At 60.0% G+C, this 57,671-nt stretch carries 47 protein-coding genes and 1 tRNA gene; 4 read left to right on the top strand and 44 right to left on the bottom strand.

The window, feature by feature from the left end; genetic code table 11:
* Positions 1–17 precede the first annotated feature (17 nt).
* The 12 genes from I2H19_RS02945 to I2H19_RS02890 all read right to left on the bottom strand — a co-directional run bounded on the left by I2H19_RS02945 (position 18) and on the right by I2H19_RS02890 (position 13,556).
* Positions 18–986, bottom strand: a complete 969-nt coding sequence (locus tag I2H19_RS02945; RefSeq protein WP_006235126.1) for an SIS domain-containing protein — start codon at positions 984–986, stop codon at positions 18–20.
* 144 nt (positions 987–1,130) lie between these two features.
* Positions 1,131–1,886, bottom strand: coding sequence for a GntR family transcriptional regulator (locus tag I2H19_RS02940; RefSeq protein WP_006235127.1), 756 nt, complete (start codon positions 1,884–1,886; stop codon positions 1,131–1,133).
* A 2-nt stretch (positions 1,887–1,888) separates the two neighbouring features.
* Positions 1,889–3,868, bottom strand: coding sequence for a RecQ family ATP-dependent DNA helicase (locus I2H19_RS02935; RefSeq protein WP_195621141.1), 1,980 nt, complete (start codon positions 3,866–3,868; stop codon positions 1,889–1,891).
* 322 nt (positions 3,869–4,190) lie between these two features.
* A complete protein-coding gene (locus tag I2H19_RS02930) occupies positions 4,191–4,910 on the bottom strand; it encodes a GntR family transcriptional regulator (RefSeq protein ID WP_006235129.1) in 720 nt (239 codons plus the stop codon).
* Positions 4,911–5,128: 218 nt separating this feature from the next.
* Positions 5,129–6,136 carry a YitT family protein gene (locus I2H19_RS02925; RefSeq protein ID WP_022095157.1) on the bottom strand — a complete coding sequence of 336 codons (1,008 nt, stop codon included), beginning with the start codon at positions 6,134–6,136 and terminating at the stop codon, positions 5,129–5,131.
* Positions 6,137–6,491: 355 nt separating this feature from the next.
* Positions 6,492–7,121, bottom strand: coding sequence for an HAD family hydrolase (locus I2H19_RS02920; RefSeq protein ID WP_195621138.1), 630 nt, complete (start codon positions 7,119–7,121; stop codon positions 6,492–6,494).
* Between the two features lie 160 nt (positions 7,122–7,281).
* The gene (locus I2H19_RS02915) at positions 7,282–8,265 is read right to left on the bottom strand and encodes an SIS domain-containing protein (protein ID WP_226790479.1); all 984 of its coding nucleotides are present in this window, start codon (positions 8,263–8,265) and stop codon (positions 7,282–7,284) included.
* 199 nt (positions 8,266–8,464) lie between these two features.
* On the bottom strand, positions 8,465–9,298 hold the full coding sequence (locus tag I2H19_RS02910; RefSeq protein WP_006235135.1) for a PTS system mannose/fructose/sorbose family transporter subunit IID: 834 nt from the start codon (positions 9,296–9,298) through the stop codon (positions 8,465–8,467).
* Positions 9,299–9,311: 13 nt separating this feature from the next.
* Positions 9,312–10,106: a PTS mannose/fructose/sorbose/N-acetylgalactosamine transporter subunit IIC gene (locus I2H19_RS02905; RefSeq protein ID WP_006235136.1), complete on the bottom strand. Its 795-nt coding sequence runs from the start codon at positions 10,104–10,106 to the stop codon at positions 9,312–9,314.
* Between the two features lie 36 nt (positions 10,107–10,142).
* Positions 10,143–11,066 carry a PTS mannose/fructose/sorbose transporter subunit IIAB gene (locus tag I2H19_RS02900; protein WP_195621136.1) on the bottom strand — a complete coding sequence of 308 codons (924 nt, stop codon included), beginning with the start codon at positions 11,064–11,066 and terminating at the stop codon, positions 10,143–10,145.
* Between the two features lie 182 nt (positions 11,067–11,248).
* Positions 11,249–12,331, bottom strand: coding sequence for a DMT family transporter (locus I2H19_RS02895; RefSeq protein ID WP_022095163.1), 1,083 nt, complete (start codon positions 12,329–12,331; stop codon positions 11,249–11,251).
* A gap of 232 nt (positions 12,332–12,563) precedes the next feature.
* Complete coding sequence (locus tag I2H19_RS02890) at positions 12,564–13,556, bottom strand: SIS domain-containing protein (RefSeq protein WP_006235139.1); 993 nt, start codon at positions 13,554–13,556, stop codon at positions 12,564–12,566.
* 205 nt (positions 13,557–13,761) lie between these two features.
* Here I2H19_RS02890 and I2H19_RS02885 point away from each other — a divergent pair, with 205 nt between their 5' ends.
* Positions 13,762–14,484 (top strand): GntR family transcriptional regulator, encoded by a 723-nt coding sequence (locus I2H19_RS02885; RefSeq protein WP_195621134.1) that lies wholly within the window; start codon positions 13,762–13,764, stop codon positions 14,482–14,484.
* Positions 14,485–14,529: 45 nt separating this feature from the next.
* Here I2H19_RS02885 and I2H19_RS02880 read toward each other — a convergent pair whose 3' ends face one another.
* The 25 genes from I2H19_RS02880 to I2H19_RS02760 form a co-directional block, all read right to left on the bottom strand.
* Positions 14,530–15,111 (bottom strand): GNAT family N-acetyltransferase, encoded by a 582-nt coding sequence (locus tag I2H19_RS02880; protein WP_195621132.1) that lies wholly within the window; start codon positions 15,109–15,111, stop codon positions 14,530–14,532.
* A gap of 77 nt (positions 15,112–15,188) precedes the next feature.
* Positions 15,189–16,214 carry a threonine aldolase family protein gene (locus tag I2H19_RS02875; RefSeq protein WP_195621130.1) on the bottom strand — a complete coding sequence of 342 codons (1,026 nt, stop codon included), beginning with the start codon at positions 16,212–16,214 and terminating at the stop codon, positions 15,189–15,191.
* Positions 16,215–16,258: 44 nt separating this feature from the next.
* Complete coding sequence (locus tag I2H19_RS02870) at positions 16,259–17,122, bottom strand: phosphatase PAP2 family protein (protein WP_195621129.1); 864 nt, start codon at positions 17,120–17,122, stop codon at positions 16,259–16,261.
* A 56-nt stretch (positions 17,123–17,178) separates the two neighbouring features.
* Entirely contained in the window at positions 17,179–20,811 is a 3,633-nt protein-coding gene (mfd, locus tag I2H19_RS02865) for a transcription-repair coupling factor (RefSeq protein ID WP_195621128.1), read from the bottom strand.
* Positions 20,812–20,970: 159 nt separating this feature from the next.
* Positions 20,971–21,636, bottom strand: a complete 666-nt coding sequence (gene nth, locus I2H19_RS02860) for an endonuclease III (RefSeq protein WP_035136768.1) — start codon at positions 21,634–21,636, stop codon at positions 20,971–20,973.
* A 63-nt stretch (positions 21,637–21,699) separates the two neighbouring features.
* A complete protein-coding gene (locus I2H19_RS02855) occupies positions 21,700–23,502 on the bottom strand; it encodes an ABC transporter ATP-binding protein (RefSeq protein WP_195621127.1) in 1,803 nt (600 codons plus the stop codon).
* A gap of 125 nt (positions 23,503–23,627) precedes the next feature.
* Entirely contained in the window at positions 23,628–24,983 is a 1,356-nt protein-coding gene (locus I2H19_RS02850; RefSeq protein ID WP_195621125.1) for a DNA recombination protein RmuC, read from the bottom strand.
* A gap of 51 nt (positions 24,984–25,034) precedes the next feature.
* Positions 25,035–25,598: a transcriptional regulator gene (locus I2H19_RS02845; protein WP_195621123.1), complete on the bottom strand. Its 564-nt coding sequence runs from the start codon at positions 25,596–25,598 to the stop codon at positions 25,035–25,037.
* The gene (locus I2H19_RS02840) at positions 25,595–26,125 is read right to left on the bottom strand and encodes a DUF6036 family nucleotidyltransferase (RefSeq protein WP_195621121.1); all 531 of its coding nucleotides are present in this window, start codon (positions 26,123–26,125) and stop codon (positions 25,595–25,597) included. Before I2H19_RS02840 ends, I2H19_RS02845 begins: the two co-directional genes overlap by 4 nt.
* A gap of 123 nt (positions 26,126–26,248) precedes the next feature.
* Positions 26,249–26,683: a hypothetical protein gene (locus I2H19_RS02835; RefSeq protein ID WP_195621119.1), complete on the bottom strand. Its 435-nt coding sequence runs from the start codon at positions 26,681–26,683 to the stop codon at positions 26,249–26,251.
* A 434-nt stretch (positions 26,684–27,117) separates the two neighbouring features.
* On the bottom strand, positions 27,118–27,750 hold the full coding sequence (locus tag I2H19_RS02830) for a hypothetical protein (RefSeq protein WP_195621118.1): 633 nt from the start codon (positions 27,748–27,750) through the stop codon (positions 27,118–27,120).
* A gap of 279 nt (positions 27,751–28,029) precedes the next feature.
* Positions 28,030–28,569 (bottom strand): rubrerythrin, encoded by a 540-nt coding sequence (gene rbr, locus I2H19_RS02825; protein ID WP_035136761.1) that lies wholly within the window; start codon positions 28,567–28,569, stop codon positions 28,030–28,032.
* Positions 28,570–28,683: 114 nt separating this feature from the next.
* Positions 28,684–29,589 (bottom strand): HhH-GPD family protein, encoded by a 906-nt coding sequence (locus I2H19_RS02820; protein ID WP_195621117.1) that lies wholly within the window; start codon positions 29,587–29,589, stop codon positions 28,684–28,686.
* A gap of 21 nt (positions 29,590–29,610) precedes the next feature.
* Complete coding sequence (locus I2H19_RS02815) at positions 29,611–30,096, bottom strand: RrF2 family transcriptional regulator (protein WP_138341664.1); 486 nt, start codon at positions 30,094–30,096, stop codon at positions 29,611–29,613.
* A 343-nt stretch (positions 30,097–30,439) separates the two neighbouring features.
* Positions 30,440–30,517 (bottom strand) — tRNA-Asp (locus tag I2H19_RS02810).
* A gap of 409 nt (positions 30,518–30,926) precedes the next feature.
* Positions 30,927–31,394, bottom strand: coding sequence for a YfcE family phosphodiesterase (locus I2H19_RS02805; protein WP_117821523.1), 468 nt, complete (start codon positions 31,392–31,394; stop codon positions 30,927–30,929).
* Positions 31,395–31,490: 96 nt separating this feature from the next.
* Positions 31,491–32,207 carry a LytR/AlgR family response regulator transcription factor gene (locus I2H19_RS02800; protein ID WP_022094115.1) on the bottom strand — a complete coding sequence of 239 codons (717 nt, stop codon included), beginning with the start codon at positions 32,205–32,207 and terminating at the stop codon, positions 31,491–31,493.
* A gap of 72 nt (positions 32,208–32,279) precedes the next feature.
* On the bottom strand, positions 32,280–33,623 hold the full coding sequence (locus I2H19_RS02795; RefSeq protein WP_195621115.1) for a histidine kinase: 1,344 nt from the start codon (positions 33,621–33,623) through the stop codon (positions 32,280–32,282).
* On the bottom strand, positions 33,620–34,807 hold the full coding sequence (locus tag I2H19_RS02790) for a glycosyltransferase (RefSeq protein ID WP_195621114.1): 1,188 nt from the start codon (positions 34,805–34,807) through the stop codon (positions 33,620–33,622). Before I2H19_RS02790 ends, I2H19_RS02795 begins: the two co-directional genes overlap by 4 nt.
* Before the next feature lie 171 nt (positions 34,808–34,978).
* A complete protein-coding gene (locus I2H19_RS02785) occupies positions 34,979–36,238 on the bottom strand; it encodes an MFS transporter (protein WP_006235159.1) in 1,260 nt (419 codons plus the stop codon).
* 101 nt (positions 36,239–36,339) lie between these two features.
* Positions 36,340–37,284, bottom strand: a complete 945-nt coding sequence (locus tag I2H19_RS02780) for a zinc dependent phospholipase C family protein (RefSeq protein ID WP_148332786.1) — start codon at positions 37,282–37,284, stop codon at positions 36,340–36,342.
* Between the two features lie 92 nt (positions 37,285–37,376).
* On the bottom strand, positions 37,377–38,111 hold the full coding sequence (locus tag I2H19_RS02775) for a LytR/AlgR family response regulator transcription factor (protein ID WP_195621113.1): 735 nt from the start codon (positions 38,109–38,111) through the stop codon (positions 37,377–37,379).
* A gap of 38 nt (positions 38,112–38,149) precedes the next feature.
* Positions 38,150–39,541: a sensor histidine kinase gene (locus tag I2H19_RS02770; protein WP_226790488.1), complete on the bottom strand. Its 1,392-nt coding sequence runs from the start codon at positions 39,539–39,541 to the stop codon at positions 38,150–38,152.
* A 112-nt stretch (positions 39,542–39,653) separates the two neighbouring features.
* The gene (locus tag I2H19_RS02765) at positions 39,654–40,931 is read right to left on the bottom strand and encodes a metal-dependent hydrolase family protein (protein WP_117655955.1); all 1,278 of its coding nucleotides are present in this window, start codon (positions 40,929–40,931) and stop codon (positions 39,654–39,656) included.
* A gap of 131 nt (positions 40,932–41,062) precedes the next feature.
* Positions 41,063–42,514, bottom strand: coding sequence for an APC family permease (locus I2H19_RS02760; RefSeq protein ID WP_195621112.1), 1,452 nt, complete (start codon positions 42,512–42,514; stop codon positions 41,063–41,065).
* A 564-nt stretch (positions 42,515–43,078) separates the two neighbouring features.
* On the opposite strand from I2H19_RS02760, the gene I2H19_RS09915 reads away from it, so the two are divergent.
* Entirely contained in the window at positions 43,079–43,909 is an 831-nt protein-coding gene (locus I2H19_RS09915) for a C39 family peptidase (protein ID WP_229089751.1), read from the top strand.
* Positions 43,910–44,351: 442 nt separating this feature from the next.
* On the opposite strand, the gene I2H19_RS02750 is transcribed toward I2H19_RS09915, so the two are convergent.
* The 6 genes from I2H19_RS02750 to arcC all read right to left on the bottom strand — a co-directional run bounded on the left by I2H19_RS02750 (position 44,352) and on the right by arcC (position 51,184).
* A complete protein-coding gene (locus tag I2H19_RS02750) occupies positions 44,352–45,806 on the bottom strand; it encodes a family 1 glycosylhydrolase (RefSeq protein ID WP_267489792.1) in 1,455 nt (484 codons plus the stop codon).
* Position 45,807: 1 nt separating this feature from the next.
* On the bottom strand, positions 45,808–47,157 hold the full coding sequence (locus tag I2H19_RS02745) for a PTS sugar transporter subunit IIC (RefSeq protein WP_117776361.1): 1,350 nt from the start codon (positions 47,155–47,157) through the stop codon (positions 45,808–45,810).
* Between the two features lie 9 nt (positions 47,158–47,166).
* Positions 47,167–47,460 (bottom strand): PTS sugar transporter subunit IIB, encoded by a 294-nt coding sequence (locus tag I2H19_RS02740; protein WP_195621111.1) that lies wholly within the window; start codon positions 47,458–47,460, stop codon positions 47,167–47,169.
* Positions 47,461–47,506: 46 nt separating this feature from the next.
* Positions 47,507–47,833, bottom strand: coding sequence for a PTS lactose/cellobiose transporter subunit IIA (locus I2H19_RS02735; RefSeq protein ID WP_117648559.1), 327 nt, complete (start codon positions 47,831–47,833; stop codon positions 47,507–47,509).
* A 119-nt stretch (positions 47,834–47,952) separates the two neighbouring features.
* Complete coding sequence (locus tag I2H19_RS02730; RefSeq protein ID WP_195621110.1) at positions 47,953–49,848, bottom strand: BglG family transcription antiterminator; 1,896 nt, start codon at positions 49,846–49,848, stop codon at positions 47,953–47,955.
* Positions 49,849–50,221: 373 nt separating this feature from the next.
* Complete coding sequence (gene arcC, locus I2H19_RS02725; protein ID WP_006235166.1) at positions 50,222–51,184, bottom strand: carbamate kinase; 963 nt, start codon at positions 51,182–51,184, stop codon at positions 50,222–50,224.
* A 435-nt stretch (positions 51,185–51,619) separates the two neighbouring features.
* On the opposite strand from arcC, the gene I2H19_RS02720 reads away from it, so the two are divergent.
* Positions 51,620–51,769 (top strand): hypothetical protein, encoded by a 150-nt coding sequence (locus I2H19_RS02720; RefSeq protein ID WP_158549138.1) that lies wholly within the window; start codon positions 51,620–51,622, stop codon positions 51,767–51,769.
* Positions 51,770–51,876: 107 nt separating this feature from the next.
* Positions 51,877–53,238, top strand: a complete 1,362-nt coding sequence (locus I2H19_RS02715) for an ATP-binding protein (protein ID WP_195621108.1) — start codon at positions 51,877–51,879, stop codon at positions 53,236–53,238.
* A gap of 277 nt (positions 53,239–53,515) precedes the next feature.
* Here I2H19_RS02715 and nifJ read toward each other — a convergent pair whose 3' ends face one another.
* On the bottom strand, positions 53,516–57,055 hold the full coding sequence (gene nifJ, locus I2H19_RS02710) for a pyruvate:ferredoxin (flavodoxin) oxidoreductase (protein WP_195621106.1): 3,540 nt from the start codon (positions 57,053–57,055) through the stop codon (positions 53,516–53,518).
* Between the last annotated feature and the right edge of the window lie 616 nt (positions 57,056–57,671).

Here is a 57,671-nt window from a genome sequence, read left to right as displayed (position 1 = left end):
AATACTTTTCCCGTTACTTAGTACTGCTCGATGCCCATGTAGCGACGAATCTCAGGGCTGTGGTCGAACACCTTTCCGCGGGCGGCGCGCAGCTCGCAGCTCATGTTGTAGAAGAAGATCGGCTCCAGGTACGAACGCACGCTGGCGGGCACCTCGCCCACGCCGTACTCGAGTGCATCGAGCACCATTACCGTATCGGTATGCGTGTTGAGGAACGCCAGCGCGCGCTCCTCCATGGGGCGGCACTCGCCCGATCCGAGCTGCACAAAGTAGAACACGCCGGGCTCGGTGGCCTCGAAGGGGCCGTGGAAGTACTCGCCGGAGTGGATGTAGCAGCAGTGCTGCCACTGCATCTCCATGAGCGAGCAGATGGCCATGGCATAGGTCTGGCTAAAGTTGGGGCCGGAACCAAGGATATAGAAGAACTTGTGCTGCTGGCAGAGCTCGGCAAAGCGATCGCCCAGCTCGGCGTTGACCTTCTCGCGGGCGGCGGGCAGCAGCGCATCCATCTGCTTGAGGCCCTCGTACATGTCAGCGAGTGCCTCGTAGCCTTCCTGCTGGTCGAGCAGCTCGGCGGCGATCAGAGCGCCGATGCCCTGCGGCACCTCGACCTGTGACACGCCCTCGCCCCACGGATAGACCCAGGTGGTCCACTTGCCGTTATCGATCTTGGAGCCCTCGCAGTCGGTGAGGGCAACGACCTCGGCGCCGGCAGCCAGCGCCATCTCGCAGCCGTCGACGACCTCCTGCGTGTTGCCGCTGTGGCTGCAGGCAATAACGAGCGACTTCTCGCCAAGGCTCTTGGGGGCCATCAGGCAAAACTCGCGTGCAGTGTAGACCGTCGAGGTAAACGTGGTGGCCTCGCGCTTGAGCAGCTCGTTAGCCGGCATCAGGTCGATCATCGAACCGCCGCAAGCGATCCAAAAGACGTTCTCAATCTTGCCCTTGCGCTCGATGATTTCCTGAACCAGATCATGTGCGTTCATCCTGGTTTTCCTCCTTGTGTGGCGGTTTTGAACGACGACAGCTCGTACCTGCGGTCGTTCTATGTTGTCCTATTTATAGCACGCACGACGACGCTCGTGAAGTCATTTCACCAAACTTGTTCTATGTTGTTCTATCTATGGACGTTAGATGTCGAACACGTAGCGCGAGCCCACGATCTTTTGGCGTCCGAGCAGCAAGGGCCGCTCGTCCGCATCGGTAAAGTACGCCTCCATATAGAAGAGCGGCTCGCCGACCGGCACCTCCAGCAGCGGGGCTGCCTGAGCATCGGCAAGCGCAATCTCCACGGTGCAGGGGTCGGATTTGAGCGGCGCGCGGCCCGAATGCTCGGCAACGAGCGCAAAGATGGAATTGTCCGTGAGGTCCTTGTCGGCAAGCGTCTGCAGATAGGGATGGTCGGCCAGCACGAAGGCGTTGTTCTCGAGCATGACGGGCACGCCGTCTGCCGTGCGCACGCGCTCGACAACGATGAGCTCGCAGCCGGGTTCCACCCCAAAAAACGCCGCGTCCTCGCGCGTCGCCGCAACCACCGTGCGTGACACCAGACGTGCTCCGGCCACCATGTCGTTGGCAGCGCAACCCTCGGAAAAGCTCTGAACGTCACCCTTCTGGACAATCTTGCGCTTGAGCTTGGGCGCGCACACAAACGTGCCCCTCCCCTGCTGGCGGTTGAGATACCCCGCGCGCGACAGCTCCTCGATGGCGCGGCGCACGGTGATGCGTCCCACGCCGTAGTACTTCACGAGCTCCATCTCGGAAGGAATGCGCGAGCCGGCGGGGTACACACCGCGCGCGATCTCGCCCTTTAGGTCATCCATGACCTGTTGGTACAGCGGCACGGCGGGCACGTCAGTGCGGTCGGTTTTATCGTCGAATGCCATCGTTACGCTCCATCCCGCGCATGCTCGGACTCAAATTCTTCAATCGCCGCCATAAACTGCTCGCCAAAGGCGTCGGCTTTTTTCTCGCCAATGCCGTTGACCTGGATCAGCTCCTCGCGCGTCTGCGGACGCAGGCGGCACAGGCCGCGCAGGGCCTTGTCGGAAAAGACCATATACGGCGCCATCTCCAGCTCGGTCGAGATCTCCTTGCGGAGGGCACGCAGGCGCTCGAACAGCTCGGTATCGTCGCCAACGCGCGGGCGCTGATCCAGCTCGGCCTCCTCGCGCAGCAGATCGACGGCGCGGCGGGCGCGGGCCGAGGCCTTGCGCTTGGACGCGCGACGCTTAACGGTAAAGGCGAACGCCTCGTCCTCGACCTCGCCGGCACGCGGACCCAGTCCCACGACCGGGTACTGCCCCTGCGAGGTGGCCAGATAACCGCGGCCGCACAGCTGGCCGATGATGTCCTTGATGCGCCCGACCGATTCGCTCGACAGCTCACCGTAGCCGCGGTCCTCGTCCAGATGCATCTGGCGAATGCGCTCGGTGTTGCCGCCATGGAGCACGTCGGCGACCAGCGATTTGCCAAAGCGCATGGGGCGCGTGGCCACATAGCGCACGGCGGCGCGGGCCATATCGGTGACGTCCTCGACCTCGAACTGCGTGAGGCAGTTGCTACAGTTGCCGCAGCCCTCGGCGTCGTCTGTGGTGCCGCCCGCAGCAGCCGCAACCGCATGCTCGGCCGCGGCTTCGTCGCCAAAGTAGCGCAGCATGTATTCGCGCAGGCAGCCGGTGGTATTGCAGTAGCCCTCCATCTGGCTGAGCAGGCGATAACGGTTCTGGAGCGCCCACGCGCGCTGCTCGTCGTCAAGCGCCTCGTCGGCCGCATCGCCGCGGTCGATCAAAAAGCGCCGCATGCGGAAATCGTTACCGTTCCACAGCAGATGGCAGCTGGCCGGGTCGCCATCTCGGCCGGCGCGACCCGCCTCTTGGTAGTAGGCCTCGATGCTCTCGGGCACGTTGTTGTGAATCACGTAACGCACGTTGGGCTTGTCGATGCCCATGCCAAAGGCGTTGGTGGCAACCATCACCTGGATGTCGTCGTCGATAAAGGCACGCTGGCTCTGGCGGCGGGCGTCGTTGCCCATGCCGGCATGGTAGCGCCCCACACGAATGCCGCTGGGGCCCAGTGCCTCGGCAAGCTCCGCGGCCAGCGCATCGACCGTCTTGCGAGTCGAGCAATACACGATGCCGCTCTCGCTCGAATGCGCGATCACATAGTCGCGCACCCACGCGGCCTTGGCCTTGTCGCCCATCTCCTCGCAGCCAAAGTAGAGGTTCTTGCGATCGAAGCCCGTCACCACGGTCGCGGGGTTTTGCAGTCCGAGCATCTGCTGAATGTCCGCGCGCACGCGCTCAGTCGCCGTGGCGGTAAAGGCCGCCACGATGGGGCGCTGCGGCAGGGAATCGATGAACTCGCGAATCTGCAGGTAGGCGGGGCGGAAATCCTGGCCCCATTGGCTCACGCAGTGGGCCTCGTCAATAGCCACGAGCGGCACGCCAATGTCGGCGGAACCCGCGGCCTCCTGGGCAAAGGCTAAAAAGCGCGGCTCGAGCAGGCGCTCGGGCGCCACGTACATAAGCTGGTAGCGGCCCTCGCGCGCCCGCTTGAGCACGGTGTTTTGCTGGGCCGGAGTAAGACTGGAGTTGAGATAGCTGGGTCGCGCACCCGCCGCGAGCAACGCGCGGGTCTGGTCCTCCATAAGCGACAGCAGCGGACTCACCACAAAGGTAATGCCGGGCAGCATGAGCGCGGGCACCTGGTAGCAAATGGACTTGCCGGCGCCCGTGGGCATAACACCCAGCGCATCGCGACCGGCAAGGATCGCATCGACCATGCGGTCCTGCCCCGGGCGAAACGAGGTGTAGCCAAAATAGGCGCCGAGCGTGTCAAGCGCCATCTGCTGCATGCTATCGGTCATGGTTTCCTAACGTCCAAGTCATCTGCCGCCGATTATACGCCGCCACGCGGACCGGTGCCGCACGGCCGTCGGCCACGGGCAACGCAATCCAAAAGGAACGAGCGTGGGATTTTTGGACACTTTCCCAACGGCTAATCTCTTGACAAGCGCGCAAACGTCGCTGGTTGAGCATAAGTCAGCGAAAACGCCCCTAAGCGAGCAAGGTGACGTGAAAGAGGAGGGAAGCGTACTTTGGGTACGCGACCGACGATTGAACGTCAGATTGCCGCTTAGGGGCGTTTGCAGCGTCGAGCCGTTACGCGGTTTGGTAAAACCGCGTAACTTACATGACCATAACGTAGCGCGATCCCACGTAGTACTGCTTACCCATCAAAACCGGCTCGTCATCGGGACCGGTAAAGCCGGCACGCAGGTTGAGCAGCGGATCGTGCGGAGCAATGCCCAGCTCGGCCGCCTGCTCGGCGTTAGCTCGAACGGCCTCGACCGTACGGTAGCCAACCGAGACAATCGGCGTTCCGCCAACACGCTCGACCTCGGCAAAAATCGACTTGTCCTCAAGATCGGCCGTCAACAGCTCACGGTAGGCGTCAAACGGCACAAAGATGTTCTCTTCAAAGATGGGCTCGCCGTCGGCCGTACGCACGCGCTTGATATGCAGCAGCAGCGCATCCTTCTGCAGGCCAAAGAACTCCATCTCGTTTTGGCGCGCCGGAACGATCTGGCGATCGATCACGTGCGCACCGGCCTTCATGCCGTTGCCGGCACACAGCGCGGTAAACGTCTGCAGCGTCGAGGCGTGAAACTGGCGGTTGATGTGCGGCGTGGAGACAAAGGTGCCGCGGCCCTGCTGCTTAACCAGGTAACCATCGGAGCACAGCTCCTCGACAGCGCGGCGCACCGTAATACGGCTCACCTCGTACTGCTCGGCTAGTTCAAGCTCGGACGGAATACGCTCCTTGGGTGCATAAACACCTTTCTCGATCGCATCCTTGATTTCGTCATAAATCTGCTGGTAAAGCGGTGCATTTTTGGGCGCAGGCATATCTGATCACTCTTATCAAAATAGCTAAATTTCTAATACGTATATAACGTCTAGTTTCATGTTACCTCATATTGATAAAACGATACACCCTCCCTACCAAAAAGCGACAGCTTCATTTTGGTAGGTTTTATCTGGGCAAACGAGAGCCCTCGAAAGCAACGGGGCTTTCGGGGGGCTCGTTCGGATGGGTTGCGCAGGACCGGCAAAATGCCAATACCCTACTTGCCGTCGTCCTGCTGCAGGCTGTCCTGTTCGCTGAGGCGCGCCTGCCTGCTGGCCATGCGTGCGGGCTTGTCGGGATCGGGAACGGCCGTGGGCATGGGCTCGTCGACATGACCGCCCCACCAGCCGCCCACAAAGTTGAGCGTGTGGAACACGTTGATCACGGCGCCGGGATCAACGTCGCACACCAACTTGATAATGTCCTGGCTCTCGTAGGTCGAAACAACGGTGTTCAGCAGGTACATCTTTTCGCGGCTGTATCCGCCGACGACCTCGGCGCAGCTAATGCCGTGCTGAAAATGGTTTACGTAGGCAGTCATGACCTCGTCTGCCTTGCGCGTCGTAATCTGCAGCGTCACGCGATCGTAGCGACGATAGAAACTGTCGATGGTCTTGGTCGAAATAAACTGGAACACGATGGAATACGCCGCCTTGTCCCAGCCAAACATAAAGCCAAAGATCGCCAGGATAAAGCAGTTGAAACCAAAGATGACGCCCCAGATGGTCTTGCCCGTGTGGTTGGAAACCCACAGCGCGATAAAGTCGGTGCCGCCGGTGGATGCGCCGGATTTAAGTGCGATGGCAGCGCCCAGACCCGAGACCACGCCGCCAAAAATGATGAGCATGATCTTGTCGCCCAAAAATGGAGCGAAGTGAAAGACGTTGAGGAACAGCGACGAGAGCACGACCTGCATCATCGAGAAGATGACGAAGCGCTTGCTAATGCCGCTCCAGCATAGGAGCGCCACGGGGATGTTGAGCGCGAGCATACCGAGCGAAATGTCGATGTGAACGCCGCCCAGCGAGGTAACGCGATCGAGCAGGACCGCAACGCCGGTGAGGCCGCTCGGAAGCAGGTCGGCGGGCTGAATGAACGCCTGGATCAGGAATGTCTGGAGGACGGCAGAAATTGTGACCGCCACGGCAGTAATGGCACGGCGGACGATGGTGAGGCGGCCGAGCATGAGCACGCGGTCCGTGAGCTGATCGATGGCGTTCGCCACGTAGGCTCCTTTCGAAGGCAGATGTGGTTGTGGGGCATGCCCGCGATTGTAGCATGGAGCGTGCGGGGGCGCTTCAATTCAACCTCCCTCGACAACCAAAACGGGACCAGCAACCCCCACGACCAAAGGGCAAAATTCCAAGTGAGTAGACTTTTTACGATCTGCCGAGCACACCCAAAACCGCCACCCCTGTGACCTGCGGTTTTACAAAGGAAGATATGCATTGTGCTCGGCCTGCGCCAAAAAGTCTACTCACTTAGTCCGAATCGAAGCCAAACGGATCAAAATCGAAACCAAATTGAGCCAGTCCACCGCAAAAAACGTTTGAACCCGTGCTTCTCGCGGCGGATTGACACTACAAAGCGGCCAAAATGTCGGTCAGATTATCAATAACGGCATCGGCTCGCGATTGATCGAGGTTGACGCCTTCGTGCGGGCGCAGCGCCAGGACGCGGGCGCCGGAGCGCTTGCCGGCCTCGATACCCAAAGGCGAGTCCTCGATAACCAGGCACTCGGTAGGCTCCACCCCCAACGCCTCCATGGCACGCAGGTAGATCTCGGGATCGGGCTTAAACGCACTGCACTCGTGACCGCTGATGGTGTAGTCTAGCACGTCGGCGATGCCGGCAATCTCCACCAGCTCGTCGATGAGCTCGCGATAGGACGAGCTCGCGATAGCGCACTTCACGCCACGCTCGTGCAGCTCGCGCATCACCGGCTCCGTCTGCTCGTTGAGCAGCTCGGCATACGGAACGGGATGGTCCGGGCTATAGACCTGCTTGTACTCCACGCGCAAACGCTCGCGCAGCTCAATATCGTCGGGCACCAGCGCCTCCCAAATGGCGGGCTCGTTAGACCCCGAAAAATCGGGAATCTCGTCAAAGTGGAACCCCTTCTCTTCCATAAACGCCACGCGGCGACGGTTGTAGAACCACTCGGTATCGACCAGCACGCCGTCCATGTCAAACAGCACTGCCTTGATCATACGCATCTCCTCCCACCTGCCAAAAAGGGACAGGTTTATTTTGGTAGGTTTTATCTGGGGTTTTATGGAACGACGAACACGCCCTCCCCAGAGCAAAAAAGGGGACGGGGCACAAACCCCATCCCCTCTCAATCAACCCGTAAGGTCTACTTACTTGTGATTAGTAGGAAAGCTTCCACATGTAGCGACGCATGGTCAGCGGGTGCTGACGGGCCTCGGCGATCTGGTTGCCGTACTCACGCATAACGGCGAGGTGCAGCAGCGGGTTGAAGTAGGTGATGACGCTCGCGGGCACGGCGTCAGCCAGGCCGTAGTCCTTGGAGTCGATCAGAGCGACCTTGGCGCCCATGCGCTCAAGGAAGGTGAGGGCGCGGGCGTCCATCGGACGGGTGGCGCCATCGGACATGAAGAAGACGTAGGGCTTACCCTCGGTGGAAACCTCGAACGGGCCGTGGAAGTACTCGCCGGTGTTGTAGGCGGCGGCGTCGATCCACTGCATCTCGGTGAACAGGAAGGCGGCGTGAGAATAAGCCATCTTCTCGGAGGCACCGGAAGCCATGAAGTAAATCATCTTGTCGTCCTTGAAGTCCTCGGCGAACTTCTTGGCGAGCTTCTTGCAGTGCTGAGCGGCGTTCTCGCAGAGATCGAAGATGTTGGTGAGGCCGGTGATCATGTCCTCGTAGTGGTCATAGCCCTCGGTCTGCTGAAGGATCTCGAGAGCAAGAGCGATAGCATAGCCGGGCTTCTCGCACTTGGCAGCGTAGTTGGCGTGGAAGCCGTGAACGATGACGTGGTCGGCGTCAACGGTCAGAGCGGAGCCAGCCTTGTTGGTGAGGGAGACGACCGGGCAGTTGTGCTTCTTGGCGGTCTTGTTGGCCTCGACGGTCTCGGGCGTGGAGCCACCGAGGGAGCAGGTGATCACGAAGGTGTGCTCGTTGACCCAGGAGGGCGTGTCGTAGTTGAACTCGTTAGCGGTGAAGATCTGAACGTTCAGCTTGTCCGTGTTGTTGGCCAGGAAGTACTTGGCGGGGTACAGGTCGGACATGGAAGCGCCGCAGCCGACGAAGGCGACGCTGTGGATCTCGTGGTTGGACAGGACGTCAGCGACGATCTGCTTAGGGAGGTTAAGGTCGATCTCGTACATCTGACACATTCCTTTCGATTTTTGCGGCGCCACATTGCCGGGCGCTCGCAGGGTTACCGTGGTTTGGACCGAGTCGCCGGTCCGTTGAGGATGCGACAAGGGGACTGTCCCATTGTCGCATTTTGGGGGTGGAAGCCTGCCTGGGGTATGGGATGCCAGGCAGGCCCCCGGGGGAAAGCGGTTAGGCGCTTGGTCGCGACTAGGCCAGAATGCCGGCCGCGGAGAGGGCGATGCCGCCCACGATGGCGATCACGAGAAGCCAACCGGTGTTGACGTTCTTCTTGATGAGCCAGTACATAAGGCCGGTGAGGCCAAGGGAGATCATCTGGGGCATCATGCCGTCCAGGATGTCCTGGATAACGACGGTGCCCTCAGCGAACTGCAGCGGGGTGGTGGCGCCGATCAGCGTGGCGATCATGCCGCCCACGGACATAAGACCCACGATGCCGCAGACATACATGAGCTTCTCCATGAGGTCGCCGCCCTGAAGCTTGCTCAGGTACTCGTGGCCGCCCTGATAGCCCATCTTGGCGGCGAACCAAGTAATCAGCACAGAGGGGACGATGGAGATGAGCATGGCCAGGATCGGGCCCATGATGGAGCCCTGCTGAGCCAGCTGAACGCCCAGGCCAAAGGCGATAACGCGGATGGTGCCCTGGAAGAAGGAGTCACCGATGCCGGAAAGCGGACCCATGAGGGAGGTCTTGACCGCGTTGATCGAATCGGGATCGAAGTTCTCGGGATCCTTGGCGTACTCCTCCTCCATGGAGGCGGTGAGGCCCAGGATAAAGGCGCTCGTCTGCGGGGTGCAGTTGTAGAACGCCATGTGACGGTGGTAAGCCTCTTTCTTAGCAGCGAGCTGCTTGGGGTCGGACTCGTCCGGATAGAGGCGATCGAGCGTGGGAACCATGCCGTAGAGGAAGCCCATGTTCATCTGACGCTCGTAGTTCCAAGAGGCCTGGATGGCCCAGGAGCGCCAGAAGAACTGGCTGACCTTCTTGTTCAGGGACACGTCCTTGGTTGCGGTTGCCATAGTGTGTTCCTCCTTAGTCTTCGTCGTCTTCGAGCGGATCGTAGTCGGAATCGACACCGGCGGCTGCATGGGAACCGTTGAACTTGAAGCCCATGAAGACGACAGCCAGGCACACACCGATCAGAGCGACCGCGATGACGGACAGGTTGAGGTAAGCGGCGAGCAGGAAACCGATGAACAGGAACGGAGTCATACCCTTCTTGATCATCATGGTGAGCAGCAGGGCCAAGCCGTAGGCGGTCATGATCTTGGTCGAAACGTTAAGACCAGTGGACAGCCACTCGGGAACCATGTTGACGATGGCCTGAACCAGGTCGGTGCCAACAAAAACGGCGAGGAAGATCGGCAGGAAGTACATGACGGCGTACAGACCGGAGCCGGCGCAGATGTGCATACGGTAGGCGGTCTTGAACTTTCCGTTATCGATCGCGCTATCTGCCACATGGGTGAGGGCGGCGATGATGGAACGGAACACGATGCCGAGAAGCTGACCCAGGACGGCGACCGGGATGGCGATCGTCATGGCGGTCTCGGCGGAAGCATCGGTCAGGCACGCAAAGGCAGCGGCCACGATGCCGCCCAGGACCATATCGGGCGGAACGGCGGCGCCGACCTGCACCAGGCCCATGGACACGAGCTCGACGGCGGCACCGACGGCAAGGCCGGTGGGCACATCGCCCAGCAGCAGACCGACGAGCGTAGCGCCAACGAGGGGCTGCTCGAAGTTAAGACGACCGAGCAGGCGGGAGTCCCACATGCAGAACACGCCGACGAGGCCGACGAGCACCGCACTGATGAACGTATTCATACCCTTCTCCTTTCAGTCAGGCAAAAGCCTGGTTGATTACAGCTTGGCGTCGATGTCGACGCTCTGATACGTAGGGGTCTGCTGGACGTAGAGCTTGATGCCCATGTCGAGCAGCTGGTTGACGTCGGCCTTCTGGTTGGCGTCGAGGAAGACGGAGCTGTCCTTGCCGCCGACCTGATCGGCACCGTCGTGGTTGGCGGTGGCGCCCAGGTTGATGGCGTCGAGCTTGTAGCCCTGGCAGAACTGCAGCATCTCGGCCGTGTTGCCAAAGACGAACATGACGCGCTCGCCGAGGGTGTTGAGCTTGTCCATCTTGGCGAGGGCACGCTCGACGGTGAAGACGTTCAGGCGCACGCCCTGGGGCTTGGCCAGCTTAAGAGCGCCCTTCTTGATGTCATCGTTGGCGGCAGCGTTGTCGACGACGATGATGCGCTCGGCCTGAACCTTGGTGGTCCAGGTAAAGACGACCTGGCCGTGCAGCAGACGGTAGTCAAGACGTGCGAGGACGATCTTGGCGGGACCGGAGCTGTGACGGGACGCCTTGGCCTTCTTGGCGGGAGCCGCGGCGGCCTCGACCGGTGCGTTGGGATTGGTCAGACCGGTGCGGGCCTCGTTGATGAGGGCCGCGAGCTCGGCGCCCTTGACGGGGGCGGGGCTCATAGCAAGCGTGAGCGCCAACGGGATGTTGAAACCGCTGACAACCGTGAACTTCGTGCCGTTCTTGGAAAGCTCGACCATGTTGTTGTTGACCGAGCTGCCGAGCATATCGGTCAGCACATAGACGGTGTCGTCCGCGTTGAACGTGGCGATCATAGCCTCAACCTTATTGGTGATGGGCTCCTTGTCGTCACGAGCAAGCGACACGACGTGGACGTTCGACACGTCGCCGAGAACCATCTCGAGCGTGTCTTTGGCGCCTGCGGCCAGGCCGCCATGAGATGCGAGAATGATCTGATTCATCTTGCCTCCTCCTTTTCGTTATGGTCATTATAACGTCTTATACGTTGCTTATATTGCTAATTAGTATAAAGACCGTTCGCGGGTGAAAATCGACCGTTGACGGGTTTAACGTACTCGAAACGTTGGGCTGGGTAGGCCGGCGCTAGCTGGATAACCCCAGGTCAGACCCTGCGCGCAATCCCCTATCGCACGAAGTACCAGGGGCTTTCCTGTACGGTGGGTTCCAGCGCAATGCCGGTGCGTTCTTTAAACAGATCCATGTCCTGAGATTTTTCGGTCCACCACGCGTTGGGCTTAAAGGTCATGCTCTCAATGACATGACCGACAAACACACTGTTGCGCAGCTTGGAGAAGTCGGTGTTCATAATCAGGATGGACGCGAGCACCAACACGATGCCCAGGACTTTAATCGCGCCGGCGGGCTCGGCGTAGACACCAATGCCCACCAGTACGGTGACGACCGTCTCGAAAGACATTACGACGGGAACTTTCGATGTCTCGAGCCCCATGGACAGACCCTGCATATATAAGATGTAAGCAACGGCTGTGGGGATGAGTCCAAAGCCAAGGAACAGCAGCAGCAGCTGTGGCGACATTGCCGCGGCGACATCCGGCCACGGAGCCGCGATAGCTGCCATAACCGCACCGCCAAAAACAAAGCCCCAAAACGTGACAGCCAGCGGGTGGACCGTCTTGGTTGCTATTCGGCTAAACACCGCGAGCGACGCACCACAAAGGCCTGCAATCACGCCCGACGTGACGCCCCAAACCGAAAAATGAAAACCGGAAAGGTCGCCATTGGTCACTGCAAGCACGCAGCCTACGATGTTAAAGACAATGGCAACGAGCTTGTTGGGGGTCACGTCCTCGCGATAAAGCACGCGGCCGAGCATGACGCCAAACACCGGCGAGGTGTAGAGCAGCACCGAGGCCGTGGACATGCCCACCTCGCCCATGCACTCGTAATAGCAGGTGTTAGCGGCGGCCAAACCGACGATGCCAACAAGCGCACAAGGAACAAGCTCTTTAGGGCTTGCCTTGAACAGGGCCAGCGGACCCTGAGCCACGGTAGACCCCTCACCCGGACGGCAGCCCATAAACATCAGGACCGGCGCCAAGATAAGCGCTCCGACCAACAAGCGAAAGGCAGCCATGCTCTGGGACGAAACGCCCATGGCCGAGATGCCGTTTACAAAGATTCCGATGCTGCCCCACATAAGCGCGGCGATCAGCACCAGCACATAGCCCAGATTGCTTTTCTTCAACGCAGCCTCCTCGGTATTGTTTCCAATATGTTTCACACTACGTTATAGTCGTTATATACATTTTTCAAGACACAAATCGGCGAGCGGGAAAGTGATCCGTTTTCCTCCGTCCTCAGCGGATTACTTGGCGGTTGCGGTGGACTAGTTCCCAAATAGAGGCTTCAAGCCCCCCAAACAGGAACTATTCCACCGCAACTTATGAGGACATCGAGCTGTTAGGCCGCTCTATCCCCTAGTAGTCGAGCTTCCACATGTAGCGGCGCGTCATGTAGTCCTTGTGGGTGACGGCAGAGAGCGCGCGCATGTACACGTTGTTGAGAATCGGGGCAAAGATCAGGTGGTTGAAGTATTCGCTCACGCTGTCCTTGATGTCATTGAGGCCGAGCTCCTTGGCGTCGAGCTGATAGACGCGCTCGCCACCGTACTGGTTGACGAAGCGGATGCCGCGCTCGTCGTTGCAGCGGCTGCGGCCGACGCTGATGAGCTGGAACAGCGAGGTACGCTTGTCCAGGATCTCGAAGGGGCCGTGGAAGAAGTCGCAGGTGTTGATGGTGCAGGAGTCGATCTGCAGCATCTCCTGCACGTTGCAGATGCTAAAGACGTAGGCGGCACCAAAGAGCGGACCCTGAGCCATGACGTTGATGCAGGGCTTGTCGGCGTTCTGCTCGGCCCACTTGGCAGCGAGCGGACGAGTGTACTCGACGGCCTTGCGATAGATAGGGTCGACCAAGTCGAAGGCGGCCATGGCGGTCTCGTACTCGGCATAGCCCTCGGTCTGCTGCGTAAGCTCCATGGCGATCATGGTCACGACAGCGGAGTTGGTGCGGCCCATGCAGGACTCGTCGACGGCCAGGCTGTCGTACTGGATCTTGTAGTCGCAGACCTCGGTGAGGCCGGACTCGTCAACATAGATGGCGATGGTGCTGGCGCCGTGGTCCTTGGCGACCTGGGCGGCGACGATGGTCTCCTTGGTGCCGCGCATGGACACGACGACGGCCAGAGTGTTCTCGTTGACATAGGCAGGGGTTGCGTGCACGAACTCGTTGCTGGTGTAGCTGGAGCTCACGACCTGTGTGGCCTCGTGCTCCATAAAGTACTGGGCAGGATAGTTGCCGCCGTTGGATCCGCCGGCGCCAATCCACACGACGCGCTTGATGCCGCCCTTGTCAGCCTTGTCAGCCAAAACCTGGGAGACGACGTCCTTAACCTGTTCCTGAGTAGTCATCGTGCATCAGCCTTTCTTCTCGTTTGATGCTCTCGATGGCATACAAGTTACATACATGTTTTGGCTATGTCGACTAGTTGTATGCTATATTTGTCTTAGAAATTTTGCTGATGCGGTTTTCGATAACTATCTACCAGCGGTTTTATTGTTGTATTGAATACATGCTTGATTAGACTCGCATACAAGTTAGATACAGGTTGATCGCATGAACGCTTCATCTAAAAAGAAACTGGCCCAATACGAGCGCTTGGCGGGCATGTTGCGCGACCGCATCGCCGCCGGCACCTACGCGCGCGGAGACAAGCTGCCGTCCGAGATGGAACTCATGGACGAATCGGGGCTGTCGCGCAGCACCGTACGCCATGCCCTTAAGGTGCTCGTTGATGAGGGTCTGGTTCGAACCGAGCGCGGGCGCGGCGCCTTTGTGGCCGACACGCCGGCGCTCCACGAGAACAACCTGGTGTTTTCGAGCTATACGGCGCAGGTCCAGGGTCAGGGCATGAAGCCCACCACGCGCACGGTGGACTCGGGCTTTACCAAGGCGGGCGGCAGCATAGCCAAGTTCTTTGATGCCGCCGTGGGCAGCAAGCTCGTCAAACTTGTCCGCCTGCGTTATCTGGACGATGCGCCACTGTGCCTGGAGACCACCTATCTACCACCGAGCTTTGAAGCACTCATCGACCGCGATATCAACGGTTCGCTCTACGCCACGCTGCGCCAGGAATTCCATCGCGCGCCGGCACAGGGACATAAGACCTTTGAGGTGTGCTATGCCTCGCAAAACGAGGCGTTTTTGCTCAACGTTGAGCGTGGGCAGGCGCTGATCCTGATCACCGACTACGTCTACGACACCGACGGCCGCCCGCTCCATGTCTCCAAGCGCATCCAGCGCACCGACCGCGCCAAATACACCGAGCCCATCGGCTAACCTGCCAAAACCACCACAAAGGGGACAGGCACCTTCGTGGTGGTTTTAGGCGAGGAGATCGGGGAACCAGGTTGGCTTAGGCTGGTTGGGCGTGCGCTCGGCAAGGACCAGCTCCATCCAGCACATGTCGTACCAGCGGCCGAACTTCTGGGCGCAGCGGTCGAAGGCGCCCACCAGGCGATATCCCATATGGGCATGGAAATCCTGGCTGTTGTGCGTCAGATACTCGTCGTCCTTATCGTGCGGCACGGCGATGAGCGCGCACATGTTGGTGATGCCCATCGCGACCAGGCATTGCCTGAACGCGTCGTGCAGCTTGCGGCCCAGCCCGCCGTGGCGCACATCACGTGCCAGGTAGATTGACGTCTCGACCGACCAGTCATATGCCTCGCGGTTGTTGAGCGGGCTCGCATAGGCATAGCCCACCGGACGCCCGTCCAGCTCCATCACCAAATACGGATAGCGCTTGAGCGTACGCTCGATGCGCCCGGCAAACTCCTCGACACTCGGCACCTCGTATTCGCAGGTAATCGCCGTCTGGCGCACATACGGCTCATAGATGGCAAGCAACGCCGGCGCATCATCGGGCGTCGCCAGGCGAATCGTCGGCTCGGACATCTCGGTCATATAACCCTTCTCCCCAAAAGCAAAGGCCGCCCTGCGCCAAGCCCAGGCGCAGGGCGGCCCCTTGTCATTACATCAGGCTACAGGACAGCCGCCAACGCGTCGATATCCTCCTGCGTTGTGGCCCAGCTGGTGCAAAAACGCACTACCGTGTGGGTATCGTCGTACTTTTCCCAGTACTCGATCGCCGCATGCTCGCGAATGCGGGCCATGTCCTCGTTGGGCAGAATCACGAACTGCTGGTTGGTCGGCGTCTCCAAGAAGAACTGGTAGCCGCGCTCGTGCAGCACGCGACGCAGCGCCTGAGCGGTCTCAATCGCCTGGCGACCAATCTCAAAATACAGGCCATCGGTAAAAAGAGCCTCGAACTGCACACCCGTCAGGCGGCCCTTGGCAAGCAGTGCGCCATGCTGCTTAATACGCGGAATGGGATGCGCCGGGGCGTGCATGCCGCAGAACACCACGGCCTCGCCGCAAAGCGCGCCGCACTTGGTGCCGCCGATGTAGAACACGTCGCACAGTTGCGCCAGCTCGGGCAGGGTAATGTCGCACTCATCGGCCGCCAGCGCATAAGCCAGGCGAGCACCGTCCACAAACAGCGGAATCTCGCGCTTCTGGCACACCGCGTGAATCGCCTCGAGCTCGGCCTTGGAGTACAGCGTGCCGTACTCGGTCGATAGGCTCACGTACACGGCACCCGGAAACACCGTGTGCTCGTAGCTCTCGTTTTCGTAGAACACCTGGATATAGTTCTCCAGATCCTCGGCGTGCATCTTGCCCTCGTAGCCGGGGATGGTGAGCACCTTGTGGCCGCCAAACTCGATGGCGCCCGCCTCGTGGCAGGCGACGTGGCCAGTCTCAGCAGCAACGACGCCCTCGTACGGCGCGAGCAGCATGTCGATCACCGTCGCGTTGGCCTGCGTGCCGCCCACCAGAAAAAACACATCGGCATCGGGGACCTGACAGGCCTCGCGGATAAGCTGCTTGGCACGCTCGGTGTGTGCATCGGTACCATAGCCGGGCTGCGGCTCCATGTTGGTATCGACGAGCGCCTGCAGCACCGCCGGGTGTGCGCCGTGGGAATAATCGTTGTTGAACGCGAGCATGGCAATCCTCTCTTACCGGGTATCGGCAGATGATTCAAACGGAGCTATTGTACGCCGTGCGGATAGGCAATGCGCGCGGCAAGACACTCAAGTGCCAGTACCAGAGCAAAACCGCAGCTCACGTCACTCAAAAAGTGTGCTCCAATCACGATGCGCCCAAAGGCGACGAGCGCCGCGACGGCCGCTGCCGCCCAAAAGATCACGCGGCGACGCGAAGGCTTTTCCTTAAAGGCCGCTGCGGGAAGCCCAGCGAGCATCAGGCCGATCGCCGCATGCGCCGTGTGTCCGCTCGCAAACGACTTGAACCCGTCCTTGATCACGCCGGCGGCGATATAGGTCCACTTGTCGGGATTGCCGATCACCCACCACGGCTGAAAATTGAGCCCCGGCGTGACCTCGATCACGCGCATGCGCGGACGCGACCACAGCGGCTTGACGACTACGTTGAGGATGATGGCTTGAGCGACCCACACAGCCAGCACCATCAACGCCCAGCGCGTGAGCTCGTCGGGCTCGGTCGTGCGCGTGAGGCGATAGACGATAAGGTTGGCGACGATGACCAGCACAAACGTCAGCACCAACTGAGCCGCGATGAGTTTGCCGCCAACCCGGAGCGATCCAATGATCTCATAGCCGACCAGGGCCACGTTGATCAGAACGCCCAGCGCGGCAAGCCACTTGCTCGTCTTAGAATCGGGGCGTGCCGAGCGCACGAGCATAACGCCCGCAACGCTCGCCGTCAGCTCAAACGGCAGCTCGCCGGCCGCCTCGATAAAGCGGCCGTACATGCTGCCGATGTTGAACAGCGCGCTCGAGATCTGATAATCGAAGAAACTGCCCACGCCCAGGCAGAGGGCAAGGATAACCGCGATAGCAGCGGCGTCTTTCTTGTAGATGTACCCGAACATGCTTTCCTTTCGATGGAACCAGATTGCCCAAATGGGGCGTTTACGGCGTCGACCCGTTAGTCATCGTCGGACGCGCCCAGCTGCTGCAGCAGCATGAGCGCCGCGGCCACGGGGCCGGTGCCGTCGTTGGCGTCGAGACCGCGGCCTAGGCCGCTGCCCGCACCGGCACCCGCCTTGTAGGGTACCGACAGCTTGCGGCTCTTGGGGAAGTTCACCGCGCCATAGCGGGTCTTAAGCTCAAAGGCCACCTTCTTGGGCACGTCGACGCCCAAAAACGTGATGCGACCGCCGCTGAGCGTGACGCTCTCGAGCCCCAGGCGCTCGCCGCGAATGCGGATGCGCGCACGGTTGAACAGGTTGAGCCCCGCCAACGGCAGCTCGCCGTGCGCGGCATCGGTCTCCTCCTGCACCTCGTCAATGCTTTCCAAGTCCTCGGCAGCCGCGAGCTTTCGGTACACGAGCACGCGCTGATCCACGGCCGGCATGTACTCCTCGGACAGGAAGTAGTCGGCCGGAAGGTTAATGCCCACGCTCGCGGCCTCCACGCCGGCATCGTCGTCGCCGCGCGCCTCGGCCACGGCCTGGCCCAGCATCTGCGTAAACAGGTCAAAGCCCACGCTCGACAAGTTGCCGTGCTGCTCGGCACCCATAAGCGAGCCGGCGCCGCGGATCTCCAGGTCGCGCATGGCGATGCGCATGCCGCTGCCCAGGTCTTGGAACTCGGAGAGCGCGGTCAGGCGCGCCGTGGCCTCCTCGGTCAGCGGCAGCTCGCCGGGGAACATAAAGTACGCGTATGCCTGCGTGGCCGAACGGCCAACGCGGCCCTTGAGCTGGTAGAGCTGCGCCAGACCCAAGCGCTGCGAGTCTTCGATGATGAGCGTGTTGGCCGTCGCGTTGTCGATGCCGCTCTCCACGATAGTCGTGGCGATGAGCACATCGATCTTTTTGGTCGCGAACTCGATCATCACGTCCTCGACCTCGCGCGGGCTCATCTTGCCGTGCGCCACGCCCACGCGCGCCTCGGGCGCGGCCTCGTGCACGCGCGCCACGGCGTCGTCGATGGTCTTGACGCGGTTGGACACGTAGTACACCTGGCCGCCGCGGCCCACCTCCAGGCGAATCGCCGCACTCACCACGTCGGGGTCGTACTCCCCCACGTGCACGATGACGGGGCGGCGCCCGGTCGGCGGCGTGGTGATCAGGCTCATGTCGCGCACGCCGCTCGTGGCCATCTGCATGGTTCGCGGAATGGGCGTTGCCGAAAGCGTGAGCACGTCAATCTGTTCGCGCAGGTTCTTGAGCTGCTCCTTGTGCTGCACGCCAAAGCGCTGCTCCTCGTCGATAATCACCAGGCCCAGGTTCTTGGGGTTCACATCGGCCGAAAGCAGACGGTGCGTGCCGATGAGCACATCAATCGTGCCCTCGGCAAACGCCTTGAGCGCGCGCCTTTGCTGCGCCGGCGTGCGGAAGCGGCTGAGCACCTCGACCTCAAGGCCAAACGGGGCAAAGCGCTCAAAGAACGTCTCGTAGTGCTGCTGGGCCAGAATGGTCGTGGGGCAGAGCACCATGACCTGTCGGCCGGAATCCACGCACTTAAACGCCGCACGCAGGGCGACCTCGGTCTTGCCAAAGCCCACGTCGCCGCACAACAGGCGGTCCATGGGCTTGGGCGCCTCCATGTCGGCCTTAATGTCGGCGATGGCCTCCAGCTGGTCGCGCGTCTCGTCGTAGGGGAAGCTCTGCTCCATCTCGATCTGCTCGGGCGTATCGGGCGGGCAGGCGATGCCGGTGATCGATGAGCGGCGCGTATAGAGGTCAACCAGGTCAAACGCCAGCTTTTTGGCATTCTTGCGCGCCTTGTTGGTGGCACGCGTCCAGTCGGCGGTGTTGAGTCTGGTCAGGCGCGGCTTGTCGCCGTCGGGACCAACATAGCGCGTGATGCGGTCGACCTGCTCCAGCGGCACGTAGAGCTTGTCGCCGTCGGCGTATTCCAGCAAAAAGTAGTCGCGCTCCTTGCCGCCCACTTCCTGGCGCGCGATCTCGCTAAAGAGCGCGATGCCGTGGGTGGCGTGAACGACGTAGTCGCCCGGCTTAAACGGGAAGGTAATCTGCGTAATGTCCACCTTGCGGCGGCTGCGCGCGCGGTTGGCGTCCATGCGGGCGTTGAGGTCGGCAATTGAGAACACGGCCAGGTTGGCGTCGGGCACCACCACGCCCTGCGGCAGGGCGGCGTCCACAAAGGTCACGCGTCCGCGCGAGATGGTGGGCACGGCGGCGCCGGCGGCGGCCTGGACGGCACCGGCCTCGAGCGACCGAGCGTTGAGTGCATCTGCCTTGCGCTCGCGGATCGAAGCATGGGCCTCCTGGCGTGCGGCGCGATCGGCAGAATCCGCCGCTGCCACGCGCACGCGGTCGCCGATAACACCCGCGTTTTCGGGCGCCGCGGTCAGCGATTCCTCAAAGGTGATGCCCTCGTCGCCAAAGGTAAGCTCCATCGACTCGCGCGCGCCGCGGTCGGGAATGGCAAACACGCAGGCGTAGCGCTTGCCCACGACCTCCTGGATGCGCGTCATAAAGCGATTGTCAGAGCCCGCGATGGCCGGCTGCTCAATCTTGAGCTCGGCCGTCACCGCACCGCCGGCACGAATCAGGCTCACGTAGTTCAGGCGTTGCTGAGCACCAAAGTCAAGCTGCTGGGCACGCACGTACAAGCCGTCCAGACGGTCGACTCCCGCCTCGCCGGCACGGGCCTCGATATCCTCGTAGGCGCGCAGGCAGTCGTCGAACAGCGAGCGTGGCTCGGACAGGACCACGAGCGCCTTGCCGCTCACATGCGACAGCGGGCTCACAGTCTGGCCGTACATCACCGGCAAAAAGCGATCGAGCTCGGGCGTGACGATGCGCGCGTCCACCATCTCGAGCAGCGCCGCCAGCTTGCTGTCGTCCTGGCTGGCGCGATAGAGCGCCACATGCATGTTGTGGACGGCCTCGTCGGTAAGCGCCAGCTCACGGCAGGGGAAGATCTCAATACTGTCCTCGTTACCGATGGTCTGCCCCGTTGAGCTCACCATGCGGCGGATGCGGTCAATCTCGTCGCCAAAGAACTCAATGCGCACGGGCGCCTTTTCCTGCGCGGGAAACACCTCGACGGTGTCGCCGTGCACGCGGAACAGACCGGGCGCGTCCGCGGCGCCAGCGTTGGTGTAGCCCATGCCCACCAGACGCTGCGGCACCTCGTCAAAGGGAATCTCCTCACCCACCGCAAAAGTAGTGGACTCCCAATAGCGGCTCTCGACCGGCGGCACGCAGCGCAGCAGCGCGCGGGCCGAGGCAACCATGATGCAGTTATCGCCGCGCACGATGCGCCCGAGCGCCTCGCAGCGCTGGGCCACCACGGCATCGTCGGGCGCCTGCTCGCGCCAAGGGTAGTCCTTGCGCTCGGGAAAGCGGCACACGTGCGCCAGGCCCACATAGGCGGCCAGGCTGCGCGCAGCGCGATCGGCCGCGTCCTCGCCGCTCACAATGTAGACCGTGGGGCGCGGACGGCGCGCAAACTGGGCGGCGGCCATAAGCGTGCGACCCGACTGAGACACGGCCAGCGTCACATCCTCGCCAGAATCGAGCCCGGCCTCGACGGTCTGCAGCGCCTCGGCAGTGTAGAGCTGCGCGGCTATACGGTGAATGAGCATGCTGTTCCTCCGGCATCGCAACGCCAAAAGCCCGCCGGGGCAAGCTCGGCGGGTCGTACGTCAAAGATCATTGTTTGTCATGGTAGCGCATGGAGAGGACTCCTGCTCAAGGGCAAAACCCGGCCCCGCAAAAAACGCCAGACGAAGATGCATTCCGCCCTACCCCGCTACGCGCACGCTGGGGCACAAATCTGCCAGCGGACACTCGTCGCACTTGGGTTTGCGGGCATCGCAGATCTCGCGACCGAAGGTGATCCACTGATGGTTGACCGACTCCCAATACTCGTGCGGCAAAATCTTGAGCAGATCCTGCTCGGTCTTGAGCGGCTCCTTGGCATGCGTCTTGGGACTCAGCATCAGGCGGTGCGCAATGCGGTTGACGTGCGTATCCACTGCGATGCCTTCCACGATGCCGTACCCCACGTTGAGTACGATGTTCGCCGTCTTGCGCCCCACGCCCGGCAGCTTTACAAGCTCCTTCATGTCGGCCGGTACCTCGCCGCCGTAGTCAGCAACGATCATCTGGGCGGCCTCCACGGCATGCTTGGCCTTACTCTTATAAAAGCCGAGTGACTTAATGGTGTCCGCCACGTCAGCCACGCTCGCCCCGGCCATGGCCTCGGGCGTGGGCCACTGGGCAAACAGCCGCGGCGTCACCTTGTTGACCTGCGCGTCGGTCGTTTGCGCCGAGAGTAGCACCGCGATCAGCAGGCGGAAGGGATTCTCGTGGTCCAAAAAGCACTCGACCGGGCCATAGCGACGGTTGAGGCGCTCACACACCTCGATGGCGCGCTCGCGCTTGGCGGCATTGGTCTCGCGTGGCATAACGACTCCTCGGCTCAACGGCACAATAAACTTATGGGCACAATTGTCCCACGTCCGAGACGCTTACGCCTCCAAGAATGCGCCGGTCTGACGGCTCCACAGACTCGCGTACTCGCCACCCGCCTCGACGAGCCGCGCATGCGTGCCGTCCTCGACAATCTCACCATCGGCCAACACCACAATGCGGTCGAGCGCCGCCACGGTGGACAGGCGATGCGCCACCACAATGGAGGTGCGCCCGCGCATCAGGTTCTCGAGCGCCTCCTGCACCAGCGCCTCGGACTCGCTGTCGAGGGCAGAGGTCGCCTCGTCGAGCACTAGAATCGGCGCGTCGGTTAGGATGGCGCGGGCGATAGCCACGCGCTGACGCTGGCCGCCCGAGAGCTTGACGCCGCGCTCACCCACCATGGTGTCAAAGCCACGGGGCAATCGGTCGATAAACTCCAGGGCATTGGCCAGGCGCGCGGCTTCGCGAATCTGCTCATCAGTGGCGTTGGGACGACCGTAGGCAATGTTTTCGCGAATGGAGCGGTGGAACAGCAGCGCCTCCTGCGGCACGTAGGCAACCTGGCGGCGCAGGCTTTGCTGCGTGCAGCGCGAGACATCCTGACCGTCCACGAGCACGCGGCCGCCCTGGACATCGTCCAGGCGCAGCAGCAGCTTGGTGAGCGTCGTCTTACCCGAGCCCGATTTGCCCACCAGGCCCACGCGCTGGCCCGCCGCCACATGAAGTGTCAGGTCATCGAACACGTTCTCGCCCGCCGCAGCGTCACGGTACGCAAAGCTCAGGTGCTCAAAATCAATCGCGCCCTCGGTTACTTTGAGCTCAGGGGCGTCCGGGTCGTCTGCCACCAAACGCGGCTCGTCCAGCACGCGCGTCATCTCGGCCGCATCGCCCAGCGCACGGTTGATGCGCTGCATCATGGAGCTCACGTAGTTCAGACGCATAGTGAGGTTATACGTATAGGTAAAGATCATGACGAGCGTGCCGGCCGAGATGCCAAACCACGCGTTGCCGCCCGCGACGAACACACTCACCACGGCCATGGTAATGACGATAAGGCCCGAGGTCGTAAAGTTGCGCTGCATCATGGCGTGCATCGAAACCGTCTCGGCGTCGCGCGCGGCGCGGTCGGCGGCATCGAACAGGTCGCGCTCAAAGTCCTCGCGCCCACAGGTCTTGACGGCCAGGATGTTTGTGACCGCGTCGGACAGCACGCCCGACAGCTTGTTCTGCGCGGCGGACGTCGCGGCCGAAAGCGGCATGATGCGCTTATACATAAGCCAGACAAACGCGATGTAGACGACCATGATGCCCACCAGGATTACGGTAAACGTCGGCACCACCGGGGCAAGTGCTACCACCGTGCAGACAACCGAGGTGATGGTGGGAATGAGCGAATACACCGTCACGTCCACCAGACCCGTGTAGCCGCTCATAAAACGGCTCGTCTGGCTCACAAGCGATCCACCGAATCGGCTGGTGTGGAATGTCATGGATTGATTGGAGAGCGTGTCGAAGCACAAGCGCGCCAGGTGATAGTTGCCCGCAATCTCGAGCTTGTAGACGGTGTAGTCCTGCAGCTTGGAGAGGATCTGGCCTACCAGGTTAACGAGCACGAGCGCCAAAATGTAAGGACCAAAGACCTCAAACACCTGGTCGCCTGCCACGGGGCCGGCCTGGACGCGGTCGACGATAAGCGCCATCACGTAGGTGTTGGCAAACGTAAGCAAAAAGATATAGCCCGCCGACGAGAATACCGAGAGAAAGACGATCAGCGGCTGCGTGCGCGTGACATCCCAAAAACGCTGCAACGTGCGGCGCACGGTGGAGCGCTTGAGCGGGCTGGTGCTTCTCTGAGACATGGGCTTCCTTTCACGTCTGATAGGGCGAAACGCCATTGTTGCACACTAAAGCGCACTTCAGGCAAGCACGATGCGAAAAGCGCCCGCGCCTCGCGCTTGCGCCGACGCCCCGCCGTCCGTTGCGGCTAGCCCTCGTCTTCCTGGCCCGCGAGTAAGCCTGCGGACTCCAAGCCCAGAATCGCGTCGGCCTCCTCGGCATCCTCCAGCGCGTCGATGTCCTTGAGCTTGCGCTCCATAACGTTGGTGCGCGTGGTGATAATGCCCTCGACCGTCTTGCCCGCGGTCTCGATCTGCTGCTGCGCGCGACGCAGCGCCGCCTGATAGCGCGGCAGCTCAGCCTTGACGGCGGAAAGCACGCGCAGCACGTCATCGGTGCGTTTTTGCAGCCTAAACGTCTGATAGCTCATCTGCAGGCTGTTGAGGATGGCGGCCATGGTGCTGGGGCCGGCAACATTGACGTGATAGTCGCGGCCCAGGGTCTCGATAAGCCCGGGGCGGCTGACGACCTCGGCGTACAGGCCCTCAAACGGCACGAACAGAATGCCAAAGTTGGTCGTCGCGGGCACGCTCAGGTACTTCTCGCAAATGTCCTTGGCCTCGCGCTTCACCATCATATCGAGCGTCTTGCGCGCTGCGGCGACGGCCTCGACATCACCCGACTCTTGCGCGTCGAGCAAGTGCTCATACGCATCGCCGGGAAACTTGGAGTCAATCGGCAGCAGCACGGGATCGCCCTCGTCTACCGGCAGTTTGACGGCAAACTCAACGCGCTCCGAGGCGCCGGGCTTAGTGGCGGCGTTTTCCAGATACTGGTCGGGCGTAAGGATGTCCGCCAGGATTGCACCCAGCTGCACCTCGCCCAAAATGCCACGTGCCTTCACATTGCCCAGCACGCGCTTAAGGTCGCCCACGCCGGTGGCGATAGATTGCATATCGCCCAGGCCCTTGTACACGGCCTCGAGCTGGTCGCTCACCTGCTTAAACGATGCAGACAGGCGATCGTTGAGCGTACGGGAGAGTTTCTCGTCCACCGTCGCGCGCATCTGATCGAGCTGAACGTTGTTGTCCTTGCGGATGGCGCCCAGCTGGGCATCGACCGTCTCGCGCACCTTGTCCAGGCGGTGCTCGATGCCCTCGCGGTTGGCGCCAAGCTGTTGGGCCGTCTCACGGCGCAGGTCATCCATACGGTCGCCAGCCTGCGAGAACTCACGCGCGATGGTCAGGTAGCGCTGCTGCTCTACGGCGGCGTCGGTCGTCTGCTGCTGCGCGATGGCGCTTGCCGTGCGGCGGGTTTCTGCCAGCGCGACGTTGAGGGCATCGAGCGCGCTGTTGGCCTGCTCGAGCGCCGCAAGCGTCTCCGCATCGTTGCCGCCACGCTCTCGCAACTCGGCACGAAGGCCCCTAAGCTGCAGGACGCAAACCACAGCAACCCCCACCGCCACCAAGGCAATCACAACAAGCGCAATATCAATAGCAGACATAGACTCCGCCCAACAAACCCAATCGATTATCAATCAAAACCGCGATCAATCTTACCCCGCCACACCCACCGGGCGCCCGGCCCCTTCTTGGGTGCCCCTCTCCTCCGCATATTCCATAATGCGGCGCGCCGTCTCCCTGCTCACCTTTGAGTCATCGCCGGCTAAGTATGCGTACACGTTTCCCTTATTCAGATTCAAATCGCGGCAGAGACCGTAGCGCGTTACGCCCGATTCTCCTAGCGCTCCCAATGTTCTCTTTCGCATCAGGGCGTTGATCCTTCTGTCCGCCACTGGCTTTTCCTTCACCGCCCTATACGCACGCCAAACGTTGGCATAACGGTTAGGGAGCTCGCTTTTGGCGCATAGAGACGCCATGCCACCCGCTTGATCGTACAAGGACAAAACGCCTCGGTAATCTTCTTCCATCCACGAGCCCTCGGATAAACCCAGAACGTATTCGGCTTTTCCTTGCGCCAAAGCGAGCAAAAATAGAGGCTCCGCCACGCGCGGCGCAACCGTCGTCGCCTGCTCAAGCAGTTTTCTAAAACTCAGCGACTGCTGTCCGGATAGCTCTCGGCAATAGCCTTTCAAAAATCCCTCAAAAGTCAGATTCAACCGAGCACCTCCTTTTTGTATTGCCTGTATGCGCAGACCATCTCTTGATAGCTCCGCTCCGAAGGCGACGATGCCAGCGCCTCTCCATCGTCGAATATAAGCCGCTCGAGTAGATCCCAATCAAGTCGGTCGATAAACGCTCGACTATGGAGGTCGACGATGTCGTTCGGACGATAGGCATAAAGCTTCATCACCGCCATGTCCTCCAAAGATGGCGTAAAGTACCTAATAAAACGCGCCCCAATCTCCAAGGGGATCAATCGATCTTCGTAATTGAATGGCATCTGATTACAATATGCCACCGCCATACCATTCACCTCGGGATATCGAGCTATGATCTCGCGGAGGCACCTGTCTGCCTCAAACACATCAATGTCATGTGTAACCGACCGATTCGTTACATCGTTTAGCATGAAGGCGCTTCCTCCCACCAATACAACGCTCGGCCTGTCGTCTCTTGGACCTATTTCCAGCTCCGCCTCTTCGTCAATGCCCAAAAGAGTCCGCTCTAAATCCTGCTTATACATAGCAAATCCTATTATTATTCATCTTCAATAATACTATTCAGTCGCACGACAGGACCTACAGATTGCAAGAATTCTACTCGTGGCGATAATCCCTACACCCTAGAAGCCCTAATGTGACAAACGCTAACTCTCCCAGCCGGCGCGGACGGTTGTTGCGACATCGCCTAGGCGCTGGCCCAGGGCCGCTAGATGCTGAAGCACCTCACTAGGCGAGGCGCCGTTGAGAATGCACGTGAGGGCATATGAGGCCAAGAAGATTGCCGCGAGTCCCAACGGGATCAGCGCAATCATCGCTAACGTGCGCAGGCGCTGGCCCACGCGGCGGTGACGTGTGCGGCGCTTGTCGAACGCGAGCTCCTGCGCATATGAATCTTGCTGTACGGAATAGGCCTCTGGTGCCGATTCGCACCCGGGCACAGCTGCAGGTACAGCAGCGGGCACGACATTTTGCGCAAAGGGCTGGACTGCCGCCCCTTGCATTTGCATCTCCATGAGTCGTTGCTGCTGACGCAGCATGCGCTCAGCTTGTTGCTGCGGAGTCTCAAGAAACAGATCCATGCTGGCCTCCAAAATCGGAGCATTCGACGCTTACGACCAGCATCCCGCACCGCCATGACCGCGACAACGCAATCGCCGGCAATAGCCACAAAGTTTCTTTTGCTCAAAAGCTGTCGAAAAGCTCAACAACTCCCCTACCAGCACTTTCTCTGAGCTTTTTTCGCCATCAATCTTTTGGACTTCCGCCTTTACGCCAACTGGCCAAAATCTAACCAAAAGCTTGACGAAAATTGTGAAGACAGGGACCCCCCACAAAAAGTGCCGCCCCAAAGGGGCGGCACACAAACTTATTATCAGCTTTTCTGTAACGAGCATGCGACGACTCAACGCCGGAGCGCAGGGCGGGGAAACCTTTGCCTCGCGCGACCCTGCGAAGCCGTGAGCAAGAGGGAAAGGTTTCCCCGCCCTGTGCTCCGCAGTCGGTGAAGGCAGCTTTACATTCCCGCAAGGCCTCGGGCGGCGGTGGCGCACATAAATGCCAAGACGAGAATCACGAGCGACCCGGCGATGTCGACCAGCACGCCCATTGCACGGCGCTCAAACAACCAGCTCTCAAAGTGCGGGGCGACGTTGCGCCAAACACGCCACAGCAAGATGCCCATACCGATGACGCCCGGGATATTGAGCAGTAGGATCTCGGAGCACAAAAGACCGATCAGGTTGCCGGCGGCAAAGCCCGCATCACCCTCGCAGTATTTGCGGTAGACCATATACAGCATGTACGCCACAAACGGCTGCAAGCACGCAGAAATAAACGTGACCACCATCGAGGGGTCCTGCGAAAAGACCTCGGTGAGTTTATCGACACTCGTAGCGTCCTTCGAAGCCAAGAATAAACCGATAACCACAAGGGGCACCACGCCCAAAATTACCTCGACCAGAGTAAACAACTTGGCAGTCAAATCCTCACTAGCCGAATTCAAATGAGGCGCCCACTCAGGATGAGCATGCGCCCCGACCTTCTTGTCCTTCTCAGCACGATCGGCCTTTTTACCCTCGGCAACCCGACGATCAGGATCCTTGCGAGTTCCCGCCGCAGCAACCCGAGCCCGAGACTTCTTACCCATACAAAAACACCCCATCAGGTAGTAGATAAACTAAAAGTCGCCACCCAGTGTACCCCACCCATGAACGGTGCCGTCCCAACCAGTCCCCATACAAAAACGTGCCGCCCCGATAGGGGCGGCACACAAACTTAGTTATCAGCTTTTCTGTAGCGAGCACGCGACGACCCAAAGCGGGCCGGGAGGGCCGGACTACCTTCCCTCAACGCGACCCTGCGAAGCCGTGAGCGAGGAGGGAAGGTAGTCCGGCCCTCCCGGCCCAGCTCACGCTAGCGCCAAGCGCTAGTAGTTCACCACCTGCTCCTCAAAGTACGCCTTCGGGTGGTTACACACCGGGCACACCTCAGGCGCCTCGGCACCAACGTGCAGGTGCCCGCAGTTCAGGCACTTCCACACCTTCACGCCCTCACGCTCAAACACCTCGCCCGACTCGATGCGCTCGACGAGTTTGTTGTAGCGCTCCTCGTGGGCCTTCTCGACGGCGGCGACACCACGGAACTTCTCGGCGATCTCGACAAAGCCCTCCTCTTCGGCGGTCTTGGCAAACTCGTCGTACATCGTGGTCCACTCGTAGTTCTCTCCTGCGGCGGCATCGCGCAGATTGTCCAGGGTGTCGGGGACGGCGCCATCGTGCAGATACTTAAACCACAGTTTGGCGTGCTCGGACTCGTTGCCAGCCGTCTCGGCAAAGATGTTCGAGATCTGAACGTAGCCGTCCTTCTTGGCCTTGGAGGCATAGTAGCGATACTTGGTGTGTGCCTGGGACTCACCGGCAAAAGCGGTCTCGAGGTTCTTCTTGGTTTGGGAATTCTCAAAATCCATAGGTGTACTTCCCTTCAACGCATGCCGCCCGTAGGCTTCGAGCGGCCTTGTCTTTAGGATGCCCTCATGCCGAAAATCTAAACCTTACAATCCTGTTCTTCAGATTTGCACAGGCTAGATGCTCAGCCAGCGATCGCCCTCGGCTCGGCAAAAGCCCTCACGCTCCAGGTCAGCTAGAATACCCGCGATCAAGTCGCACTCGACCGGCCCGCGACCGGCTGCCGCTTCCATCTCGTTAACGCCCACCACGGCATCAGCAAGCGTAATCCCCGCCGGCTGCCCATCGCGCGCTGCCAGCAACATACGCACGATATGCGCGCGCTTTTGGCGACGCGAGCCCTCAAACTTGGACTGACGACTATAGCTCGCCGACCGCCTGGACGGATTGGGCAGCGTCTTTTTAAGATACGCGCCGTAATCCAGCAACGCGTAATACCACGCGCGCGGCGTGTCGGCATCGTCTTGAGGCGCGGCAAAGGGCGCAATCTCATCCGCCGCCGCACCAGGGGCCGCCGGACAAGCAGCTTGGATCAGCGGCACCAGCTCGCGATCGGGAACGGCCGGCACATCGGGAAAGAAATGATGCAAAAAGACCGTGCGCACGTTGGTCTCCAGATACACGCCCGGAAGATCAAACGCAAACGAACGGATGCCCTGCGCCGTTGCCGGGCCAATACCAGGCAGAGCGACCAAGTCACGCGTCTCACGCGGAAACTCCCCGCCCCAGTCCTCTACAACGCGCTGAGCGGCCCCGTGAAGCGCCAGAGCGCGTCGGTTGTAGCCCATCCCCTGCCAAGCGTCCAAAACATCCGAAGGCGCGGCCTGGGCAAGCGCCTGCACGGTCGGAAAACGATTGAGCCACACCGGCATGCGCGCCTCCACACGCGGCACCTGTGTTTGCTGCAACATGACCTCAGAAAGCCAAATGATGTACGGATCGCGTGTACGGCGCCACGGAAGGTCGCGATAACGCAGGACCCCTTCCGAACGAATCATCGAACGAAAGGGGTCCTGAATCATGGCTATGCTCCTTATGCGGCGCTATTCCTCCCGGTAAGCGCACGCGCAGGTGGCGTACTCGGGAAACGCTTCGCGGTCGGCGAACTTGGGATCGACGGCCGGGAACTGGCGGTGAGCGACGATGTCGCCGAGCGAAACGGAATCGAGGTAGTCGCGCATCAACGCCTGAGCTCCGGCCCACAGGGGATGATAGCAGCACGCGCCCATGCGCGCACAGTCACCATCGGGCGCGGTGCAATCGTTCATAACCATAGGACCCTGAACGGCCTCGACGACCTGGCGGATAGTGACGTCGTCCGGACTAACCTTGAGACGCATGCCACCGTGGACGCCACGCAGGCTCTCCACAATACCGGCCTGGACCAAACCGTGCTGAATCGAGCGGGCAAACGAATACGGGACATTGACCTCTTCGGCAGCGGTGCGAACAGAAAGCAGACGCTCCGGGTCCTCGGCAAGCATCGCGAGCATGCGAAGGGCGTAATCAGTCTTCCTCGATATGTCCATTTTTCCCCTTTCAAGGAATAGGAACAGCTCGAACGAGCTCCGGGGCCGAGCTTACGTCGAGACACCAATGACCGTATGGACGCCCAAATAGCAAAACGGGCGCCCGCTGAATGCCGTTTTTGAAGCCTCTTGCATCAAAAACGGCCCACAGTGCAATTGAGTATAACCTAACCCCCTGCTTCGTTGAACTGGTGTTGCGCAACAAACGCCTTGTATGAGCACATGCCTCAAACGGAGCTTGTCCGGGAATTGGAAGGATTTGCTTTTGGGCGAAAGGGGCCGATGGGATCAAGGTCCTATCAAACGCAAAAAGCCACGTCCGAAGACGTGGCTTTAATTGCGTTGGCGGGAAGTACGGGGCTCGAACCCGCGACCTCCGACGTGACAGGCCGGCGCTCTAACCAAACTGAGCTAACTCCCCAGGCAGACGTTCGCGTTTGTTTCCGCTCGCGTGCGCTGCGGGGATTAGTATACACAGAAGTCTGTCCGGCGCGCAACAACTTTTTTGAAAAATTTTTTGGGGCCATCCGGGAGGGTCTCCGGGGCTGAGGGCGGGGGTTAAGTTTGCTGCTCTACAGTCCTGCGCAAGACGGAAAGCACATTAAGTGCTTTCCTTTGCGTGCGGAACTCGCGACAAACTTAACCCCCGCTCTCAGCCCCGGAGACCCTCCCTGCCGTCACATTATTCAACCAGTTTTGCGGGCGTGCGCCGCTGCGCGGCTAGCCCGCGTGCTCCTCGGCGGGGTTGGTCTGATGAATCTTGCTGAAGCTCCGCCTTTGGCTCAAATGGAAACGGGAGATGCATTGTGCATCCCCCGTTTTTGTTGCGGTTAGTCTAGGTCAATAAACTTGGTGCTTATGATCTTGCCGTCTTTGACGAGCATTCTGGCCATGGTGGGGCCTCGGGTGCCTCTGGGGTAGCTGGCGCTGCCCGGGTTGAGGACTAAGCAACGGCCCACTTGGGCTTCTTTGGTTACGTGGGTGTGGCCGTTGATGGCTACGTCTACGGATCCCACCGGAAGGTCTTCGCGGTAGTGGGCTACGGCGAATTTGAGGCCTTCGTAGGTAAAGAGCGCAAGACGGTCTACATCGGGACCGTAGTCGCGGTAGTAATCGTTGTTGCCCAGTACGGCCCGTACGGGGGCGATGGTGCATAGGTGCTCGTAGTCCATCTCTGACGTGAGGTCGCCGGCGTGGATAATCAGGTCTGCGCCCTCAAGCTCATCCAGGAGCGCAGGCGATAAATAGCCGTGGGTGTCCGAGATGATGTCGATACGCTTGGCGCTTGCACTGTTCATGGGATCCCTTCCGCAAAAAACGATTCGGCAGATACATACAAAAAAGGCCCCACGGCTCCGCAGACGATGGGTCTACAGGGCTGCGGGGCCAGTGTGCTAGAGACTCAGAGCCTTCTTGAGCGGCACGACGCGGCGGCGCGAAACCGGAACGCGTTCGTCGACGCCCGTAATGCCCAGCTGGATGGCACCCGAGGGCACCGTCTCCACATCCGTGACGCACGCCAAGTTGACGATATAGCGGCGGTGAACACGGAAGAAGCCAAAGTCGCAGAGCTTGGCCTCAAACTGCGCCAGCGAGGTCGTCGACAAAAAGCGATCATCGACGGTATAGATGCAGGAGTAATCGTCCTTGGCCATGATAAAGCGAATGTCGTCCACGGGAATGAGCACCTTGCGGCCGCCCTTTTCCACCGGGATACGCTCGATGGTCACCTTGCTGTCCGTAACCGGCTTGGTGCGTTGCATGACCTTCTCGATCGCGCGATCCAAGCGAGCTTCCTCGACCGGCTTCATCAGATAATCGACGGCATCCACGTCGAATGCCTCGACCGCATGGTCACTATACGCAGTCACAAACACGATCGCCGGCGGATTTTTGAGCTTATGCAGCGCCTCGGCAAGTTGCAGGCCCGAGGCACCGGGCATCGAAATATCGAGAAACACGACATCCACGCGACTTTCCATAAGCATCTCGATGGCGGAGCGGACGCTCGACGCCTCCGTGATCGTGCCGATCTTGCCCGTTTGCTCGAGCAGGAAGCGAAGCTCCGAGCGAGCCGGCGCCTCATCATCCACAATCATCGCACGCAGCATAGGGATAAAACCTTTCGTCAACTAACTACGCCGGGCATCCGTCGCATGACGTTGAGCCCGTAGCCTTTTATTTTACTCTTGAATGTCGAAGATGCTCTCTGACAAATCAAGATGAAGGAGCACTTTGGTGCCCTTGCCCGGCGCCGATTCGACACGCGTATAGGAGTGCGGCCCATAAAAGCGATGGATGCGCTCCGAAATATTGTGCATGGCCACACCGGCGCCGCCACCCTGGGGAGAGCTGGCGTCGGGACGGGCAGAACGCTCGTCAAACAGTCTGGCGGCGGTACCCTCATCCATGCCCACGCCATTATCGGCCACGGCAATCAAGATTGCATCCTCGCCGTCTTGGTGAACGGTCACGTCGATCCTCAGGGCGTCGTCATCGCCCATACCATGACGTACGGCGTTCTCGACAATCGGCTGGATCACGAACGCCGGCACCAGCGTATCTTCCACGTCCTCGGACACATCGAACGTCGCAAGCACGCGGTCCTCGCCAAAGCGGGCCTTCTCAAAGGTAAGGTAGCGCTTGGTCTGTGCGACCTCGCGCGAGACCGGAATAAGCGATCCCGAATTGTCGAGCGTGGCACGATAGAACGATGAGAACTCACGAAGCAGTTCGCGGGCCCGCAGCGGGTCGGTGCGCGTAAACGATGCAATGGTGTTCAGCGTGTTGAACAGGAAGTGCGGGTTAATCTGCGCCTGCAGCGCACGCACCTCGGCGCGCGCCGTGAGTTCCTTTTGCACCTCGAGCTCGTGGATGGCGAGCTGCGTGGACAAGATCTCGGCAAAGCCCGAGGCAAGCGCATACTGGGTACGGTCGACGGCGCGCGGGGTCTTGTAGTAGAACTTGAGCGTGCCGACGGTACGATCGCCCACCTTGATGGGGGCGACAATGCCGGCGGGGACTTGGTTGTGCGAGCCGTCCGAGCCCACGACATCCACCATACGGTTGAACGACTGCACGATGCCATGTTCGATAACGTAGCGTGTGGCAAGCGTGTGGATGGGAGTATCGGGCAGCAGTTTTTCCTCAAACTCGCCCGCGCAGGCAAGCACGTTGTCCTCGTCGGTGATGGCCACCGTCATGGCGCGCGTCTCGGGCAAAATGCGCCGGCACACCAAACGCGCCGACTCCTGCGTCAGACCGCCCTTAATGTCCTCGAGCATGGCCGAGGCCACCGAGAGCGTCTCCTCGGTGTACTGGGAGCGCACCGAATCGGGATTGAGCGTCAAAAAGATAAAGATGCACAGAAAGATGCACAGCAGCGCGCAGGCAATCACCGTGGCGATCGGCTCGATACCGGTCACCAAGGCAAAAATAAAGTACACCAGCACACAAATGGCGCAGGCAACGGCAATGATGCGAAAGATTGATATTGAACTATCGCGCTGGGCGCGGCGGTCGATCATTCGGCCCCCTCCAGGATACTGATCAGTTGTGCGTCACGCCAAAGCCCGTCCATGATCTTGGGCCAAAAGCTCTGGAAACGCAGGTAGCTTGCAGCGTTTTGGCGCGCATAGGCCTTTGCCTCGTCGATACCATGGCGCCAGATGCGCAGGTAGCCCTCATGCTCGCGGGTAAACACGCTGCGGACCATAGCGGTCTTGTGCACGCGGTCGTCGAGCTCGCGCGAAATCCACGGGCCCGGGTAGGGCATGAGCGATGCCGCCGTAACGGGAATGAGCTCCTTTTGATGCGCGGCGAATGTCAACTTGGCCCGTTCGTAGTACCAACGGTATACATCCTGCATAAAGCGCGGTGAGCGCTTTTCGGACTCCGGAGGCAGATGGCGCACGGTCCACTCGTTATCGAACCACACGTCGTAGCCAAACATGCGCATGTTAAAGAGGTAATCCAAGTCCTCGCCGCGGGTGATAAACGGGTCAAAGGCCACACGCGTAAAGGCGCGGGCGTGCAGGGCCATCAGGCCGCCGCACACGTAGTTGGAGCGCGAGATGCGGGTGCCCGAAAGCGCCTTTTTCATCCAACGGTTGAACTCGATGCGCTTGGTCCACCAACGATGGCAGATGCCCGCCTTGTCCGTGGGAGCCAGCGGCGAGCCGTCGCGATCGTAGAAATAGCCGCTCTTGACCAAGATCGGCAAGCCCTGACGCGTCTGCTGCCCCAACGCATAGGTCGCGCGCTTCATAAAGTCGGCGTCGATGACAGTCTCATCGTCATCCAAGAAGATAACCGCGTCATGCCCCAGCACAGCGGCGCAGGCTAGCCCCATATTGCGGATGGCACCGTAGCCTCGCAGGCTCACGCACTCGCCCGAACCCTTGGGCGCGATCTGAGCAACCCGGTCTGCGATGCGCGAGGCCTGGGTGTTGGTGACAACGGTGACCTTGAGCGTGGGATGCGCGTCGACAATCTCGTGCACGCGCAGCGACACATCGGCTGTGGCAGAAACGGGACAGACCACCAAAAGGATGATGCGCGGGATGTCACGTACCTGCTCAAGCGAGGCCAGGCAGCGGTCGAGTTCGGGATTGTCGGCGTTGAGTCGCGTCGAATGGTCATAGGTGCCAGGGGCGTTTGCGCAAGCGTCATCGCCCGCCCAATACGTTGGAATCACGACTGTGGCGTTCATGCCTTACCCTCCCTGCAACACAAAAACGGGACGCCGCCAAACACAGGCGACGCCCCGCGACCTAGCTGATTCCATCATACCCACTTGGGCAAATCATTGCTCGCAAGTCGCAATGTTTATTGCGGATAACCCCAAAAGAGTACCGTGGACAGGCACAATAGCCGCTCGCTCCTATGCGGCATGCTCTGCTGCCCGAGTCATGCGGGACAGGCGAACCAGCAGCATAAAGCCAACGATCAGCAGCACGCCAATAGAAAGGACGCCCAGCGACGGGTTGCCGGTCAGCGAGGTAACGACCGACACTAGGAAGGTACCCATGACGCTTGCATAACGACCAAAGATGTCAAAGAAGCCGTAGTACTCGTTGGACTTTTCCTTGGGGATAATGCGACCAAAGTAGCTACGGCTGAGCGCCTGCACGCCGCCCTGGAACAGGCCGACCATAATGGCAAGCACCCAAAATTCAAAGGCGGTCTTTAGGAAGAACGCGGCGAACAGCACAATGCCCATGTAGGCGGCGACCGCCACCAGGATCATGTTGAGCGTGCCCACGCGTCCGGCGAGCTTGCCGTAGATGATGGCGGACGGAAAGGCCACGAACTGCGTAACGAGCAGCGCCAGCACCAGCTGCGTCGAATCGATGCCCAAGGCCGATCCGTAACTGGTGGCCATGGAAATGACCGTGTGCACACCGTCGATATAGAAGAAGAACGCGATCATGTAGACCAGCACGGTCTTGTTGTGGGCGATCTCGCGCATGGTGTGTCCGACCTCGGAGAACACACCACCCACGATGTGGCCGATGGTGTCCTCGGGACCGCGCTCGCGACCGTACTTTTGCTTATAGGTGCGAATGAGCGGCAGGGTAAAGATGAGCCACCAGGCACCAGTGATGATAAACGACAGACGCGTTGCCAGCATGGTGGGGACGCCAAGAGCGGGGCCACCCATGATGAGCGCCAGGCAGATGACGAACGGCACGGTGGAACCGATGTAGCCCCAGGCATAACCCGAGCTGGACACGGCGTCCATGCGCTCGTCGGTGGTAATGTCGGGCAGCATGGCGTCGTAGAACGTCATAGAAGAGTTAAGGCCGATGGTGCACAGCACGTACACGGTCAAAAATGCCATGGCGGACATTGGGATAGCCTGCGCCAGGCAAAGCACCAGGCCCGTGAGGAAGAAGCCCAAGAAGAACTTGATCTTGTTGCCAGCGTAGTCGGCAAGCGCGCCCAGAATGGGCATGAGCATGGCGATGACCAGCGAGGCGATCGTCTGCGCATTGCCCCAGGCGACCACCAGGTCGGCCGAGGAAGCGCCGGTATTGATGGCGTTAAAGTAAATGGGCACCACCGAGGTATTGAGCAGCACAAGGGCCGAATTGCCCACATCATACATAACCCAGTTACGCTCGAGCTTGGTGTATTTCATGGACAGGGACCCTTCGTATTCGCCCGATATGCAGTTAGTTCATCGTACCCCAATTGTCCAGAAGCACCGGTAAGGATTCGGCAAAGGGGCACGCACGGGCCCTATTCCTCGCGGTCGAACTCCTCATCGGCATTGAGCACGCGACCGCTGTAGTTGACGTGACTGGTCACGGCATCCATGTCACCGGTCTCGATAAAACGTGCGACCGTGCACTCGTAATCGACCAGCGCGCGATCAAAGACCTCGGGGAAACTCTCGTTCGAGACCTCGTCGGTAAAGGGATTCTTCCATGTCAGATGGCCCAGGTTACCGGTGCGCTCGGGCAGCTCCGTCGTCACGCGATGGGCAAGGCCGTCGAGCAGCGAGTAGTCGTGCACCAAGCCCTCAACCAGCGAGATCGCGCGCGTCTTTGCGGAGCCGGCCGGCTCAATCGCGCGGTAAAGTCGCTGCATATTGGCAACGGCAGCACCGTACTCCCCCGCCGGAATGTCAATGCCGTACACGCGTCCGGCAACATAGCTCATCAGCACGCCGGCCACGCGATTGATGCGATCGGTGGTGACGATCTCGCCCGCCGGCGGGTAATCGTCGACCGTAGCGCCGGCGCGTTTAAGCTGCAGCATCAGTACATCCAGGTCGCTCTCGATCACGGCATGAACTTGACTGCTCGAATCCTCAAGCTCTGAGTCGGATTCCACGATGCCAAACTGCTGCTCATAGACAAAGGGATGGGCGTTGCGGTCGAGCACGTAATGAGACAGCAGGCCCAGCGCAAAAGCGCGACCCAAGCTGGCGTCGCGCGGCAGCAGATGCGACACGCCGTCGCGCAGGCACGCGAACTGGCGAGACATGCGCGACCGATGCATGACCTGCGCCAGCAGCGTGCAGTCGGAAACACGCGGTGTCAGAATGTGAAAGAAAAACGGGTCGGGGCCTTGGTTGCCCAAGATAAAGGCAATGCGCTCTTCATCGGACGTGATGACGCCCTGCGGAAGACGGTCGATGCTTTCCTCGCCAAACAGATGATGGGTGATAAGCGCGGGCATAATGATCCTTTCGATTTCATTCGATGCCACCCATTATGCCCACCGCGCGCCCATGCCAAACCTGCGATGGTAAACGACGGCACGCAGACCGTCTACGCAAGCCCCAAGCGTGCTTTAACCTCGGCAGCGCGACGGCGGGACACGGGCACCGTCGAGCTCACGCGGTCAAGCCTGAGCTCCATCAACCCCGTGGAGCCAATCTCAACATTGTGCACGTCTTCCAAATTGACCAGATAGCTGCGATGAACGCGAATAAAGCCCTCGGAGACCAAGCGACGCTCGAGCGAAGAGATCGACTCATTGATCAGGTACGTTCCCTCGGCGCAGATGGCATTGCAAAAATCGGCGCGCGCCTCAAAGTAGCAGACGTCTGCGGCGGGAATGAACACCTTTTTGCCCCCGCGGTCCACCGTCAGACGCAAAGGCTGGCGCGGAGCGTGGATAACACGACGGGCACCCAAGGCTGTCTCGATCTTGTCGAGTGCCTTTGACAGGCGTGCGTCCTCGACCGGCTTGACGACATAGTCGACCGCATCGAGGTTATACGCATCGGCGGCAAACTCGGCAAACGCCGTCACAAACACAACCACCGGCGGCGTCTTTAGGTTCTGCAGCGTCTCGGCAAGCTCAATTCCCGAGCGACCGGGCATGGTAATGTCTAAAAACAGCACGTCGGGCTTGTTCGACAGAATCGACTCCACGGCTTCGGTGACATTGCCCGCCTCGGCAATCTGGCCCACACGCGTATCCCTTTCCAACAGATAGCGTAGCTCAGCCCTAATGGGAGGTTCGTCATCAACCACCAAGATGTTCCAGCCTTCGGACATATGTGCTTCCCCTCTTTTTCTCTCAATCCAACCGCGTGCTACGCCGTCAACGGCGCGGGCTCATGCGGCTCGCCGTTCAGCTCGACGATGACCTGCGTTCCCACGCCCTCCTGGGACTTCACGCGCATGCCGGAATCTTCTCCGTAAAAGAAATGGATGCGCTGAAGCACGTTGAAGAGCGCCAGGCCGCAACCTCGCTTGACGGAGCCGTCGGCGGTAATGCTCTCGGGCTCCTCTCGGCGATGTTGCTCAAACAGATGCGCGCAGACCTCTTCGCTCATACCGATGCCATCGTCCTCGACGATGATCTCCAAACCGTCATCGGTCTCGAAAGCCCTAACATGAATAGAAAGCGGCTCAGTCTCGCGCTGCGCGTGCTTGATGCAGTTTTCGAGCAACGGCTGCAAGATAAACGGCGGCACCATGCAATCGCGCACCTCAAAGTCGATATCGACCGAGACGCGCAGACGGCCGTCGCCATACCGGGCCTGCATAAGATTGATATAACGAGTACCCTGTTCCACCTCGTGCTCGAGCGTGGTGAGCGTATCGGAATCAGAAAGCGTCTGACGATAGTAGTTGGAGAAGTCGATCAGCAGCGATCGCGCCTTGTCGGGCTCGGTTCGAACGAGCGACACGATCGTGCTAATGGTATTGAATAGAAAATGAGGATCGACCTGCGATTGCAAGGCGCGCAGCTCCACGCGGGCCGTAAGCTCGTCCTGGCGCTCGAGCTCAAAGCTCGCAAGCTGCGTGGAAATGAGGTCGGCAAAGCCCGAGGCAAGCGCCGTCTGGCGCATATCGATGCTGCTCAGACGGGGATAATACAGCTCGAGCGTGCCCACGCAATGCCCGCGCACGGTAAGCGGTGCGACAATACCGGCGCGCAGGCGCGGAAAGTAGCCACCCGTCTCGGTCGAGGCATCGCGCGAGAACACGCTTTGCTCACCGCTGTTGATCACGTTGAGCGTAGTCCGCAGCACCACCGGGGTGCCCGCGGGGCATTTTGCCGAGTCCTCGCCCCAGCTTGCCAACACCTGCTTGCCGTCGGTAAAGCAGATGGCAGAGGCGATAGTTTCGGACAGGATAATCTTAGAGGCGCCCAGGGCAGCTTCGGGCGTAAGGCCGCGCGACGTGTAGGCGAATATTTTCGACGCGATGGCGAGCGTGCGGTCGGTAGCGCTCGATGTGAGGTCGTCGGGAACGACAAAGACGTACGAGAAGAAGAAGCACAGCATGACCAAGCCGGCAATGACGACAACGGCCGGAACGGGATTGGGATTATCGGTTAGATCCCAGATGAGCAGCAGGATAAGCAGCGGAACGACAATACCGAGCAAGATGGCTTGAACCACATGCTGAGCGGTACGAAAGACCTTGGTAGAGTTGTAGCTCTTGCCCAGAATCAGCCTATTGAGATCCACCGTCATCTCCTTCTTACTGACGCACCCCATAGCAATAAAGAGGGCCGCAAGCGACCCTCTCCATTGCATTATGCAATCAAATACTGTGTTTTACATCAAGTCATCGATGAACGGTAGCTTAGGCGCTGTACTTGTTTGCCTCGCCGAAGGTGCCAGCCTCGACAATCCAGCCGTCCTTCATGATGACGTCCATGTTGTCGGTGTTGAGCACGTGGATGTCGGCGGCGACGTCACCGTTGACGACCAGCAGGTCGGCGCACTTGCCGGCCTCGATGGAACCGGTCTCGTCCTCGATGTGGCACATCTTGGCACCGTTGAGGGTGGCACAGGTGATGGTCTCGACCGGGGTGAAGCCGATCTTGTCGACGAACTCGTACATCTCCTCGATGGAGCAGGTGCCGTACGGGGTGACGAAGGAGAAGGAATCGGAGCCGATCGTCATGACGACGCCGCGCTTCTTGGCCTCGCGCAGGCAGTCGTAGTTGCGCTGCAGCTCCTTCTCGACCAGGGTGCCCTCGTACTTGTCGTGCAGCTCGGGGACGTAGACGGGCGGATAGGTGGCGTACCAGGTGGGCAGGAAGGCGATCGTCGGGGTGAAGAAGGTACCCTGCTCGGCCATGAGGTCCATGGTGCGCTCATCGATATCGAAGCCGTGAATCAGCTGCTCGCAGCCAAAGCGAACGGAATCGTAGGCAGCGGCGTGGTTGTTGTAGCAGTGGCTCCACACGGGGATGCCGACCATCTTGGCCTCTTCGACCACGGCCTGGATCTCCTCGGAGCAATAGTGCTGGTCGCGACCGGAATCCCAGCGCCAGATGCCGCCACCGGTAGCCCAGATCTTGATGGCATCGGGGTTCTCGCGCAGGCGACGACGGACGGCCTTGCGCAGATCCCAAGGACCATCGACTTGGTCGCCCCAGGGGTGCGATTCCTTGTTGAGCTCCTGGGTGCAGTGGTGGGAGTCACCGTGACCGGCAACACGGCAGAAGCCGAGGCCGGTGGCCAGAACGCGCGGGCCCTTGAAGACGCCCTTGTCGATGCAGTCGCGAATCTGGATACCAAAGCGGCCGATCTCGCAGACGGTGGTGAGGCCGTGGGTGAGGCAGTCGTAGGCCTGCTTCACGGCGACGGCCTGCTTCTCGAGGAGCGGCTGCATGACCCAATCGGTATCATCGTCGGTCAGGTTGCCCGAGAAGTGCAGGTGGGTGTCGATCAGGCCGGGAAGGACAGTCTTGCCGGCGGCGTCGATAACCTCAACGCCCTCGGGAAGGTCCTGCATAGCACCGGCGTACTCGATCTTACCGTTGTCGTCGACGAGAACGAGGGAGTTCTCGACCGGCTCGGCACCGGTACCGTCGATGAGCTTGCCGCCAACGATTGCATACTTAGTGGACATGGTTCCTCCTTATGGATCCATATAGTGGGCGAGGCCGTGTTGGGTTAAGGCCTCACAAAGCTACCCAAGTGGCGCCGGGTTCGGCGCGCGGAAGAGAGGGTCCCGCGCACCTGATCCGCCCCGGCTCGGCGTTACTTTTTGCGGGAATTGGTGAAGGCCATGAGGGCCAGGCCAATAGCCAACCAGCCGATCACGATGCTCCACTCCACCATGTTGAGGGAGGCGGGAGAGAACGGAATCACGAGCAGGCCGATGATGATGGCGCAGGCAGCGATAGCGAGGCCGATGCCAAACTTGCCGCCGGGCACCTCGTAGGGACGAGGCAGGTCGGGCTCGGTGAAGCGCATGCGCAGACAAGCGAGGGCGACCATGCCGCAGGAGAAGATGAAGGCGAGAGCCGACACGTTGGTCAGAGGGATGAGCATGTTCTTGCCCAGGAACGGACCGACGACGGTGATGACGCCCAGAACGACGCAGGCGAGCTTGGGAGCGCCGGACTTGGGGTCGACCTCGGCGAACTGCTCGGGCAACTGGCCCTTGCGGCCCATGGCGAGCATGATGCGGCTCGTGGCGCCGTAGAAGGAGTTCATCGGGCCCATGGGTCCAAGCGTGGCGATGACGAGCATGGCCAGGTACAGAAGCATGTTGATGCCCTTGAGGCAGGCGAGCGCAGGAACCGGGCTCTTAACGAACTCATGCCAGTCGAGGATGGTGCCGAACGAGTAGATACAGACCATGTAGAAGCCGCCGGCGGCCAGCAGAGCCAGGGAGATGATCTTGCCGAACTTGTTCCAGTTGAGGCCCTCGGCTGCTTCCTCAGCCTGCTGAGGAATGGTGTCGAAGCCGGCGTAGAAGAACGGGGTCAGAACCAGGACCGACACGATGCCGGCGAACAGGCTGGCGCCCTCGGTAGCGGCCTTGCCGCCGCCAGCACCGGTGACCTGGGAGAACACGGGCATGGCGTTGTCCGGCGAACCGGTGAACAGCGAGACGCCCATGGCGAGCAGCATGCCGCAGAGCAGGGCCTTGGTCAGGAAGGCCTGGAGCTTGGCGGCCGAGCTGGCACCGCGGAAGTTAAGGAAGATGACGTAGACTGCAAAGCCGAGCGCGATCAGCGTCGGGAACAGGTAAACGTCGGCGCCCAGGATGGTGTAGAGCTTGACGGCGCGCAGCCACTCAAGACCGGGCAGGCTGCCGAACATCTCGGACACGAGGGTCGAAATGGCGATGGCCTCCCACGGGCACAGGATACCGTTGCCCAGGGCCAAAAGCCAACCGGTGATGTAGCTCAGCGTACGGCCAAAGCTACGATCGACATACTCGACGATGCCGCCCGAGATGGGGATAGCAGCCGTGAGCTCACCGAAAACAGCTCCGACGGGCACGAGGAAGATTGCACCCAAGAGGAATGCGATCATAGCGGGAACGGGACCGCCGCCCACGACCATCCAGTCGCCGACCTGCAGAACCCAACCGGTACCGATGATGGCACCGAAACCGATGGTGAAGAAGTTCCAGAGCGAAAGCGTTTTCTTCATGCCGCCGTTATCCTCGACTGCAACTTCTGCGTTCTTGTCCGCCATTGTTCCCCTCCTTTCCTTTTTGACGCCCCTTGACGTCACCCCTTGCGCGGTCTGTTTTGCCGCGCTCTTTTATTTCGTGGCTTTAAGATACGGCCTTGGCGCAGCAGCTCCGCTTGTAGCTCGACCGAAGGCAGAACTGCAAAACGAGCGGCGCCGTTTTTGGGACGAACGGCACGGTTTGCCGCTCATTGTTGCCGCCCGTCCGACGGGCGTACGCTCATCGGACGCATATAGAGATGTTTTTGAGGCCGTGTGTTTTGCGCCTTTCGTACCGTTTACCGAGCTTTTGACGCGCAGACCCATTTGTTGCACATCTTTTTTGTAGGATGGACAGGTTATACATGAGACAAGGCGGTACGAATGGCATACGGATACAACGACGGTGATCAACGGCGACAAAGCGTTCGCCTTGCTGGCCGTACCACGCCTACGCCCAGAAATGCCACGAGCAGCAATCCGCAACGCCTCCAAGAGCAACCCAGGCCTTCGTCTCGGCAGCAGTCAAGCAGAACACGGCAGAGTGGCCGTCTGAGCACGGGCACAAGCGCGCAGCAAGATAGCCGCTTGGGCGCGCGCACTCGACAGCGTCAGGCCGAGGTTCCGCAACTGCGCCGCAACGGCGCACGTCAGCCCGGCATCCATATCAACCGCTTCTTTTCGCATCCCCAAGGCGGACGCGACGGCAAGCCCTACCGCTCGGCATCGCACGCGAATGCCCCCGCCCTGCCGGCTCGTCGACTTCGCCTCGCACTGTGCTCTATCCTTACCTGTCTGGTCTTTGTGCTTATGAGCTCCTGTATGTCCCACGGGTCGGCCGGTCTCGAGCCCACCGCCGAGGACAAGCTGCTCAAGGCCCCCGTCGCACCCGGTTATTCTTTCGCCTTTTCGACCCCACGCTCGCAATGGCAAGCCGGCACGATGCCCCATATCTATCAGATCGACCCTGCGTGGTCGGAGCTGCCTTACGCCGGCGGCACCATCCGCCAAAATGCCTGCGGGCCCACGTGCCTCACCATGGTCTACATCTTTAAGACGGGACGCACCAATATGACCCCCGTCGATATGTGCGCGCTTTCCGAGGCGGGCAATTACGCCCCCACCGGCGCAACCGAATGGTCGTTTATGACGTGTGGCGCGTGGCAGTTGGGGCTTAACGGAACGGAGCTCCACAACGATCGCGACTCGATGACTCAGGCGCTGCGTTCGGGAGCACCCGTTATCGCCGCCGTTCGGCCGGGCACCTTTACCAGCGTTGGACACTACATTGTGCTTTACGGTATTGACGACGCCGACCAGATTGGAGTCTTCGATCCCAACTCGGCCAGCCGCAGCGCCCGCCGCTGGGGCGCCGTAGAGGTCCTTAACGAAGTCGAAGCCATGTGGGCCTACTACTAGTCATTGGGGACAGACTTAAATGAGTGGTCGTTAGGGACAGTCTTACGGACGCCGGCCGAGAGCAGACGAAAAGGGCCATCCCGAACTGCTTGGAACTGCCAGCACGGAAAGCGCATCCTGCTTTGGGGCCCAATAGCGGGGTGCGCTTTCCGTTAGCGGCCCGTTTGGGAAACTAGGGACCGCTTTTCGACAATAATCCGGGATGCATTTTCCGATTGAGGGCCTCAAGGGAAACCGCACCCCATGTTGGACGCTCATTCTGGGATGTGCTTTCCGCAGTTGATCGATGCGGCCTTTAAGGACTGTCCCAAGCTGCCGGCAGGAAAGGAACGTCCCCAAGTGCCGGGTTTCCGCAGCCTGCAATGCTCCTCATGAACAGCCGCCTCAATAACAAAAGCCCCCGCGGCCGAAGCGGACCGCGGGGGCAACAGACCTGCAAGAGTTAACTCAAGTCCTCGCCATTTGATGCAATGACCTTTTGGTACCAGCAGAAGCTGTCCTTTCGGTAGCGATCGAACGTGCCTTTGCCCATATCATCGGCATCAACATAAACAAAGCCATAGCGCTTCTTCATCTGCCCCGTCGAGGCCGACACCAAATCGATACAGCCCCACGGCGTGTATCCCATCAGGTCAACACCGTCCTCGACAATTGCATCGCGCAGCGCAAGAATATGCCTTCGCAGGTAATCAATATGATACGCATCGTGGACTTTGCCGTCTTCCAGCGCATCGAGTCCGCCCACACCGTTCTCGGCGATAAAGAGCGGAAGATGGTAACGATCGTGGTAGCCGGCAAGCGTCACGCGCAAACCCAGCGCATCGATCTGCCACTTCCAGGCAGTCTCTTTATCCTTGAGGTACGGATTGCGCAACGTCGGGAACACGTTGCCCTCCGCCTTCTCGGCGATCACCTGATCATCGGCGCACACCAAGCGCGAGCAATAGTACGAGAACGAGATGAAGTCGACCGTATGCTCTGCCAGATACTCCGTATCGCCCGGCTCAAAGGGCACGTGAACACCCTCTTTCTCGAGTGCACGCAGCTTCCAAGCAGGATAGGCGCCCGCAGCCATCACGTCTGTGTAGAAGTAGCGGCCGCGGTCCTCCTCATACGCAAGCCATACGTCCTCGGGCGCACAACGGTACGGATAGGTCGCACCGGCAGCGACCATGCAACCCACCTTGTTTGCGGGATCGATCTTGTGCAGAATCTCGACAGCGCGAGCGCTCGCCATAAACATATGGTGCGAGAACGCCGCAGTCACGGCTGCACGGTCACGCTCATCCTCGAGCGTGACACCCGCGTTGAGATAGGACAGCGCCACGCTGTTGATCTCGTTGAACGTAAGCCAATAACGCACGAGGCCCTGGTACGCGCGTCCGACGGTCTCGACGTAGTGCGCATACCGCTCGATCATCTCTCGGCTTTGCCAGCCACCATAGCGCTCGACCAGAGCCAACGGATAGTCGTAGTGCGACAGCGTCACAAGCGGCTCGATTCCATGCTCGCGCAGCGCCTCGAATACCTGACGGTAAAACTCCAAGCCCTCGCCGTTGGGCTCGGCCTCCATCCCTGTGGGAAAAATACGGCTCCAGCAAATTGAAAGACGCAGGCACTTAAAGCCCATCTCGGCAAAGAGCTCGACATCCTCGTGCCAATGATGGAAGAAGTCGTTGCCCCAGCGGCATGGATACAGCCTGTCCGGATCGTCCACGGGCTTTTGCCTGCCAAACATTACATCCCAGCGGTCGGAACCCTGTGGGATCAGGTCGGAGTGCGACATGCCGCGGCCGCCCTCGTTCCAGCCCCCTTCGGCCTGGTTGGCGGCGAGGGCACCACCCCACAAAAAGCCCTCGGGCATACCGGCGGCAGACGTTCTGTCAAAGTAACTCATGCTACTCAGCATCCTCGGCAGAAGCTGCCGCGGCGTTCTCCTGCTCCTGAGCCAGGAGCTGGTTATCGTACACCTTAAAGAACGGGTACCAGACCACAGCCATGACCACGATCAAAACGATCGTAAACACCCAGATGCGCGGGTCGAGGCACTGGACAAAGCCCTGAACGAAGATGGGGAACGTGCCGCTCACCAAGATGTAGAAGTTAGAGACAAGACCCAGTGAGACCGCACCCCAATACAGCAGGGCCGAGATCATGCCGCCTAGCACAAACGGAATCATGAGGATCGGGTTGAAGATGATGGGCGCGCCGAAGATCGCGGGCTCGGAGATACGGAAGAAGCTCGGCACGATCGATGCCCTGCCAAATGCCTTGAGCTGCTGCGACTTTGCCCTAAACGCGCAGAGCGCCACAAAAGAGAACGTATTACCCGTGCCGCCGATGAGGTTGATGGCCAACGACATGAGCACCGGGTGGAACTCAAGCGGCTGCCCGGCAGCATAGAGCGAGGCGTTGGCGGCAAAGGCGGCAAGCGAGACCGGGGCGGTGATGGGCATTACGATCATGTTGCCGTGGACGCCAAAGCACCAAAACAGCAGCGTCATGAAGCAGATAAGCAGTGCGCCGGGCACAGAGTCAACTGCGACGGAAAGCGGGGCAGCGAGCAGCTTCTCGATAACCGAGGGGATGGACAGCGCGGGATCGATCATCTGGATCAGCAGGTTGCCGCCAAAGAAGATGAGGATGTTGGCGAGCATAGGTACGATGGCGCCAAAGGTTTCGGACAAAAACGGCGGCACGCCATCGGGCATCTTGATGGTGATGCCCTTGGTCTGGCAGAAGCGCGTGACCTCGACGGAGACCAAGGCAACGATGATGGCGGTAAACAGGCCCTGCGCACCCAGATAGGTGCAGGGGACCGCCTGGAGCACGGACTCGTCAGCAAGCTGGTAGTAGGACGACGGCGCCGCGGCGATCAGGAACATCACCAGCGAGGTCATGCCGGCGTTAAGCTTGGGCATCTTGTAGGTGCCCGCCAGGTTATAGGCGATTGCGAACGTCACGATCACCGACAGTATGCCCATCGTCATATTGAAGGGGATGAGCAGCGTGAGCTTATTGGCCGTCGCAAAATCGAGCCAAGGGCCAAAGACGGACCAGAACCCGCCCTGCGCCACCAGGTCGGCCGTGACCGGCGGGTTGGCGAGGATCATAAAGACGGCAGATACCAAAATGAAGCTGATCGCGCTCATAAAGCCCTTTTGCATGGAGGCAAAGTGGCGCTCGGTGCCGCAGAAATTGGCGATAGGGGTCAGTTTTTCCTGAAGCAGGGTCATGAACTTCTCCATGGTCGCCTCCTAACCCAACAGCGACTGGGCGAGTGCCAGCACGTTGGCGGCGTTGCCCATGCCGTAGTCCTGTGCGGGGATGACCGCGATCGGCTTACCGCTCCCCTGCTTGACGGTGTTGAGCTGGTAGGACACCTGCGGCCCCAAGAGCAGCACGTCATAATTGGCGCACGTCTCCTGATACTCGCCGATACCCACCGCATCGATATCGAGCTCGATGCCGTTTTGCTCCGCATATTTCTCGAGTTTCTTCATCAGAATGCTTGTAGACAGACCAGCTGCGCAAACAAGAAGGATCTTCATAAGGGATTCCCTTCGCATTGATTGGTTGGATAGTCACCGCACGCCGCTAGGCGTTCTTGGTTGCAGTGCACTCATACAGGCAGATCAGCTCCTGCACGAGCTCCTGAGCAAGCATGGAGCACATGAGGTGGTCCTGAGCATGGACCAGCAACACATCCACCGACAGATGCTCGCCCGCTGCCTCAGTCGAAAGCAGCTGCGTTTGGATGTGGTGAGCCTTGATTCCCGCATCCTTTGACTGCTTCATGAGTTTAGCGGCGGCGTCAAAATCCCCCGCTTTTGCCTTTTCAAGGGCTTCGAAGGCAAGGCTGCGTGCCTCTCCCGCTGCAGCGACCAGCTGAAACGAAACCATCTCGGTTCCCTGATCGTCCATAACGGTCTCCTCTCCCGTGATGTTTGGTTTGTACTTGAATATTCGAAACGCCTATCTCCCGCCCGCAATCCTCGAGGTTTATTGCAGGTAGACAGACAGGGTTATCGACAAAAGAAGTCTTAAGCCGTATGCGCTTGCACAAGCGCCATCAGCTCATGCCAGGACCGGCGCTCGCGTAGGCGCTCGACCCCCTGGCGGTCCATAAAGATCTCGGCGAGCAGTGAGCTCAAGATCCGCGCCTCATCGCCGCCCGACCGGGCAAACGACACCATAAAGACGATATCGACCTCATGGCCGTATTCGTCCCAAAGAATGGGATGTTCGAGCAGGCCCACGGTAACAAAGGCCTCGGCGCTCAAGGGATGCATCCCATGGGGCATGGCTACCCCATTGCCAAACGAGGTGGCACTTGCGCTCTCGCGCTCGGCGACCTCTTGGGCAAACTGGGCATCGACACGGCCGCTCTCGACGGCGCGCTCGGAGAGATATCGGAGAACGGCCTGCTTCGACGACGCCTCAACGCGGTTGAAGAACAGGGCACGGCTAAAGAAAGAGCTTACGGAGTCCGATTGCGCAGCGTCATCACTCAGCACCTTGCGGATAGCGTTGACATCGCTCGTCTCCAAGAAGAAATCGGCCTCGCGGACGGGCACGGGCAACTTGACGTTGAGCGGCACCGTTGTGAACACGTAGTCTATGTGCGAAAAGTCGAGCGTTCCCACGCGGGCGACGTCGCATGTCTCAATCGACTCGATATACATACCAAACTGCTTGCGGTACTGGTGCTCGAGCATACGGGCGCTTCCCGCTCCCGAGGCGCACACGATCAGGATACGTTTGCGACGCGGCTGGTCGGCTTGCTGCTCGAGGGCCAGGGCAAATGCCATGGCGATGTAGCCGAGCTCCTCATCAGAGGGCTGGCTGCCAAAATGACGCTCGAGTACCTGCGAGGTGCCGGCCGCCATCGAATAGGCCAACGGAAACCTCGTCTTGATATCGGGCAGCATGGGGTTATCCATATGCATGTGATATTCAAGGCGATAGCCCAGAGGGCCAATATGCCGAGCAAGGTTCATGCGAAGTTCAAGATCGCTGCTAAAGTCAAACCTAAACTCATCGTTGACCGCACATACCATCTCGGAAGCGATCTCCCACATCTCGTCCGAGATAACGGCCGAGCCCTTCTCGGGCACGCCCGTGCCCCTGCCGAGCAAATGGATTGCGATAAAGGCAACCTCTTCTCGGGGCATGCTCACGCCCAGGGCATCCTTGATGTTTGCGGCAATCTGGAAAGCCGCAGCGTATTCGCGCGTTCCCTCCAGCTTTAAAACGTCCGATTCTGCAGCCGGGACATAGCAGCCCTGCTCGATGCGGCCAAGAGCGATGTAAAGATGCATGATGAGATTGCGGAATGCCAGCGAGCTCACCGTGACGGGCGAGGCAGTCAGGGCATCGTCCACACATGCGGCGATGGCCCGCAGGCGCTCGGCGAGCTCTGCATCGTCGGTGTCGGGCAACACGGGCCTCACCAGTGAGGCCAGACACAGACGCCGTTGCGACTCCCCACCCGCAACGCGGATTCCGTAGCGAGGGCGCTTTTCGAGCATCAAGTCAAATTGGGCGAGTTTCTGCTCTACCAGACGCATGTCATTGGACAGAGTTCGCGCCGAAACGTAGAGTAAATCCGCATACTCCTCAATCGTCACCCACTGGGACCGCATGAGAAGGTCGTTAAGAAGGAAGGACGCACGGCCGTCGCGTGTATCAGGAATGCCCGGATGGGCCAGAGCCGCACCGTCTAGCAAGCGAGCAAGCTCATCTGCATGTGCAACATCGATACGATATTGCCCTTTGCTGCCAACGATGCGTGCAACCCCCGCAAGCTTGTCGTTTGCGCGATGGATATAGTTTCTCACGGCGCGCTCGCTTACCTCGAGACGCTTGGCAAGCACCGCGACAGCGACAGGCTGAGCGTCCTCGATCATATTTACAAGCTGCTTGACGCGAGCAACCATGTCCTCCTCCTTTCCCTGCGTCTAGTCTAACGCGGTAAAGAATGACACTCCACGTCGCGCTCGTTCCGCCAACGCGGAACAGGTTGCGGGGAGTCCAGCTGAACTTATAGGGAGCACGGAGAGAGGGCCCGAAAGCAATGCGTCGGTGTGAGATGCGCTTTCCGCAGTCATTGGGGACAGATTTAAATTAGTAGTCATTGAGGACGTTCTTGTTTGACTAGTCGTTTAAGAACGTCCCCAATGACTACCCTCCCATCGGGGACTAGGTAAATAGCAAAAGCCCCGCAGTCGGAGCGGACTGCGGGGCTCATGAAGAGAGGCTAGTCTGTGGGCGCTTTGCCTGGCGCCCACGGGAGAGGCAACGGAGTAGGGACTACTCGTGGATGCGGGTACCGGAGAGGCCGGCCATGGTCTCGGCGGCCTTGTCCAGGGCGCCGATGATGCAGGTGCGGCCCTTGCGGGAACGGGCGAACTTGATGGCGGCGCGGACCTTGGGCTCCATGGAACCCTTGCCGAACTGGCCCTCGTCGGCCAGGCGCTCGGCCTCGTCGGCGGTGAGGTCCTCGAGCTCCTCCTGGTTGGGCTTGCCGAAGTTGATGGCGACATGCTCAACGGCGGTCAGCAGGAACAGGACGTCGGCGTCGCAGTCCTCGGCCAGCAGCTCGCCGCCCAGGTCCTTGTCGATGACGGCGGGAACGCCCTTGTAGCAGCCCTTGTTCTCGTAGTCGCGGACGACGGGGATGCCGCCGCCACCGCAGGCGATGACGATGAACTCGTTGTCGAGCAGGTTGAGGATGGAGTCAGCCTCGACGATCTTCTTGGGATCGGGGGAGGCGACGACGCGACGCCAGCCGCGGCCGGAGTCCTCGACGAAGACCTTGGAGGGATCCTCGGCCATGAACTCCTTGGCCTGCTCCTCGGTGTAGAAGGGGCCGATCGGCTTGGTCGGGTTCTTGAACGCGGGATCATCCGGATCGCACTCGATCTGGGTGACGACGGTGGCGGCGTGCCAACGCTTATAGCGCTTGTGCATCTCGCGGCCGATGCCCTGCTGCAGGTGATAACCAATGTAGCCCTGGGACATGGCGCCGCACTCGGGCAGCGGCATCTCGGGGGTACCGATGGCATCGTGGGCAGCGGCGAAGGCGTTCTGGATCATGCCGACCTGCGGGCCGTTGCCGTGGGTGATGATGATCTCGTTACCCTGTTCGATAAGACCAAGGAGAGCGTGGGCGGTGTTGCTCACGGCCTCGATCTGCTCGACGGGGTTGTTGCCGAGGGCGTTGCCGCCAAGGGCGACGACAATACGATCGGGCTTGCCAAGAGGCTTAGACATTGCTGGAATCCTTTCTGTAAAAGGCCTACAACCCATTAATAACCCGCGTCCGTGCGTTACGCGAGTTTATTAAGGTTTATATTCTCTTTATCGCTCATTTTATTCATTTTGAAAATAGCGGAACGGTGAACGGTCGTTTTTATCCGCTCAGCGTAAAGAACCCCAGCTCACGCATATCTACGCCATTTACGTGCAACTTTATTTAAATGCAGCGAGGATTATGTCGGATTATGCAAACTACATCTCTGCTAAACACAAAACGGACAGCGCAATATCTTACTCGCACTATACGAGATTCTATGCACTTATAAGTTGAGTATGCACCCCTGCAAAAACATGGGGCTTTTCATCCAACATAAGGGATAGCCGATCGCGCTTCACCCCGCGGCAAGCGACTGCGAGTTCGCAGTATGGAACTTTACCGTCGGCTTCTGCATGAACGCTACCGACGCCCTTTCGCTCCTGCGCGCCCAAGCAGCCGAGAACGCTAACGGCGCCACTGTCAACCTGGCCACCCTCAACAACGGCGCCGCCAGCCTTTTCGCAAAGTACCGTGCTGGCTCGCTGGCTTTGAGGCCTAAGTGAGCTTTGCTATTTGCCAATTTTTGTATGATTTTGGTCAAATCTATTTGTCAATTTTTGTATGATTAGGGGCAAATCTATTTGCCAATTTTTGTCAATGAGGTGTTTTAATGCTACGCCGCAAAGTCACTGATAGGCTTTTGAGCTGGAAGAATAACTCCCATAAGGCCCTGCTTGTTACCGGTGCGCGTCAGATTGGCAAGAGCTATGCGATTCGCGCGTTTGGAAAGAGCAACTACGCTTCGTATTATGAGGTCAATCTGCTACTCGATGCCGAGGCAAGAGACGTACTTGTTGGCGCTAAGAACTCCATTGACTTCATCAACCGTGTGGCCCTTCTTGCGGATGCACCGCTTGTTGAAGGAGACACGCTTATCTTCGTCGATGAGATTCAGGAGTATCCGCAGATCGTTACACTTATGAAGGCGCTGGTCGAGGACGGACGCTTTAGCTATGTCTTCTCGGGGTCTATGCTTGGGACTGAGTTTAAGGGGATCTCTTCTTTTCCGGTGGGGTATGTCGAGCACATTGTTATGCGACCGATGGATTTTGAAGAGTTCTGTTGGGCAAACAGCATCAGCGAGAATGTGCTTGCAGGCATTCGCAGCTGCCTTGTCGAGAGACGTCCCGTCGAAAACTATATTCATGAGGCGATGCTCAAAAACTTTAGAGCCTATATCGTTTGCGGCGGCATGCCAGAGGTCGTTCAGAACTATATCGATTCGGGCTATTCGCTCGTGAGAACGCGTGAGCTTCAAATTCAGCTAGTCGATCAGTACAAAAGCGATATCTCTAAATATGCATCGACTCGAGCGTTTAACGTTCGCTCCATTTTCGAGCAAATTCCCGTTCAGCTTGAGGCGGAGTCCCATCGCTTTATCGTCTCGTCTCTAGGCGAGGGAGCTCGTCTTCAAAAATACGAGCAGGATTTCCTATGGCTGGTGAACGCAGGCGTTGGATTGATGGTCCCCCAGGTGACGGAGGCCCGGAGTCCTCTTAAGAGGACAGAGAAGGCAGCCGCCTTCAAACTATACGAGTCCGATACAGGAATGCTCGCATCGCGATATCCCGGTAGCACGGCACGCGCTGTATATCTAGATATGAAAACCCCCAACCTCGGCGGTCTCTATGAAAACGTGGTCGCGCAGGAGCTTGTTGCCCTCGGAGCAGATACGTGGTACTACCAAACACGTGAGGTCGGTGAAGTCGACTTTGTAATCGAAGGCGCCCGAGGACATGTTGTCCCAATCGAAGTCAAATCGGGCAAGAAAGTTCGAGCACATGCGGCCCTCGATCGCCTGATGAGTGTGGGCGAGTACAAGATTCCCGAGGCCGTTGTGCTGAGCCACGAAAACCTTAGCGAAGAGGGCAAGATCCTGTACGTTCCAATCTATATGACATTCTGCCTCGATGAGTTTATGGAAAAGGACGACCCCAACAACGATTTCTCATTTGCACCCATATCTCTCTAGATCATCTGAACCAACAACCAAGCCCCCTCCATAACCAAAGTAACGCGTGGTTTCGCGGCCGCGCCGCGAAACAGCGACGGGGACAAAAGGCCCCCACAACCACGTCCCTCATGCAGCCCCACAATCCGAGGACATAGTCGTAGCAGGATCTGAGGGCTGACCTTCGCGGACACTCCGCAGGACGAAAGAATCCCCGCCGCACGTAGTGCGCAGCGGGGGTTCTTTCATGTCCGAGGACGTCCGCGAAGGTCAGCCCTCAGATCCTGCGGTGGGAGACCTAGGCCTCGTTGTACACCGTCTTGAGCTTCAGCAGGTGAGCGTAGCGGTCCATAGCGGCCTGCTCATTCTCCTTGAAGAGCTCCTCGGCGCGCTCGGGGAAGGATCGCGTCAGCGAAGCGTAACGGGCCTCGTTCATCAGGAACTCCTGATAACCGCCCGCGGGCTCCTTGGAATCGAGCGAGAACTTCTTGCCGGCAGCAGCCTCGGGGTTGAAGCGGAAGAGGTTCCAGTAACCGCACTCGACAGCCTTCTTCATCTCGGCCTGGCAGTTCTGCATGCCGCCCTTCTTGATGGAGTGCATCTCGCAGGGGCTGTAGCCGATGATGAGGGACGGGCCGTCGTAGGCCTCGGCCTCGTGAATGGCCTTGAGGGTCTGAGCCGGGTTGGCGCCCATGGCGACCTGCGCCACGTAGACGTAGCCGTAGCTCATGGCGATCTCGGCCAGGGACTTCTTCTTGGTCACCTTACCGGCAGCGGCGAACTGAGCGACCTGGCCCAGGTTCGAGGCCTTGGAGGCCTGACCGCCGGTGTTGGAGTAGACCTCGGTGTCGAAGACGAAGACGTTGACGTTGTGGCCGGAAGCCAGGACGTGGTCCAGGCCACCGAAGCCGATATCGTAGGCCCAGCCGTCGCCGCCGAAGATCCAGAAGGATTTCTTGGTGAGGTAAGCCTTGTCGGCGAGGATCGCCTTGGAAGCGTCGCAGCCGCACTTCTCGAGCTCGGCAACGTAGGCAGCGGCAGCGGTCTTGGAGGCCTCGGCGTCGTTGACGGAGTCGATCCAAGCCTGGCCGGCAGCCTTGAGCTCATCGGACGGACCATCGGCAGCGATGATGTCCTGGGTAGCGGCGATCAGCTTGTGCTGGACGGCCTCGTAACCGACGGCCATGCCCAGACCGTGCTCGGCATTGTCCTCGAACAGGGAGTTGTTCCACGCCGGGCCGTGACCGTCCTTGTCCTTGCAGTAAGGAGCGGTGGCAGCGGGGTTGCCCCAAATGGAGGAGCAGCCGGTGGCGTTGGAAATGAACATGCGGTCGCCGGCGACCTGGGTCACCAGACGTGCATAGGCGGTCTCGGCGCAGCCGGCGCAGGAGCCGGAGAACTCCAGGTAGGGCTGCTTAAACTGGCTGCCCTTGACGTTGGCCGCGATGAGCTCCTTCTTCTCGGAGACGTTCTCGACCATGTAGTCCCAAACGGGCTGCTGGCCCATCTCCTGCTCGGTGGGAACCATCTCGAGGGCGCCCTTGGGGCAAACCTTGACGCAGTTGGTGCAACCCATGCAGTCGAGCGGAGACACGGCCATGGTGAACTTCATGCCCTTGGCCTTGGGGCCCATGGCGTCGAGCGTGCGGGTAGCCTCGGGCGCGGCGGCAGCCTCGTCCTCGGTCATCGCAAACGGGCGGATGGTGGCATGCGGGCACACGTAGGCGCACTGGTTGCACTGGATGCACTTGGTCTCGTCCCAGTGGGGAACGACCACGGCGACGCCGCGCTTCTCGTATGCGGAGGCGCCCAGCTCAAACTGGCCGTCGGCGCAATCGACGAAGGCGGAAACGGGCAGGCTGTCGCCGTCCATGCGATCGATGGGCTCGAGCAGGTTCTTGACCTGCTGGGCGATAGCGGACTTGGTCTCCTCGGAGAGTTCGACGGGAGCGGCATCCTCGGCGGTAGCCCAGTCGGCCGGAACCTCGAACTTACGGAAGGCGGTAGCACCGGCATCGATGGCCTTGTGGTTGGCGTCGACGATAGCCTGGCCCTTCTTCATGTAGGACTTGGTGGCCGCGTCCTTCATGTACTGCAGGGCGTCCTCGGCGGGCAGGACCTTGGCCAGCGCGAAGAAGGCGGACTGGAGCACCGTGTTGGTGCGCTTGCCCATGCCGACCTTGGCGGCCAGGTCGATAGCGTCGATCAGGTAGACGTTGACGTTGTTGTTCGCGATGTAGCGCTTGGCCACGGCGGGCATGTGCTCGGCGAACTCCTCGTCGCTCCACTGGCAGTTGACCAGGAAGGTGCCACCCGGCTTGACGTCGCGGACCATCTTGAAGCCCTTGACGATGTAGCTGGGGTTGTGGCAGGCGACAAAGTCGGCCTTGGTCACGTAGTACGGCGAACGGATCGGGGAATCACCAAAGCGCAGGTGCGAGACGGTGACGCCGCCGGTCTTCTTGGAGTCGTACTGGAAGTAGGCCTGGACGTACTTGTCGGTGTGGTCGCCGATGATCTTGATCGAGTTCTTGTTGGCGCCGACGGTACCGTCGCCACCCAGACCCCAGAACTTGCACTCGATGGTGCCGGGAGCTGCGGTGTTGGGCGCATCCTCGGCCTCGGGCAGGCTCAGGTTGGTCACGTCATCGACAATGCCGATGGTGAACTCGCGCTTGGGCTCGTCCTTCTTGAGCTCCTCGAAGACAGCGAACGCGGACGCGGGAGGCGTATCCTTGCTGCCCAGGCCATAACGGCCGCCGACGACCTTGATGCCCGTCTTGCCGGCCTCGTAGAGAGCGGAGACGACGTCCTGGTAGAGCGGCTCGCCGATGGAACCCGGCTCCTTGGTGCGGTCCATGACGGCGATCTTCTGGACGGTCTCGGGGAGAACGTCGACGAAGTGCTTGATGGAGAACGGACGGAACAGGCGAACCTTGACCAGGCCGACCTTCTCGCCGTGAGCGTTGAGGTAGTCGATGACTTCCTCAAGCACGTCGCAGAAGGAGCCCATGCACACGACGACGCGGTCGGCATCGGGAGCGCCGTAGTAGTTGAACAGGCCGTAATCGGTGCCGAGCTTCTCGTTGATCTTCTTCATGTAGCCCTCGACGACGGCGGGAAGCTCGTCGTAGACCTTGTTGCAGGCCTCGCGGTTCTGGAAGAAGATGTCGCCGTTCTCGTGGCTACCGCGGGTATGCGGGTGCTCAGGGTTGAGCGCGTGATCGCGGAAAGCCTGGACGGCGTCCATGTCGCACATCTCGGCCAGATCCTTGTAGTCCCACATGGCGACCTTCTGGATCTCGTGGCTGGTGCGGAAGCCGTCGAAGAAGTTAAGGAACGGGGTCTTACCCTCGATGGCGGCAAGGTGAGCCACCGGCGAGAGGTCCATGACCTCCTGGACGTTGCCCTCGGCGAGCATGGCGAAGCCGGTCTGACGACAGGCCATGACGTCGGAGTGATCGCCAAAAATGTTCAGGGCGTGGGAAGCGACGCAACGCGCGGAGACGTGGAAGACGCCCGGGAGCTGCTCGCCCGCGATCTTGTACATGTTCGGGATCATCAGGAGCAGGCCCTGGGAAGCCGTGTAGGTGGTGGTCAGAGCACCGGCGCCCAACGAACCGTGAACGGTACCGGCTGCACCTGCCTCGGACTCCATCTCGACGACCTTGACCGGGGTGCCGAAGATGTTCTTGCGACCCTGGGCCGCCCACTGGTCGACATGGTCGGCCATCGGGCTGGACGGCGTAATGGGATAGATTCCCGCTACCTCGGTGTACGCATACGAAACATATGCGGCCGCCTCGTTGCCGTCCATAGACTTAAACTTACGCGCCATATACCCCTCTCCTCTCATATAGGTATACAGGCCCCGGCGATCGCCGGGATGTTGGCGTGATGGGATTTTCGCTGTTGCTTCCAATCATCTGGCAGGCAGGCTCAGCAGCAGGTACATAGCGTGGAGAGAAGGCATGCCGAGGCGAGGAGGGCTGCACGCGCTCCACAAGCCCAGCTACCCGTCTTGAACATGACCGAGCGCCGCAAAGGCCGCATGCCGGATGCTCCCGGGCACGCCCCGGCGATGGGAAGCGCCCGCAACGGAAATCCGCATGCGGGTTTATTGTACCCCGCCGTCAAGTGTAATTTCGGCAAATATAGGCGGGCGGTAAAGGTTTACCTTGGGTGACTGCCAAGGGCCAAAATGGCCTCTCCATCCCCAGGCGACCGGCTCTGGCGCGCCGAGGAGTGTCCCCAAGTGCCGGCAGAGACGATATGAGCAGGACATAAAAACATTGAGAGCCCCTGCTGCATGAAAGACCGCGGATTAGGCCGACAATGGTGAGTGTCTAATTCAGCCGCGGCGGCCACGCCGCATTCATGGAAGGGGCTCCCATGCTCGATACTACCACCTTCGTCGGCCTCGACGTCCACGCCCGCTCGATAAAGGCAGTCTC

It is taken from the genome of Collinsella aerofaciens, assembly GCF_015560135.1.
GTDB lineage: Bacteria > Actinomycetota > Coriobacteriia > Coriobacteriales > Coriobacteriaceae > Collinsella > Collinsella aerofaciens_AN.
Note: the sequence above shows the minus strand (reverse complement) of the source record. Positions and strands in the feature narration are given on the sequence as shown.

Bases quoted from the DNA above. Each gene is read 5' to 3' on its own strand.
- I2H19_RS02945 (WP_006235126.1), bottom strand. From the start codon at position 986: ATGAACGCACATGATCTGGTTCAGGAAATCATCGAGCGCAAGGGCAAG.
- I2H19_RS02940 (WP_006235127.1), bottom strand. From the start codon at position 1,886: ATGGCATTCGACGATAAAACCGACCGCACTGACGTGCCCGCCGTGCCG.
- I2H19_RS02935 (WP_195621141.1), bottom strand. From the start codon at position 3,868: ATGACCGATAGCATGCAGCAGATGGCGCTTGACACGCTCGGCGCCTAT.
- I2H19_RS02930 (WP_006235129.1), bottom strand. From the start codon at position 4,910: ATGCCTGCGCCCAAAAATGCACCGCTTTACCAGCAGATTTATGACGAA.
- I2H19_RS02920 (WP_195621138.1), bottom strand. From the start codon at position 7,121: ATGATCAAGGCAGTGCTGTTTGACATGGACGGCGTGCTGGTCGATACC.
- I2H19_RS02915 (WP_226790479.1), bottom strand. From the start codon at position 8,265: ATGTACGAGATCGACCTTAACCTCCCTAAGCAGATCGTCGCTGACGTC.
- I2H19_RS02910 (WP_006235135.1), bottom strand. From the start codon at position 9,298: ATGGCAACCGCAACCAAGGACGTGTCCCTGAACAAGAAGGTCAGCCAG.
- I2H19_RS02905 (WP_006235136.1), bottom strand. From the start codon at position 10,106: ATGAATACGTTCATCAGTGCGGTGCTCGTCGGCCTCGTCGGCGTGTTC.
- I2H19_RS02900 (WP_195621136.1), bottom strand. From the start codon at position 11,066: ATGAATCAGATCATTCTCGCATCTCATGGCGGCCTGGCCGCAGGCGCC.
- I2H19_RS02890 (WP_006235139.1), bottom strand. From the start codon at position 13,556: ATGACTACTCAGGAACAGGTTAAGGACGTCGTCTCCCAGGTTTTGGCT.
- I2H19_RS02885 (WP_195621134.1), top strand. From the start codon at position 13,762: ATGAACGCTTCATCTAAAAAGAAACTGGCCCAATACGAGCGCTTGGCG.
- I2H19_RS02880 (WP_195621132.1), bottom strand. From the start codon at position 15,111: ATGACCGAGATGTCCGAGCCGACGATTCGCCTGGCGACGCCCGATGAT.
- I2H19_RS02875 (WP_195621130.1), bottom strand. From the start codon at position 16,214: ATGCTCGCGTTCAACAACGATTATTCCCACGGCGCACACCCGGCGGTG.
- I2H19_RS02870 (WP_195621129.1), bottom strand. From the start codon at position 17,122: ATGTTCGGGTACATCTACAAGAAAGACGCCGCTGCTATCGCGGTTATC.
- mfd (WP_195621128.1), bottom strand. From the start codon at position 20,811: ATGCTCATTCACCGTATAGCCGCGCAGCTCTACACTGCCGAGGCGCTG.
- nth (WP_035136768.1), bottom strand. From the start codon at position 21,636: ATGCCACGCGAGACCAATGCCGCCAAGCGCGAGCGCGCCATCGAGGTG.
- I2H19_RS02855 (WP_195621127.1), bottom strand. From the start codon at position 23,502: ATGTCTCAGAGAAGCACCAGCCCGCTCAAGCGCTCCACCGTGCGCCGC.
- I2H19_RS02850 (WP_195621125.1), bottom strand. From the start codon at position 24,983: ATGTCTGCTATTGATATTGCGCTTGTTGTGATTGCCTTGGTGGCGGTG.
- I2H19_RS02840 (WP_195621121.1), bottom strand. From the start codon at position 26,125: ATGTATAAGCAGGATTTAGAGCGGACTCTTTTGGGCATTGACGAAGAG.
- I2H19_RS02835 (WP_195621119.1), bottom strand. From the start codon at position 26,683: ATGGATCTGTTTCTTGAGACTCCGCAGCAACAAGCTGAGCGCATGCTG.
- I2H19_RS02830 (WP_195621118.1), bottom strand. From the start codon at position 27,750: ATGGGTAAGAAGTCTCGGGCTCGGGTTGCTGCGGCGGGAACTCGCAAG.
- rbr (WP_035136761.1), bottom strand. From the start codon at position 28,569: ATGGATTTTGAGAATTCCCAAACCAAGAAGAACCTCGAGACCGCTTTT.
- I2H19_RS02820 (WP_195621117.1), bottom strand. From the start codon at position 29,589: ATGATTCAGGACCCCTTTCGTTCGATGATTCGTTCGGAAGGGGTCCTG.
- I2H19_RS02815 (WP_138341664.1), bottom strand. From the start codon at position 30,096: ATGGACATATCGAGGAAGACTGATTACGCCCTTCGCATGCTCGCGATG.
- I2H19_RS02805 (WP_117821523.1), bottom strand. From the start codon at position 31,394: ATGAACAGTGCAAGCGCCAAGCGTATCGACATCATCTCGGACACCCAC.
- I2H19_RS02800 (WP_022094115.1), bottom strand. From the start codon at position 32,207: ATGCTGCGTGCGATGATTGTGGATGATGAGGCGCCGGCTCGCTCGGAG.
- I2H19_RS02795 (WP_195621115.1), bottom strand. From the start codon at position 33,623: ATGATCGACCGCCGCGCCCAGCGCGATAGTTCAATATCAATCTTTCGC.
- I2H19_RS02790 (WP_195621114.1), bottom strand. From the start codon at position 34,807: ATGAACGCCACAGTCGTGATTCCAACGTATTGGGCGGGCGATGACGCT.
- I2H19_RS02785 (WP_006235159.1), bottom strand. From the start codon at position 36,238: ATGAAATACACCAAGCTCGAGCGTAACTGGGTTATGTATGATGTGGGC.
- I2H19_RS02780 (WP_148332786.1), bottom strand. From the start codon at position 37,284: ATGCCCGCGCTTATCACCCATCATCTGTTTGGCGAGGAAAGCATCGAC.
- I2H19_RS02775 (WP_195621113.1), bottom strand. From the start codon at position 38,111: ATGTCCGAAGGCTGGAACATCTTGGTGGTTGATGACGAACCTCCCATT.
- I2H19_RS02770 (WP_226790488.1), bottom strand. From the start codon at position 39,541: ATGACGGTGGATCTCAATAGGCTGATTCTGGGCAAGAGCTACAACTCT.
- I2H19_RS02765 (WP_117655955.1), bottom strand. From the start codon at position 40,931: ATGTCCACTAAGTATGCAATCGTTGGCGGCAAGCTCATCGACGGTACC.
- I2H19_RS02760 (WP_195621112.1), bottom strand. From the start codon at position 42,514: ATGGCGGACAAGAACGCAGAAGTTGCAGTCGAGGATAACGGCGGCATG.
- I2H19_RS02750 (WP_267489792.1), bottom strand. From the start codon at position 45,806: ATGAGTTACTTTGACAGAACGTCTGCCGCCGGTATGCCCGAGGGCTTT.
- I2H19_RS02745 (WP_117776361.1), bottom strand. From the start codon at position 47,157: ATGGAGAAGTTCATGACCCTGCTTCAGGAAAAACTGACCCCTATCGCC.
- I2H19_RS02740 (WP_195621111.1), bottom strand. From the start codon at position 47,460: ATGAAGATCCTTCTTGTTTGCGCAGCTGGTCTGTCTACAAGCATTCTG.
- I2H19_RS02735 (WP_117648559.1), bottom strand. From the start codon at position 47,833: ATGGACGATCAGGGAACCGAGATGGTTTCGTTTCAGCTGGTCGCTGCA.
- I2H19_RS02730 (WP_195621110.1), bottom strand. From the start codon at position 49,848: ATGGTTGCTCGCGTCAAGCAGCTTGTAAATATGATCGAGGACGCTCAG.
- arcC (WP_006235166.1), bottom strand. From the start codon at position 51,184: ATGTCTAAGCCTCTTGGCAAGCCCGATCGTATTGTCGTCGCCCTTGGC.
- I2H19_RS02720 (WP_158549138.1), top strand. From the start codon at position 51,620: ATGAACGCTACCGACGCCCTTTCGCTCCTGCGCGCCCAAGCAGCCGAG.
- I2H19_RS02715 (WP_195621108.1), top strand. From the start codon at position 51,877: ATGCTACGCCGCAAAGTCACTGATAGGCTTTTGAGCTGGAAGAATAAC.
- nifJ (WP_195621106.1), bottom strand. From the start codon at position 57,055: ATGGCGCGTAAGTTTAAGTCTATGGACGGCAACGAGGCGGCCGCATAT.